The organism is Acidovorax sp. PRC11 (genome assembly GCF_031844105.1).
GTDB lineage: Bacteria > Pseudomonadota > Gammaproteobacteria > Burkholderiales > Burkholderiaceae_C > Paracidovorax.
The window spans coordinates 166120-221852 of record NZ_JAUZUQ010000007.1 but is presented as its reverse complement, the minus strand read 5'-3'; the positions used below and the strand labels follow the sequence as shown (position 1 = coordinate 221852).

At 69.8% G+C, this 55733-nt stretch carries 53 protein-coding genes and 2 tRNA genes (2 of these 55 only partly in view); 34 read left to right on the top strand and 21 right to left on the bottom strand.

The features are described 5' to 3' along the window. From pyrH to rpsB, 3 genes are all read right to left on the bottom strand, one after another. Positions 1-625 carry the 5' portion of a UMP kinase gene (gene pyrH, locus Q9R47_RS10600; RefSeq protein WP_311233173.1) on the bottom strand. 98 nt of this gene lie to the left of the window's left edge, so only the first 625 of its 723 coding nucleotides appear in the window; the start codon lies at positions 623-625; the stop codon falls past the left edge of the window. Between the two features lie 48 nt (positions 626-673). Continuing rightward, entirely contained in the window at positions 674-1570 is an 897-nt protein-coding gene (gene tsf, locus Q9R47_RS10595) for a translation elongation factor Ts (protein ID WP_311233172.1), read from the bottom strand. Positions 1571-1676: 106 nt separating this feature from the next. Further along, positions 1677-2429, bottom strand: coding sequence for a 30S ribosomal protein S2 (gene rpsB, locus Q9R47_RS10590; RefSeq protein ID WP_311233171.1), 753 nt, complete (start codon positions 2427-2429; stop codon positions 1677-1679). Positions 2430-2753: 324 nt separating this feature from the next. Here rpsB and Q9R47_RS10585 point away from each other — a divergent pair, with 324 nt between their 5' ends. The 3 genes from Q9R47_RS10585 to Q9R47_RS10575 all read left to right on the top strand — a co-directional run bounded on the left by Q9R47_RS10585 (position 2754) and on the right by Q9R47_RS10575 (position 6050). Then, positions 2754-3998 (top strand): FAD-dependent oxidoreductase, encoded by a 1245-nt coding sequence (locus Q9R47_RS10585; protein WP_311233170.1) that lies wholly within the window; start codon positions 2754-2756, stop codon positions 3996-3998. A gap of 158 nt (positions 3999-4156) precedes the next feature. Next, a complete protein-coding gene (locus Q9R47_RS10580) occupies positions 4157-5692 on the top strand; it encodes an NAD(P)H-hydrate dehydratase (protein ID WP_311233169.1) in 1536 nt (511 codons plus the stop codon). Between the two features lie 172 nt (positions 5693-5864). After that, the gene (locus tag Q9R47_RS10575; protein ID WP_311233168.1) at positions 5865-6050 is read left to right on the top strand and encodes a hypothetical protein; all 186 of its coding nucleotides are present in this window, start codon (positions 5865-5867) and stop codon (positions 6048-6050) included. Positions 6051-6074: 24 nt separating this feature from the next. On the opposite strand, the gene Q9R47_RS10570 is transcribed toward Q9R47_RS10575, so the two are convergent. Genes Q9R47_RS10570 through Q9R47_RS10555 form a run of 4 tightly spaced genes read right to left on the bottom strand, consistent with a single transcriptional unit; the run spans position 6075 to position 9128 of the window. Then, positions 6075-6800 carry a hypothetical protein gene (locus Q9R47_RS10570; protein WP_311233167.1) on the bottom strand — a complete coding sequence of 242 codons (726 nt, stop codon included), beginning with the start codon at positions 6798-6800 and terminating at the stop codon, positions 6075-6077. Next, entirely contained in the window at positions 6797-7819 is a 1023-nt protein-coding gene (locus Q9R47_RS10565; protein WP_311233166.1) for a mammalian cell entry protein, read from the bottom strand. Before Q9R47_RS10565 ends, Q9R47_RS10570 begins: the two co-directional genes overlap by 4 nt. A 26-nt stretch (positions 7820-7845) precedes the next feature. Continuing rightward, the gene (locus Q9R47_RS10560) at positions 7846-8667 is read right to left on the bottom strand and encodes an ABC transporter permease (RefSeq protein WP_311233165.1); all 822 of its coding nucleotides are present in this window, start codon (positions 8665-8667) and stop codon (positions 7846-7848) included. Further along, positions 8664-9128, bottom strand: coding sequence for a Cd(II)/Pb(II)-responsive transcriptional regulator (locus tag Q9R47_RS10555; RefSeq protein WP_311233164.1), 465 nt, complete (start codon positions 9126-9128; stop codon positions 8664-8666). Before Q9R47_RS10555 ends, Q9R47_RS10560 begins: the two co-directional genes overlap by 4 nt. Positions 9129-9222: 94 nt before the next feature. Here Q9R47_RS10555 and Q9R47_RS10550 point away from each other — a divergent pair, with 94 nt between their 5' ends. The 21 genes from Q9R47_RS10550 to Q9R47_RS10450 all read left to right on the top strand — a co-directional run bounded on the left by Q9R47_RS10550 (position 9223) and on the right by Q9R47_RS10450 (position 31472). Continuing rightward, positions 9223-11478 carry a heavy metal translocating P-type ATPase gene (locus Q9R47_RS10550; RefSeq protein ID WP_311233163.1) on the top strand — a complete coding sequence of 752 codons (2256 nt, stop codon included), beginning with the start codon at positions 9223-9225 and terminating at the stop codon, positions 11476-11478. A gap of 22 nt (positions 11479-11500) precedes the next feature. Next, a complete protein-coding gene (locus tag Q9R47_RS10545) occupies positions 11501-12463 on the top strand; it encodes a LysR substrate-binding domain-containing protein (RefSeq protein ID WP_311233162.1) in 963 nt (320 codons plus the stop codon). 108 nt (positions 12464-12571) lie between these two features. Further along, the gene (gene tcuA / locus Q9R47_RS10540) at positions 12572-14014 is read left to right on the top strand and encodes an FAD-dependent tricarballylate dehydrogenase TcuA (protein ID WP_311233222.1); all 1443 of its coding nucleotides are present in this window, start codon (positions 12572-12574) and stop codon (positions 14012-14014) included. Position 14015: 1 nt separating this feature from the next. Continuing rightward, positions 14016-15224 carry a tricarballylate utilization 4Fe-4S protein TcuB gene (gene tcuB, locus Q9R47_RS10535; protein WP_311233161.1) on the top strand — a complete coding sequence of 403 codons (1209 nt, stop codon included), beginning with the start codon at positions 14016-14018 and terminating at the stop codon, positions 15222-15224. Positions 15225-15247: 23 nt separating this feature from the next. Further along, on the top strand, positions 15248-15634 hold the full coding sequence (locus Q9R47_RS10530) for a hypothetical protein (RefSeq protein ID WP_311233160.1): 387 nt from the start codon (positions 15248-15250) through the stop codon (positions 15632-15634). A gap of 20 nt (positions 15635-15654) precedes the next feature. After that, positions 15655-16530, top strand: a complete 876-nt coding sequence (locus Q9R47_RS10525) for an alpha/beta hydrolase (protein WP_311233159.1) — start codon at positions 15655-15657, stop codon at positions 16528-16530. A 47-nt stretch (positions 16531-16577) separates the two neighbouring features. Next, positions 16578-17750 (top strand): ABC transporter substrate-binding protein, encoded by a 1173-nt coding sequence (locus tag Q9R47_RS10520; protein WP_311233158.1) that lies wholly within the window; start codon positions 16578-16580, stop codon positions 17748-17750. A 28-nt stretch (positions 17751-17778) separates the two neighbouring features. Further along, positions 17779-18648, top strand: a complete 870-nt coding sequence (locus tag Q9R47_RS10515) for a branched-chain amino acid ABC transporter permease (protein WP_311233157.1) — start codon at positions 17779-17781, stop codon at positions 18646-18648. A 21-nt stretch (positions 18649-18669) separates the two neighbouring features. After that, positions 18670-19659: a branched-chain amino acid ABC transporter permease gene (locus tag Q9R47_RS10510; RefSeq protein ID WP_311233156.1), complete on the top strand. Its 990-nt coding sequence runs from the start codon at positions 18670-18672 to the stop codon at positions 19657-19659. Beyond that, positions 19656-20435 (top strand): ABC transporter ATP-binding protein, encoded by a 780-nt coding sequence (locus Q9R47_RS10505; RefSeq protein ID WP_311233155.1) that lies wholly within the window; start codon positions 19656-19658, stop codon positions 20433-20435. The genes Q9R47_RS10510 and Q9R47_RS10505 overlap by 4 nt, the downstream gene beginning before the upstream one ends. Continuing rightward, positions 20422-21135, top strand: coding sequence for an ABC transporter ATP-binding protein (locus Q9R47_RS10500; RefSeq protein WP_311233154.1), 714 nt, complete (start codon positions 20422-20424; stop codon positions 21133-21135). The genes Q9R47_RS10505 and Q9R47_RS10500 overlap by 14 nt, the downstream gene beginning before the upstream one ends. Positions 21136-21166: 31 nt before the next feature. Further along, complete coding sequence (locus tag Q9R47_RS10495) at positions 21167-22207, top strand: amidohydrolase family protein (RefSeq protein WP_311233153.1); 1041 nt, start codon at positions 21167-21169, stop codon at positions 22205-22207. A 53-nt stretch (positions 22208-22260) separates the two neighbouring features. Further along, positions 22261-23247 carry a tripartite tricarboxylate transporter substrate binding protein gene (locus tag Q9R47_RS10490; RefSeq protein WP_311233152.1) on the top strand — a complete coding sequence of 329 codons (987 nt, stop codon included), beginning with the start codon at positions 22261-22263 and terminating at the stop codon, positions 23245-23247. A gap of 81 nt (positions 23248-23328) precedes the next feature. Then, a complete protein-coding gene (locus tag Q9R47_RS10485) occupies positions 23329-24804 on the top strand; it encodes an aldehyde dehydrogenase (RefSeq protein ID WP_311233221.1) in 1476 nt (491 codons plus the stop codon). Positions 24805-24840: 36 nt separating this feature from the next. Further along, positions 24841-25731 (top strand): NAD(P)-dependent oxidoreductase, encoded by an 891-nt coding sequence (locus Q9R47_RS10480; protein WP_311233151.1) that lies wholly within the window; start codon positions 24841-24843, stop codon positions 25729-25731. A gap of 313 nt (positions 25732-26044) precedes the next feature. Next, positions 26045-26695, top strand: a complete 651-nt coding sequence (locus Q9R47_RS10475; RefSeq protein ID WP_311233150.1) for a YitT family protein — start codon at positions 26045-26047, stop codon at positions 26693-26695. 34 nt (positions 26696-26729) lie between these two features. Beyond that, positions 26730-27107 (top strand): hypothetical protein, encoded by a 378-nt coding sequence (locus Q9R47_RS10470; protein WP_311233149.1) that lies wholly within the window; start codon positions 26730-26732, stop codon positions 27105-27107. Between the two features lie 111 nt (positions 27108-27218). After that, positions 27219-28733 carry a TolC family protein gene (locus Q9R47_RS10465; protein ID WP_311233148.1) on the top strand — a complete coding sequence of 505 codons (1515 nt, stop codon included), beginning with the start codon at positions 27219-27221 and terminating at the stop codon, positions 28731-28733. A gap of 10 nt (positions 28734-28743) precedes the next feature. Beyond that, on the top strand, positions 28744-30201 hold the full coding sequence (locus Q9R47_RS10460; protein WP_311233147.1) for a copper oxidase: 1458 nt from the start codon (positions 28744-28746) through the stop codon (positions 30199-30201). 87 nt (positions 30202-30288) lie between these two features. Further along, a complete protein-coding gene (locus tag Q9R47_RS10455; protein WP_311233146.1) occupies positions 30289-30930 on the top strand; it encodes a DUF411 domain-containing protein in 642 nt (213 codons plus the stop codon). Positions 30931-30944: 14 nt separating this feature from the next. Then, on the top strand, positions 30945-31472 hold the full coding sequence (locus tag Q9R47_RS10450; RefSeq protein WP_311233145.1) for a copper-binding protein: 528 nt from the start codon (positions 30945-30947) through the stop codon (positions 31470-31472). A gap of 318 nt (positions 31473-31790) precedes the next feature. Here the strand turns inward: Q9R47_RS10450 and Q9R47_RS10445 are convergent, their stop codons facing one another. Then, a complete protein-coding gene (locus Q9R47_RS10445) occupies positions 31791-33242 on the bottom strand; it encodes a toll/interleukin-1 receptor domain-containing protein (protein ID WP_311233144.1) in 1452 nt (483 codons plus the stop codon). A 274-nt stretch (positions 33243-33516) separates the two neighbouring features. On the opposite strand from Q9R47_RS10445, the gene Q9R47_RS10440 reads away from it, so the two are divergent. After that, positions 33517-34584, top strand: coding sequence for a P1 family peptidase (locus tag Q9R47_RS10440; RefSeq protein ID WP_311233143.1), 1068 nt, complete (start codon positions 33517-33519; stop codon positions 34582-34584). Beyond that, positions 34581-35993: a TAXI family TRAP transporter solute-binding subunit gene (locus Q9R47_RS10435; RefSeq protein WP_311233142.1), complete on the top strand. Its 1413-nt coding sequence runs from the start codon at positions 34581-34583 to the stop codon at positions 35991-35993. The genes Q9R47_RS10440 and Q9R47_RS10435 overlap by 4 nt, the downstream gene beginning before the upstream one ends. A gap of 61 nt (positions 35994-36054) precedes the next feature. Here the strand turns inward: Q9R47_RS10435 and Q9R47_RS10430 are convergent, their stop codons facing one another. From Q9R47_RS10430 to atpC, 3 genes are all read right to left on the bottom strand, one after another. Continuing rightward, complete coding sequence (locus tag Q9R47_RS10430) at positions 36055-37923, bottom strand: DUF1631 family protein (protein WP_311233141.1); 1869 nt, start codon at positions 37921-37923, stop codon at positions 36055-36057. A gap of 72 nt (positions 37924-37995) precedes the next feature. After that, entirely contained in the window at positions 37996-39657 is a 1662-nt protein-coding gene (gene ettA, locus Q9R47_RS10425) for an energy-dependent translational throttle protein EttA (RefSeq protein ID WP_107172133.1), read from the bottom strand. 152 nt (positions 39658-39809) lie between these two features. Beyond that, the gene (gene atpC / locus Q9R47_RS10420) at positions 39810-40265 is read right to left on the bottom strand and encodes an ATP synthase F1 subunit epsilon (RefSeq protein WP_311233140.1); all 456 of its coding nucleotides are present in this window, start codon (positions 40263-40265) and stop codon (positions 39810-39812) included. Positions 40266-40586: 321 nt separating this feature from the next. On the opposite strand from atpC, the gene Q9R47_RS10415 reads away from it, so the two are divergent. Continuing rightward, entirely contained in the window at positions 40587-42428 is a 1842-nt protein-coding gene (locus tag Q9R47_RS10415; protein ID WP_311233139.1) for a DEAD/DEAH box helicase, read from the top strand. A gap of 275 nt (positions 42429-42703) precedes the next feature. Beyond that, positions 42704-44569 carry a M14 family zinc carboxypeptidase gene (locus tag Q9R47_RS10410; protein WP_311233138.1) on the top strand — a complete coding sequence of 622 codons (1866 nt, stop codon included), beginning with the start codon at positions 42704-42706 and terminating at the stop codon, positions 44567-44569. A 161-nt stretch (positions 44570-44730) separates the two neighbouring features. Here Q9R47_RS10410 and ybaL read toward each other — a convergent pair whose 3' ends face one another. Beyond that, complete coding sequence (ybaL, locus tag Q9R47_RS10405; protein ID WP_311233137.1) at positions 44731-46494, bottom strand: YbaL family putative K(+) efflux transporter; 1764 nt, start codon at positions 46492-46494, stop codon at positions 44731-44733. A gap of 217 nt (positions 46495-46711) precedes the next feature. Here ybaL and Q9R47_RS10400 point away from each other — a divergent pair. The 4 genes from Q9R47_RS10400 (at position 46712) to Q9R47_RS10385 (ending at position 48330) form a co-directional block, all read left to right on the top strand. Continuing rightward, a tRNA-Arg gene (locus tag Q9R47_RS10400) sits at positions 46712-46788 on the top strand. 142 nt (positions 46789-46930) lie between these two features. Then, on the top strand, positions 46931-47110 hold the full coding sequence (locus Q9R47_RS10395) for a type II toxin-antitoxin system HicA family toxin (RefSeq protein WP_171445661.1): 180 nt from the start codon (positions 46931-46933) through the stop codon (positions 47108-47110). 20 nt (positions 47111-47130) lie between these two features. Then, entirely contained in the window at positions 47131-47520 is a 390-nt protein-coding gene (locus Q9R47_RS10390; protein ID WP_311233136.1) for a type II toxin-antitoxin system HicB family antitoxin, read from the top strand. A 390-nt stretch (positions 47521-47910) separates the two neighbouring features. After that, the gene (locus tag Q9R47_RS10385; RefSeq protein ID WP_311233135.1) at positions 47911-48330 is read left to right on the top strand and encodes a hypothetical protein; all 420 of its coding nucleotides are present in this window, start codon (positions 47911-47913) and stop codon (positions 48328-48330) included. A 33-nt stretch (positions 48331-48363) separates the two neighbouring features. On the opposite strand, the gene Q9R47_RS10380 is transcribed toward Q9R47_RS10385, so the two are convergent. Together Q9R47_RS10380 and Q9R47_RS10375 are read right to left on the bottom strand one after the other, a co-directional pair. Then, on the bottom strand, positions 48364-48573 hold the full coding sequence (locus Q9R47_RS10380) for a hypothetical protein (RefSeq protein WP_311233134.1): 210 nt from the start codon (positions 48571-48573) through the stop codon (positions 48364-48366). 169 nt (positions 48574-48742) lie between these two features. Further along, complete coding sequence (locus Q9R47_RS10375; protein ID WP_311233133.1) at positions 48743-49222, bottom strand: hypothetical protein; 480 nt, start codon at positions 49220-49222, stop codon at positions 48743-48745. Between the two features lie 359 nt (positions 49223-49581). Here Q9R47_RS10375 and Q9R47_RS10370 point away from each other — a divergent pair, with 359 nt between their 5' ends. Together Q9R47_RS10370 and map are read left to right on the top strand one after the other, a co-directional pair. Continuing rightward, complete coding sequence (locus Q9R47_RS10370; RefSeq protein WP_311233132.1) at positions 49582-49866, top strand: ParD-like family protein; 285 nt, start codon at positions 49582-49584, stop codon at positions 49864-49866. After that, complete coding sequence (gene map, locus Q9R47_RS10365) at positions 49863-50654, top strand: type I methionyl aminopeptidase (protein ID WP_311233131.1); 792 nt, start codon at positions 49863-49865, stop codon at positions 50652-50654. Before Q9R47_RS10370 ends, map begins: the two co-directional genes overlap by 4 nt. 233 nt (positions 50655-50887) lie before the next feature. Here map and Q9R47_RS10360 read toward each other — a convergent pair whose 3' ends face one another. From Q9R47_RS10360 to Q9R47_RS10330, 7 genes are all read right to left on the bottom strand, one after another. Beyond that, a complete protein-coding gene (locus Q9R47_RS10360) occupies positions 50888-51181 on the bottom strand; it encodes a hypothetical protein (protein ID WP_311233130.1) in 294 nt (97 codons plus the stop codon). Positions 51182-51818: 637 nt separating this feature from the next. Next, positions 51819-52259 (bottom strand): helix-turn-helix domain-containing protein, encoded by a 441-nt coding sequence (locus Q9R47_RS10355; RefSeq protein ID WP_311233129.1) that lies wholly within the window; start codon positions 52257-52259, stop codon positions 51819-51821. Then, positions 52256-52666 (bottom strand): type II toxin-antitoxin system RelE/ParE family toxin, encoded by a 411-nt coding sequence (locus tag Q9R47_RS10350; RefSeq protein WP_311233128.1) that lies wholly within the window; start codon positions 52664-52666, stop codon positions 52256-52258. Before Q9R47_RS10350 ends, Q9R47_RS10355 begins: the two co-directional genes overlap by 4 nt. Before the next feature lie 393 nt (positions 52667-53059). Further along, positions 53060-53135 (bottom strand) — tRNA-His (locus tag Q9R47_RS10345). 52 nt (positions 53136-53187) lie between these two features. Continuing rightward, the gene (locus Q9R47_RS10340) at positions 53188-55116 is read right to left on the bottom strand and encodes a SurA N-terminal domain-containing protein (protein ID WP_311233127.1); all 1929 of its coding nucleotides are present in this window, start codon (positions 55114-55116) and stop codon (positions 53188-53190) included. A 267-nt stretch (positions 55117-55383) separates the two neighbouring features. Then, positions 55384-55644 carry a hypothetical protein gene (locus Q9R47_RS10335; RefSeq protein ID WP_311233126.1) on the bottom strand — a complete coding sequence of 87 codons (261 nt, stop codon included), beginning with the start codon at positions 55642-55644 and terminating at the stop codon, positions 55384-55386. 68 nt (positions 55645-55712) lie between these two features. After that, on the bottom strand, positions 55713-55733 hold the 3' end of the coding sequence (locus Q9R47_RS10330; protein ID WP_311233125.1) for an LPD38 domain-containing protein. 8952 nt of this gene lie beyond the right edge of the window; only the last 21 of its 8973 coding nucleotides appear in the window; the start codon falls outside the window, past its right edge; it ends in the stop codon at positions 55713-55715.

Below are 55733 nucleotides of genomic sequence, written 5' to 3'. Positions count from 1 at the left end.
CGCGGCAGAGCGCGAACGCCGTGGCGTCCAGGATGCCCAGGTTGCGGGACATGGCTTCGTCGAAGGTGAGCTTGGTGTAGCGCGTCGCCGTCGGGTCCTTCTTGGGATCGGCGGTGTACACGCCGTCCACCTTGGTCGCCTTGAGCACCACCTCGGCGCCGATCTCGGCGCCGCGCAGCGCCGCGGCGGTATCCGTCGTGAAGAAGGGGTTGCCGGTGCCGGCGGCGAACACCACCACCTTGCCCTCCTCCAGGTACTGCAGCGCCTTGGGCCGCACGTACGGCTCCACCACCTGCTCGATGCCGATGGCGGACATGACGCGGGCGATGAGGCCCTGCTTGTCCATGGCGTCGGCCAGGGCCAGCGCGTTCATCACGGTGGCCAGCATGCCCATGTAGTCGGCCGTGGCGCGGTCCATGCCGACGGAGCCGCCGGCCACGCCGCGGAAGATGTTCCCGCCCCCGATCACCACCGCCACCTGCACGCCCATGCGCGTAACCTCGGCGATCTCTTCCACCATGCGCACGATCGTCGCGCGGTTGATGCCGAACGCGTCGTCACCCATGAGGGCCTCTCCAGACAACTTCAGCAGAATGCGCTTGTGGGCTGGAGCGGCGAGGGTCATGGGCGTTCTCTTCAGGTGATGGATTCGGGGAATGTGCGGGAGAAAGGATCAGGCAGCAGCCTTGGCGGCGGCCACTTGCGCGGCCACTTCGGCGGCGAAGTCGTCCACCTTCTTCTCGATGCCTTCGCCGACGACGTACAGGGTGAAGCCCTTGATCGTCGTGTTGGCGGCCTTGAGCATCTGGCCCACGGTCTGCTTGCCGTCGGCGGCCTTCACGAAGACCTGGTCGAACAGCGAGACTTCCTTCAGGTACTTCTGCACGGAGCCTTCCACCATCTTGGCGGCGATGTCGGCGGGCTTGCCGGACTCGGCGGCCTTGGCGGCGGCAACCGTGCGTTCCTTCTCGATCAGCTCGGCGGGCACGTCGGCGCTGGTCAGGGCGACGGGCTTCATGGCGGCGATGTGCATGGCCACGTCTTTGGCGGCGACTTCGTCACCTTCGAACTCGACCACCACGCCGATGCGCGTGCCGTGCAGGTAGGAAGCCAGCTTGGAGCCGGTGAAGCGCTTGAAGCGGCGGAACGACATGTTCTCGCCGATCTTGCCGATCAGGCCCTTGCGGACTTCTTCCAGCGTGGGGCCGAAGCTTTCCTGGCTGTAGGGCAGCGCGCCCAGGGCTTCGACGTCGGCGGGGTTGTGCTTGGCGACCAGCTCGGCCGCGGCCTTGGCCAGGGCGATGAAGCTGTCGTTCTTGCTCACGAAGTCGGTTTCGCTGTTCACTTCGATCAGCGCGCCGTCGGTGCCTTCGATGAAGCTGGCGACCACGCCTTCGGCCGTGATGCGGGCGGCGGCCTTGCCGGCCTTGGTGCCCAGCTTGACGCGCAGCAGCTCCTCGGCCTTGGCCAGGTCGCCGTCGGCTTCCGTCAGGGCCTTCTTGCATTCCATCATGGGGGCGTCGGTCTTGGCGCGCAGTTCGGCAACCATGCTAGCGGTAATAGCAGCCATCGTCATTCTCCAGTCTCAGTTCAGTTCGTTACAAGATTCAAGGCTAAAAAAAAGGGGGCTAACAGGAGCCCCTCTTTCATTCGCGACAGGTCGCGCGGCCGGGCCTTCAGGCAGCGGATTCTTCCACTTCCACGAATTCGTCCGAGCCTTCGGGCGCGGCGGCCTTGACCACGTCGTTCACGGCGTCGGCACGGCCGGCGATGATCGCGTCGGCGATGCCGCGGGCGTACAGCGCAACGGCCTTGGCCGAGTCGTCGTTGCCGGGGATCACGTAGTCGATGCCTTCAGGCGAGTGGTTGGAATCGACCACGCCGATCAGCGGGATGCCCAGCTTCTTGGCTTCGGCGACGGCGATCTTGTGGAAGCCGACGTCGATGATGAAGATGGCGTCCGGCAGGGCGTTCATGTCCTGGATGCCGCCGATGTCCTTCTCGAGCTTCTCGATCTCGCGGGTGAACGTCAGCTGTTCCTTCTTGCTCATGGACTCGAGGCCGGCTTCCTGCTGGGCCTTCATGTCCTTCAGGCGCTTGATGGAGGTCTTGACGGTCTTGAAGTTGGTGAGCATGCCGCCCAGCCAGCGCTGGTCGACGAAGGGCACGCCGGCGCGCTGCGCTTCGGCGGACAGCAGTTCGCGGGCCTGGCGCTTCGTGCCGACCATCAGGATCGTGCCGCGGTTGGCCGTGAGCTGCTTGGCGAACTTCTGCGCCTCCTGGAACATCGGCAGCGACTTTTCCAGGTTGATGATGTGGATCTTGTTGCGATGGCCGAAGATGAACGGGGCCATCTTGGGGTTCCAGAAGCGGGTCTGGTGGCCAAAGTGGACACCGGCTTCCAGCATTTCGCGCATGGTGACGGACATGTGAATACTCCAAAGGTTGGGTCTAAAATCCGGCCCGCCAACCGCCCGTTCTGACAAGAGGGCGGCACCTTGATAAGGCCGGTTCGCGTTTGGTTTGCGGTGCAAGGGCAGCCCATTCAAGCCGCCATCGCTGCTTTGCCGCAAAAGGCACGCCAGGCAACCCGGAGCACCCCTCTCAGCAAAACCCCGAGATTCTAGCATACCGGGCCACCGGCCCTTCCCAGGGCACGGCGCGGACGCTTCCCGCAAAGCGTCCGCGCCCGGGCAGAATCCAAAGAAACACCCCAGCGGGCTGCCCGGCCGAACGGCGGCGGCCTTCCCACCATGCACATCGCCATCGTCGGCGCCGGAATCGCCGGCACCGCCACCGCTTATGAACTCGCCTGCGACGGCCATGCCGTCACCGTCTTCGAACAGCGCGCCGCCGCGGCCGAGGAGGCGAGCTTCGCCAACGCCGGCCTGCTCGCGCCGGCGCCGCTGATCCCCTGGGCGACGCCCGGCATCGGCGGCCCCGCGGGCCAGCGGCTCTTCGGCCGCCGGGCCGCCGTGCGCCTCGCCTCCGGCGCCGGCGCGTCCGACCTGCGGTGGCTCTGGCAGCGCCGGCGCGCGGCGCGCACGGCGGGCGATGACGCCGTCACGGCGCTCGCGCGGTTCGGCAGCTACAGCCAGGCCCGCATGCACCAGGTGGCCGAGGCGCTGCAGCTCGATCCCGAGAGCAGCCGCGGCGTGCTGGTGCTGCTGCGCTCGCCGTCCGACCTGGAGCGGATCGAGCCGGCCGTGCGCATCCTGCGCGAGACCGGGGCCGACCTGCGCGACGTGGACGCGGACACCGCCCGCCTGATCGAGCCCGGACTCGCCTCGGACAACGAACTGGCCGGCGCGATCCACGTGCCGGACGGCGAATCCGGCAACTGCCGGCTGTTCGCGCAGATGCTGCGCTATGCCGCGCAGGAGCGTGGTGCGCAGTTCCTCTTCAACGCCCGGGTGGCATCGCTGCGCGGCGGTCCGGCGGCCGTGCTGCTGGCCGGAGAGCGGGAGCCTCGCCGCTTCGATGCCGTGGTGGTGTGCGCCGGGCTCGCGGCGGGCGAGCTGCTGCGCCCGGCCGGCACTCCCCTGCCCCTGGCCGGAGTGCACGGCTACACGATCAGCGCGCCGCTGCGGGAGGACACGCACGCCCCCCAGGGCACGGTGATCGACCCGGTGCACCGGATCACCCTCACGCGCCAGGGGCAGCGGGTGCGCGTGGCCGGCGGCGCGGAGCTGGGCGCGGCGGACGGCGCACTGCACACGCCGACGCTGCAGGTGCTCTACAACGCGGCCTCGGGCTGGTTCCCGGGTGGCGTCCAGTGGTCGTCGCCGCAGGTGCGGACCTGGCGCGGCGCGCGGCCGATGCTGCCGGACGGACTGCCGGCGATCGGCGCCGTGGGGGGAGCGGGCCTGTGGGTGAATGCGGGCCACGGTGCCTGCGGCTGGGCACTCGCCTGCGGCAGCGCACGGGCGGTGGCCGATCTGGTCGCGCAGAGGGTGCCGGAAGCGGACCTGCAACCGTTCGCGCCGCAGCGGTTCTGAGCGGTTCTGAGCGCCGGAGCGGCGTCAGGGCTGGGCGTCGGGGCCGCGGATCGCAGGTGGTTCGATGGAGGATGCACGCCCCTGTGGGCCGGCGGTGGGGCGGGCCACAATGGGCACCTCCCTCCCCGTTCCAAGGCACCGCCTGCCGCCCGCCGCCCATGCACCGCATCGATCCCGACCGCCTCCATCCCCTGTTCGACACCGCCGCGACCCGCCGCATCGAGCGCGCGGCCCTGGAAGCCTGCCCGCCCGGCACGCTGATGGAACGGGCCGGCCTGGCGGTGGCCCGCCTGGCGCTGGCCGTGGCACCGCATGCGCGGCGCGTCTGGGTGGCCTGCGGTCCCGGCAACAACGGCGGCGACGGCCTGGAGGCCGCGCTGCAGCTGCACCGGCGCGGCGTGGCCGTGCAGGCGACGTGGCTGGGCCGGCCGGATGCCGCACCGGCCGATGCGCGGCAGGCCCGGGAGCGCGCCCGGTCCGCCGGCGTGCCTTTCGCGCCCGGCGTTCCGGACGATCTCGGACCCGACGACCTCTGCATCGACGCCCTGCTGGGCATCGGCACGGCCCCGCGCTCCGGCGGCCCTGCACCGGCACCGGCCCTCCACGCCCTGCTGCAGGCGCTGCAGACCACCCGCGCGCCCGTGCTGTGCGTGGACGGTCCTTCCGGGCTGCTGGCGGATACCGGCAGCTACCTGCCCGGGCTGGCGCCCGACCGGCCGCCCGCTTCCGCGCGCCACACGCTCGGGCTGCTGACGCTCAAGCCCGGATGGTTCACCGGCCAGGGACGGGACGCGGCAGGCACCGTCTGGCTGGACGGCCTGGACGTGGACACGGCGGCCGAAGCCCCGTCCCTGTGGCTCGGGGGCGCCGGACGGCCGGAGCGGCGGCCCCATGCTTCGCACAAGGGCAGCTTCGGCGACGTGGCGGTGGTGGGCGGCGAAGGCATCGGCGCCCGCGGCATGGGCATGACGGGTGCCGCCCTGCTCGCGGCCTCCGCGGCGCTGCACGGCGGTGCCGGGCGGGTCGTGGTGGCGCTGCTGGACGGCGGCATGGATGCGCTGACGATCGACCCGCAGCAGCCGGAATGCATGCTGCGCCGCTTCGACGTGCTGGCGCTGGAGCACGCCACGGTGGTGTGCGGGTGCGGCGGCGGCGAGGCGGTGCGGGCCGTGCTGCCGCGCGTGCTCGCCGAGGCGCCGCGGCTGGTGCTGGACGCGGACGGCCTCAATGCGGTGGCGGGCGACGCCGCGCTGGCCGCGCTGTTGCAGGACCGCGAACGCCACCACGGCGTGTGGCCGACGGTGATCACGCCGCATCCGCTGGAAGCCGCCCGGCTGCTGGGCACCGACACGGCCACCGTCCAGTCGGACCGTGCCCGCGCGGCGCGCTCGCTGGCGGAACGCTACCGCTGCGTCGTGGTGCTGAAAGGGTCCGGCAGCGTGATCGCCGCACCGGACCGGGCGGCGCGCATCAATCCGACGGGTAACGGGCGCCTCGCCACGGGTGGCACCGGCGATGTGCTGGCAGGCTTCCTGGGGGCCGTCTGGGCAGCGCGACCCGATGGCGAAGACGCGGCCTTCGAAGCGGCCAGCGCGGCCTGCCATGCGCATGGACAGGCCGCGGATTGCTGGCCCGCCGGCACCGCGCTGACGGCCTCCGAATTGGCGCGGAGGCTGGCTTCGCTCCACGGTTGAGTCCCACGTCCTACACAACCCCTTCACGGCGAAACCAAGGGTAACTCCCGTTGCAGCACACGTCGGTGGGCGGGCGTCCGACATACGGGGATCGGCAAGCGGCATGTAATAGCGACAAGACCACGCGATTGCGTGCCCATTCACCCGAACCACAGTCCCCAAGGAGTCCGCCATGCAACGCAACCGTTATACCGGCGCCCGCGCGTTCATCGCTTTCACCGCCACGGTACTGCTCGCGGTGGGCGCCACGGCGATGAACCTGGTCCCCGACGAAGCCGTCCAGGCCGCCGATTCGATGGTGCGCATTCCGCAGGATCTCGACCAGATCCTGCCGGTCGAGGCGCTGTCCACGCCCTGACCGCCCGGACCCGCCGCCCCTCTTTCAGCTTCCGCTCCCCCGCAGCACCTTCAGGCGCTGCCGCAGAACCTCCATCTGCGCCGCATCCCCCCGCTGCTCCGCCTGCTCCACAGACCGCAGCAGCCACGCCATGAGGGGACGGCGCCAGCCGCGCTCCGAGGCCGCTTCGATGGCCCGCCGCGCCACCTCCGGCGAAGCATCGCCCCGGGCGTACAGCACCGCGGCCGCGACGAGGCGGGCGAGCGGATCGTCCACGCCCGCCAACGCAGCGCTGCCGCCCGCCTGTACCGCCCGCTGCGCGGGGGGCAGCAGGTCCGCACCGCCGGCCCCTGCCTCCACGGCGCGGCCCTCCAGGTACTGCGCATAGGCTCGTTCGGCCGCGTCCGCGCCGCTGCGCAGCGGCTCGAAATCCGGGCATCCCACCTGCGCCAGGCTCGCGACGCGCACGGCACATTCCAGCAGCACCACGCGCGCCAGCAGATCGGGGCGCGCGGTGCGGGCCACTTCGTCGCGTGCGCGCCGCCACTCCTGGGCCGCGATGCGGTCCTCGCCGGACAGGTAGGCCTCGGAGGCCCGCGCGGCGGCGCCATGGGCGTTCTGCGCCCATTCCGGCGGCGGAGCACGCCCGGCACAACCGCCCAGCAGCCCGGCGGCGATCGCCATGGCAAGGGTGATGGCGGCGGTACGGCCGCGCCGGGGTCGCCGGCCCGGGTTCGCAGCGGAGGGAGGAGCAGGCGTCGGCATCGTCATGGCAGCTGGATCCGGGTGTCGCGCGCGAACGGCCATTTGCGCTGGATTTCGTTGACCAGGCTCTCGACCTTGCGCAGATTGCTCTCCACGTCGGCGCGCAACGCGCCGAGATCGGTGGTGGCCTCGCGGGCGTTGGTGCCGATGGCCTGGGCCTCGGCCAGCACGGCGTCGACCTTGGCGAGGCTCTGCCGCGTGTCCGCCAGCAGGCCGTTGAGCTGCACCACGGTGGCGCGCACGTCGGTGACGAGCCCCGACTCCCCGGCCGCGCCGAACACCTGACGGTCCGCCTTCGCTGCCATGCCGTCGATGCGCGCGAGCAGCCGGTTGGTGCGGTCCAGCGTGGTGGCGAGCTTGCGGGCCTCCGACTCGCTGCCCAGCAGCACGCCCAGGGCGCCGCCCGGCGCGTTGAGCCGCTCGGTGAGCGTGCGCACGTTGTCCAGGGTGCCGCCGAGCGCGGCGTCCTGCGCGGTGAGGGCCTGCAGGTTCGACAGCAGCTCGCGCGCGGCCGACATCAGTTGCGGGATCTCGGCCGTGGCGTCGCCGCGCAGCACGGGCCGCACGGCGCCGTCGGGCAGCGGCGGGTCGGTGAGGATGCCGCTGTAGGCCTTGATGGTGGTGCCGCCGACGATGCCGCGCACCAGGGTGAACACGCTGGATTCGCGCAGCCAGTGCGCGTCCTTGCGCGGCACGTCGATCAGGATGCGCACGTCGCCGCCTTCCGCCAGTTCGGTGCGGCGCACCCGGCCGATGGGAAAACCCGAGAACGTCATGTCCATGCCGGCGACAACGCCTTCGGAATCGTCGGCGGTGAGCACCAGTTGCTGGGTCGGCTCGAACACGCCGCGCGCATAGAGCAGGTAGAGGCCGGAGCCGACGATCAGCGCCAGCGTGAACAGCAGCAGCGCGGCGGCCTTGCGCTCCAGGTGCGCGACGGGCCGCAGCAGCGCATCGGACGGATCGGCCACGGATGGTGGCGGTGGTGGCGGCGACGGCCGGGGTGCGGGAGAGGTGTCGTTCATCGCAGGCGGTTCGGAAAAATGGGAGATCAGTAGTAGTTGCCCATGAGCGAGGCGACCTCGATCAGCAGCAGCACGGCGAACATGCGCGCGAAGCCGCCGAGTTCGGAGCGGGCGCGCGGGTCGCCCGTGGCATGCAGGCCGGCGGCCATGGGAATGAGCGCCACGGCCAGGCTGAACAGCAGTGTCTTGAGCACGAACAGCAGCGTGACGGACGGCGTGAACACCTGGCCGAACATGCGCGTGTAGCCGGGCAGCCCGGCCGTGTTCGGGCCGTACACGCCCAGGTAGGCCATGGCGAGGGCCACCGCGCACGAGAGCGCCGCGAGCGTGATGCTGGCATAGACGCCCGCGACCACGCGCGGCAGCAGCTCCACGCGCACCGGGTCGGCGCCGCGCGCGCGCAGCGCCTCCCAGTGGCCCGACTGGCGCATCAGCGCGAGCTGGGTGCCGGCCGGAATGGTGGCGCGCAGCGCCACGAACAGCGCGGCCGTGAGCGGTATCAGTTCGAGCACCAGCACGCGCACCACCATCTGCAGCGCGTAGTGCGACAGCCCGTAGCTGCGCGCCGTGACGACGACGATGTGCGTGACCACCAGGCAGATCAGCGCCACCAGCGCGGTGAACCCGAGCAGCAGCGGGGCCGTGTCCAGATACAGGTGCCGGGCCAGGCGCAAGCGCGTGGAGCGGCCGTAGCTGGACGGCGACAGCATGAGCACCGCCACCACGGCCCCCAGGTGGACGATGCGCCACCACGCCAGCGCCCAGCCGCGCGCAGCGCGCCAGAGCCGCGTGGGCAGGCCGGGCAGCGGCGCCGAGCGGGCGCGCAGGGTGGACCCTTCGGGCGTCATACGTGCCGCCGCGCTGGCGGATCGGGCAGCGGCAGCGGGTCGGCGTCCGCCCGGTCGTGCAGGGCCTCGATCACGTGGCAGCGGCTGCCGTCGGTGCCGTCGCAGCGGCCGCGCAGCGACAGCAGTTGCGATTCGAGCGCCTGCAGCTCGTGCAGGCGCGTGCGCACGTGCGAGAGGTGCTCGTCCACCGTGGCGCAGGCGGCGTGGTCGGCGGCGGTGTCCGGGCCGCGGCCCAGCGAGAGCAGCGTGCGCACTTCGTCCAGCGACATGTCCATGGCGCGGCACAGGCGGATGAAGCGCAGGCGGTGGATCTCGTCGTCGCTGTAGAGGCGGTAGCGGTTGTCGGCGCGGACCTGCACGGGCAGCAGGCCCTCCTTCTCGTAATAGCGGATGGTGGCGGCGGGCACGCCGGAGAGGCGCGCGGCATCGCCGATACGGTGGTGGGGGCTTGCGGCAGACACGGCTTGACCTTGAAGCGGCTTGAAGGTTTCCAATGATGGCACGGTCCGGTTGCGGACCCCTGTCGGAATTCTCCCCAACGCAAGGACACAGCACATGGCAAGCACGGTATCCACCGACCGATCCCCGGCGGCATCCCCCCCCGGAGCGAAGCCGCGCATCGATCTCTCCTGCGGCTGCAGCAGCGGATGCGGGCCGGCGCCCCGGGCGGCGGCGCCCGCCAGGGCCTCCGCGGCGATGCCCGCCGGAGCGGCGGCGCCCGGCGGCAGCGGCGACGACGGCCACGCGCACGGCCAGCCCGGCGATCACCCGGGCCACGACCACGGCCATGGGCTCGGGCCGATGAACCGGGCCAGCGGCACGCACGACCATGCCCATGGCCACGACCACGGCGAAGGCCATGCCGGCGGACACGACCATGACCACGGCACCTTGCCCGGCTGGGGCCGGCTCGGCGTCTCGCTCGCGGCCGCCACCGCCGCCGAACTGCTGCACCTGCTCGCGCCCGACACCCTGCCCTGGCGGGCCGCGGGCATGGCCGTGGCCGCCGCCGCGATCCTGCTGGCCGGGCTGGGCGTGTACCGCGCCGGCCTCGGTGCGCTGGCGCGCGGCCGGCTGGACATCTCCGCGCTCATGGCCGTGGCCGTGACGGGCGCCTTCCTGATCGGGCAGTGGCCGGAGGCGGCCATGGTGATGGCGCTCTACGCCCTGGCCGAGCGCATCGAGGAGCGGGCGGTGGGCCGCGCGCGGGATTCCATCGGCGCCCTGCTGGCGCTCAGCCCCGAGCAGGCCGAGCTGCGCGACGCGGACGGCCGCTGGCGCACGGTGCCCGCGGCCGAGGTGCCGCTGGGCGCCGTACTGAGGCTGCGCCCCGGCGCGCGGGTGCCGCTGGACGGCGTGGTGCTGGAAGGCCGCGGCGCGGTGGACGAATCCAGCGTGACGGGCGAGAGCCTGGCGGTGGACAAGGCGCCCGGCGACGCCCTCTATGCCGGCACGCTCAACGCGCAGGCCGAACTGCAGTTCCGCGTGACCGCCGCGGCCGGCAACACCACGCTGGACCGCATCATCCACGCGGTCGAGGAAGCACAGGGGTCGCGCGCTCCCATGCAACGCTTCGTGGACCGCTTCGCCGCCGTCTACACGCCCGCCGTCTTCGCGCTCGCGGCCCTCGTGGCCGTGGGGGCGCCCCTGGCGCTGGGCTGGGCCTGGCTGGATGCCCTCTACCGCGCGCTGGTGCTGCTGGTGATCGCCTGCCCGTGCGCGCTGGTCATCGCCACGCCGGTGACCGTGGTGAGCGGTCTGGCGGCCGGCGCGCGCCGCGGCATCCTGATCAAGGGCGGCCAGTGGCTGGAGCGGGCCCGCGGCGTGCGCGCCGTCGCCTTCGACAAGACGGGCACGGTGACGGCCGGCCGGCCGGTGCTGGTGGGCAGCGAGCGCTTCGGCGACGACGGCGCGGACGACGTGGCCGCGGCCCTGGCGGGGCGCTCGGACCACCCGGTATCCAAGGCCATCGCGGCCGGCATCGCCCCGGCGGGAACGGCGGGGAATGCCGGCGGCACGGCCGGCGCGGCGGCCCTGCCGGCGGATCTGCCGGACGTGCAGGACTTCACCGCCCTGCCCGGCCGCGGCGTGGAAGGCCGCATCCATGGCGCGACGTGGTTCCTCGGCAACCGGCGCCTGGCGCAGGAGCGCGGCCTGTGGACGGACGCGGTGGAGGCCGCCGCCGCCGCCGCCGCGCACGAGTCGCAGGGCCGCAGCGTGACGCTGCTGGGCGATGCCCACGGCGTGCGGGCGCTGTTCGCGGTGGCCGACACGCTGCGGCCCCAGGCCGCCGAGGCCGTGGCCGAACTGCGCGCCCTGGGCATCGTGCCGGTGATGCTGACGGGCGACCACGCGGCCGCGGCCCGGGCCGCCGCGCAGGAGGCCGGCATCGCCGACGTGCAGGCGGGCCTGCTGCCCGAACAGAAGCTCTCGGCCATCGCCGCGCTGCAGCAGCAGCACGGCATGACCGCGATGGCGGGTGACGGCATCAACGACGCGCCTGCCCTCGCGCGCGCCGACATCGGCTTCGCCATGGGCGCGGCCGGCACCGACGTGGCCATGGAGACCGCCGACGTGGTCATCATGAACGATGATCTGCGCCGCGTGGCCGAAACCGTGCGCCTCTCGCGCCGCACGCACGCGGTGCTGTGGCAGAACATCGCGCTGGCGCTGGGCATCAAGGTGGTGTTCTTCGGGCTGGCCCTCGCAGGGCATGCCACCATGTGGATGGCCGTGTTCGCGGACATGGGCGCGAGCCTGCTGGTGGTGGCGAACGGGCTGCGCATGCTGCGCGGGGTGGGCAGCCGCTGAGAGCGGCTCTGAACAGGACAAGATGGAACTGAGACAACTCCGCACCTTCGTGCGCATCGTCGAGCTGGGCTCGATGAGCCGCGCCGCGCTGGACCTGGACATGGTGCAGTCCGCGCTGAGCCAGCAGATCGGCCGGCTGGAATCCGAGCTCTCGACGCGGCTGCTGCAGCGCACGCCGCGCGGCGTCATCCCCACCGAGGCCGGCCAGGCCTTCTTTCACGAAGCCCAGCTCACGCTGCGCCATGCCGAGCAGGCCGTGCTCGCGGCGCAGCAGGCGCGCCTGTCGGGGGCCGTGAGCATGGGCCTGCCGCCCTCCATCGCCTCGGTGCTCGGCCTGCCCCTGATGCGCGCCATGCAGGAGCGCTATCCCGACGTGCGGATGCACATCGTCTCGGCGCTGTCCGGGCACCTGACGGGCCTGCTCAACGCACGGCAGCTGGACCTGGCCATCCTGTTCGACACGCACAGCGCCCGGCGCTGGAGCATCACGCCGCTGCTGGAAGAACGCCTGTTCCTGATCCAGTCGCGCACCCGGCCCGTGGCGCCCGGCATCACCCACGCCGCGCCGGTGCGGCTGGCCCAGCTGGGCGGCGTGCCGCTGATCCTGCCCTCGGGCAGCCACGGCCTGCGCAGCACGGTGACGGCGGCGTTCGCCACCGCCGGCGTCCAGCCGCGCATGGCGATGGAGATCGATTCGCTGCCGCTGCTGATGGAGTCCGTGGACGCGGGTTTCGGGGCCACGGTGCAGCCCTGGTCCGCCGTGGCGCTCTACAAGCAGGATGCGGCGCAGCGGTTCCAGTGGTCGGAAATCGCCGACGAGAAGGTAAGGCGCGATGCGGCGCTCTGCAGCCTCTCCGACGACGAACTCTCGCCCGCAGGCCTCGCCGCGCGCGTGGCGCTGCTCGATTGCGCCCGGCGGCTGGTGCGGTCGGGCCAGTGGATCGGCGCCACGCTGACGGACCGGCCGACCCATCACGGATCGTGATACCCCCATGACGAAAGGCCCCTGCACGGGGGCGGCAGCGATTCCTATAGTCCAGCGCAACCAACCAAAACGCTGAACTGCGGTGGGCCACGCCCGTCGCTGCCCATGATGAAACGAGACAACTTCGACACCGATGTGCTGGTGATCGGTGGCGGCAATGCAGCCCTCTGCGCCGCGCTGATGGCGCGCGAAGCCGGTGCCCGCGTGCTGCTGCTGGAATCCGCGCCGCGCGACTGGCGCGGCGGCAATTCCGCCCACACCCGCAACCTGCGCTGCATGCACGATGCACCGCAGGACGTGCTGGTCGAGGCCTACCCGGAAGAGGAGTTCTGGCAGGACCTGCTGAAGGTGACGGGCGGCCTCACCGACGAACACCTGGCCCGCATGGTGATCCGCGCCTCGTCCACCTGCCGCGGCTGGATGCGCCGCCACGGCGTGCACTTCCAGCCGCCGCTGTCGGGCGCGCTGCACGTGGCGCGCACCAATGCCTTCTTCATGGGCGGCGGCAAGGCGCTGGTGAATGCGTACTTCCGCAGTGCCGAAACGCTGGGCGTGCAGGTGCGCTACGAAACGCCCGTGGACCGCCTGGAGATCGAGAACGGCGCCTTCCAGGCGGCCTGGGTGGGCGGGCAGCGCATCACGGCGCGCAGCTGCGTGCTGGCCGCGGGCGGTTTCGAATCCAACCGCGAATGGCTGCGCGAGGCCTGGGGCCGGAATGAGCGCGGCGAGTGGCCCGCGGACAACTTCCTGATCCGCGGCACGGCCTTCAACCAGGGCGTGCTGCTGCGGCACATGCTCGAGGCGCAGCGGGCCGACGGCATCGGCGACCCGACGCAGGCGCACATGGTGGCGATCGACGCGCGTGCGCCGCTCTACGACGGCGGCATCTGCACGCGCATCGATTGCGTGTCGCTCGGCGTGGTGGTGAACCGCGAGGCCCGGCGCTTCTACGACGAGGGCGAGGATTTCTGGCCCAAGCGCTACGCCATCTGGGGACGCCTCGTGGCCCAGCAGCCGGGCCAGATCGCCTATTCGGTCATCGACGCCAAGGCGATCGGCCGCTTCATGCCGCCAGTGTTTCCGGGCGAGCAGGCCGATTCGCTGCCGGAGCTGGCGGAGAAGCTCGGACTCGACGCCGGGCAGTTCATGCAGACGCTGGACGCCTACAACGCCGCCTGCCGGCCGGGCCGGTTCGACCACACGGCGCTGGACGACTGCCGCACCGACGGCATCGCGCCCGCCAAGACGCACTGGGCCCGCCCGATCGACACGCCGCCGTTCTACGGCTATGCGCTGCGGCCCGGCGTGACCTTCACCTACCTGGGCCTGAAGACCGACGACACGGCCGCCGTGCGCTTTGGCGGACAGCCCAGCGCCAACCTGTTCGTGGCCGGCGAAATGATGGCCGGCAACGTGCTGGGCAAGGGCTACACGGCCGGCGTGGGCATGTCCATCGGCACCGCCTTCGGCCGCACCGCGGGGCGCAATGCCGCGCTCGCCGCGGCCGGCCAGCCCGCGGTGCACGGCGCCGTGAACGACCAAGAGACCTGAGATGCAGAACCCCCAACCCATGGCCTCCGAGGCCCAGGACCGGATGCCCACCGCGCGCCGGGTGATCCCGATCCGCCCCGCGCCGACCGAGACCGCCTCCGAGGCCGAGGTGGCGCGCGCGCTGCAGATCTGCAATGCCTGCCGCTACTGCGAGGGCTTCTGCGCGGTGTTCCCCGCGATGACGCGGCGGCTGGAGTTCGGCAAGGCCGACGTGCACTACCTGGCCAACCTGTGCCACAACTGCGGGGCCTGCCTGCACGCCTGCCAGTACGCGCCGCCGCATGAATTCGCCGTGAACATCCCGAAGGCCATGGCCGAAGTGCGCGGCCAGACCTACGTGGACTATGCCTGGCCGCCCGCGCTGGGCCGGCTCTACCAGCGCAACGGCCTCACGCTGTCGCTGGCGCTGGCGGCGGGGCTGTTCCTCTTCCTGGCGCTGGCCGTGGCGCTGCAGGGCGGCGTGGCGCGGCTCTGGGGCAGCGGGCTGGGCAACAACTTCTACCACCTGTTCCCGCACAACCTGCTGGTGGGCATTTTCGCGCCGGTGTTCCTGTTCGCGGTGTTCGCGCTGGCGATGGGCGTGCGCCGCTTCTGGAAGGACGTGAAGCCCGCCACCAGCGGCGTGGACGTGGGCGCGCCCGCCGCCGCCGAGGCCGCCTCCGACGTGCTGCGCCTCAAATACCTGGGCGGCGGCCACGGCGAAGGCTGCCACGAGGAGGACGACGCCTATACCCTGAAGCGCCGGCGCTTCCACCACCTCACCTTCTACGGATTTTTGCTGTGCTTCGCGGCTACGTCGCTGGGCACCGTCTACCACTACGCCTTCGGCTGGGTGGCGCCCTACGAGCTGCCCAGCCTGCCCAAGCTGCTGGGCGCGCTGGGCGGCGTGGGCCTGATGGTCGGCACCGCGGGCCTCTGGACGCTGCGCCGCGCCCGGCACCCGCAGCACGGCGACGCAAGGCAGCAGCCCATGGACCTGGGGTTCATCGCCCTGCTGTTCCTGGTGGCCGCGAGCGGCATGGCGCTCTGGCTCGGCCGCGCCACTCCCGCGCTCGCGCTGCTGCTGTGCCTGCACCTGGGCGCGGTGATCGCGCTGTTCGCCACCCTGCCCTACGGCAAGTTCGCGCACGGCATCTTCCGCACCGCCGCGCTGCTGCGCCACAACACCGAGAAGCGCCTGCCGAGCCCCATCGGCGTGGGTGCGGACTGACCCCGCAACGAAAGGACCGCGCCATGACCGAATCCCTGCAGCAACGCTTCGAATCCACCGCGCAGCGCGTGAACGCCGACGACCGGCTGGTGCACCGCGGCCGCCATCTGACCACCGACCTGAAGGTGGTGGTGGGCGACGTGCCCTACCTGCTGCGCATCCGCGGCGGCAGGGTCGAAAGCCTGCAAGCGCAGATGCCTTTGTTCGCTCCGGCCGACCTGGTCATCCGCGGCACCGAGGAGGCGTGGGCGGCCCTGTGGGAGCCCATTCCCCGGCCCGGCTGGCACGACCTGTTCGCGCTGACCAAGCGCGGCGCCATGGCGATCGAAGGCGACTCGCACGTGCTGTTCGCCCACCTCCAATATCTGAAGGACGTCCTGGCCCTGCCCCGCCGGGCGTGCGCCCACTGAACCCCGAAAGAGGAAACGCGATGAAAGCCACCCTGGAACCCATCGTCGGCCGGTACGTCCACTTCGACATCCTGGGCGAAACCTGCCGCGTGTACTTCGAGGAATGCGGCCAGGGCATCCCCCTGCTGTGCCTGCACACCGCCGGATCGGACGGCCGCCAGTTCCGCCACCTGCTGTGCGACGAGGACGTCACCTCGCGCTTCCGCGTGATCGCCTTCGACATGCCGTGGCACGGCAAGTCCTACCCGCCCGTCGGCTTCCAGGACCGCGACTACGAGCTGACCACCGAACGCTACGTGGCCACCATCCGCGCCTTCATCGCGGCGCTGGGGCTGGACCGGCCCGTGGTCATGGGCTGCTCGATCGGCGGGCGCATCGTGCTGCAGCTGGCGCACGCCCACGGCCAGGAGTTCCGCGCGCTCATCGGCCTCGAAGGCGCCGACCACCAGCAGCCCTGGTACGACACGAGCTGGCTGAACCGCCCCGACGTGCACGGCGGCGAAGTCTGCGCGGCCCTGGTCTCCGGGCTGGTCGCACCGCAGAGCCCCGCGCAGTACCGCCACGAAACCCTGTGGCAATACCAGCAGAGCGGCCCCGGCATCTTCCGCGGCGACCTGTACTTCTACCGCGTCGATTCGGACCTGCGCGGCAGGCTCGGCGGCATCGACACGGACACGACACCGCTCTACCTGCTCACCGGGGAGTACGACTTCTCGTGCAGCCCGGAGGACACGCTGCGCACCGCGCAGGGCATTCCGGGCGCGCAGGCCGTGGTGATGGAGGAACTGGGGCACTTCCCGATGAGCGAGAACCCCGTGCAGTTCAAGAAATACATCGCCCCGGTGCTGGAGGCCATCGCGCAGCGCGAGCACGCCGCCCGGCCCTCCGGTTCCTGATTTCCCTTTTCCCGTCGGTCACACAACACACATTCCAGGAGACAACCATGCAGAAGACCTTCGCCACCGCCACCGCCGCCGCCCTCGCCACCCTCTGCCTCGCCGGTCCCGCATTGGCCCAGGAAGAGATCAAGATCGGCGCCATCGTCACGCTGTCGGGCGCGGGCGCGGCCTGGGGGCAGGCGATGCTCTACGCGGCCGAGCTCGCGGCCGACGACGTGAACGCCAAGGGCGGCCTGGAGGTCGGCGGCAGGAAGCATCCGGTGAAAGTGGTGGCCTACGACGACAAGTACCAGGCCGGCGAGGCGGTGACGGCGGCCAACCGCCTGATCTTCGAGGACAAGGTGCAATACATCATCGGCCCGGTCGGCTCCGCCGCCGCGCTGGCGGTGTCGCCCATCGTGAACAAGAACAAGGTGGTGATGCTCACGCTCGGCTTCACCGACAAGGCGCTCGCCAAGGACAAGCCCTTCAACTTCCGGCCCAACCTGACGACGATGGAAACGTCCCAGCCCCAGATCGACTGGATCGTGAAGGCCAAGGGCGTGAAGAAGGTCGGCGGCCTGTTCCCGAACGACGAGACCGGCCAGCAGATCGCGCAGGATCTGGAGAAGGCCTACGCCAAGGCCGGCGCCCAGCTCAACGCCAAGGAATTCTTCGAGCGCGAGCGCGTGGACATGATGCCGCTGCTCACCCGCCTGATGGCCAAGGGCGTCGATGCGATCGAGCTGGACGGCAACGCGCCAGGCACCGCCGGCCTGATCGTCAAGCAGGCGCGCGAGCTGGGCTTCAAGGGCGCGATCATCCGCAGCGGCGGCCCCGCGACGCCCGAGATCGTGAACGTGGCGGGCGCCGGCGCGACCAACGGCATGCTGGTGAACACGCCCGTCAACCCGGCGAACGCAGCCGTCAAGGCCTACTCCGAGCGCTACTTCGCCAAGTACAAGAAGCGCATGAACGGCTTCAGCCCGGCGTTCTACGACGGCACGCGCATGCTGTTCCAGGCCATGGCCTCGGCCGGCACCGCGGCCGACACCGACAAGGTGCGCACCGCGTTCGAGAACATCAAGGACTACCCGGGCATTCTGGGCACGCTGAACTGGACGGGCGCGGGCGTGTACGGCGTCGCGCACCAGATCGACGCGCCCTTCTACATCGCCCGCGTGCAGGACGGCCAGGAAGTGGTCGAGGCGACCTGCTCGCTCACCGCCTGCAAGTGACCGGCGCCCACTCTCCGGGAACACCGCCGTGGATTTCACTTTCCTGCTCGGCCAGGCGCTGACCAACGGTCTCATCATCGGGTTGCTCTACCTGCTGATGGCCATCGGTTTCACGCTGGTCTTCGGCGTCATGCGCGTGGTGAACTTCGCGCATGGCGAGTTCTACATGCTGGGCGCCTTCGTGGCCTACGTCTGCGTCACGAAACTGCAGCTGCCCTTCCTGGCCGCCGTGCTCGCCACCTTCGCCGTCACGCTGGTGGCCGGCTGGCTGATCGAAGTGGTGGTGATGAAGGGCTTCCGGGGCGACGAGCTCAACGGGATGATCGCCACCATCGGCCTGGCGATGATCCTGCAGAACGGCGCGCTCATGGTCTTCGGGCCCGATCCGCAGTCGATGCCCGCCGTGGCCGAAGGCGTGGTCTCGCTCGGGCCGGTGGTGCTGCCGATGTCGCGGCTCTACGTGGTGGTGTTCTCGCTGGCGGTGCTGGCGGCGCTCTACGGCTTCCTGATGCACAGCCGCGGCGGCCGCGCGCTGCGCGCCGTGGTGCAGGACATCGAGATCGCCAACGCCCAGGGCATCCGCTCGCAGTTCATGTACCCGCTGGGCTTCGGCATCGGCGTGGGGCTGGCGGCGGTGGCCGGCGCGCTGATGGCGCCCGTCTTCTCGGTGTCGCCCGGCATCGGCTCCACGCCGCTGCTCAAGGCGTTCATCGTGGTGATCCTGGGCGGGCTCGGCAGCATCCCGGGCGCGGCGCTCGCGGCCCTGCTGCTGGGCGTGTTCGAGAGCGTGGCCAACACCTTCATGTCCAGCAGCGTCTCCGACATGCTGCTCTTCGGCTTCGTGATCCTGATGCTGATCTTCCGCCCCTCGGGCCTGCTCGGAAAGGCAGGTCGCTGAACCATGCACGACGCTTCCACCATGCACCCCACCCCTGCCCCGCGCCCGGCGGCCCAGGCATCCCCGGCCGCGCCGGGAGGCCCCTGGAAGGCCTGGATTCCCACGCTGCTGGCGCTCTTCGCCGTGCCGCTGCTGCTGGCCGGCAATCCGTTCTACGTGCACCTCGCGGTGCTCATCTGCATCAACATCGTCTTCGTGAACGGGCTGTCGGTCATCAGCCGCACGGGGCAGCTGTCGTTCTGCCATGCCGCGTTCATGGGCATGGGTGCGTTCACGGCGGTGGTCTGCTCCACGCGCCTGCACACCCCGTTCCCCGTCTCGGTGCTGGCGGGCGTGGGCGTCTCCGTGCTGGTGGCCTGGCTGCTGGGCGCGGTGATCCTGCGGCTGCAGGGCGTGTACTTCGTGCTCGTCACCTTCTGCTTCGGCGAGCTGTTCCGGCTGGTGCTGCTGGAAGGCGGCAGCCTCACCGGCGGCGCCAACGGCATCGCCAACATCCCCCCGGCCAGCGTCTTCGGCATCGCGCTGGACAGCAAGCTGTCGTTCTACGGCCTCGCGGCGGCCAGCGCCTTCGCGTCGATCGTGCTGCTGATCGCGCTCTTCAAGACGCCGCGCGGGCACGAACTCGACGCGGTGGGCGACAACCCCGACCTGGCCGAGGCGAGCGGCATCGGCATCCAGGGAACGCAGATGTTCGCCTTCCTGCTGGGCAGCGGGCTCGCGGGCTTCGCGGGGGCGCTGCTCGCGCACTACCTGGGCTTCGTATCGCCCGAATCGTTCAGCCAGCACGTCTCCGTCGCGGCCATCATCATGCTGGTGATCGGCGGGCGCGGCTCGGTGCTCGGGCCGATCCTGGGCGCGCTCATCATGACGCCGCTGCCGGAGCTGTTCCGCAGCGCGATCGAGACGCAGAACATCCTCTACGGGATCACGCTGATCCTGGTGCTCAAGTTCCTGCCGATGGGTCTGGTCGGCATCGGCGCCCGGCTGCGGCGCCAGAAAGGCGCGCGATGACCGCATTGCTCACCATCGAGGGCCTGGGCAAGAACTTCGGCGGCCTGGCCGCCGTGCGCGACCTGAGCTTCACGCTGAACGAAGGCGAGATCGTCGGGCTGATCGGGCCGAACGGCGCCGGCAAGAGCACGGCCTTCAACATGATCAGCGGCGCGCTGCCGCCTTCCGCGGGCCGCATCGTCTTCGCGGGGGAGGACATCACCGGCCGCAAGCCGAGCCAGGTGGTGCGCCACGGGCTGGCCCGCACCTTCCAGTCGGCCACGGTCTACCCGAAATCGACGGTGCAGGAGAACGTCTACCGCGGCGCGCTCTGCCATTTCGGCGTGCCCGTCTGGGCCCAGATCGCGCAGACCGCCGCCTACCGGGGCGCCTGCCGCCGCGTGCGCGAGCAGGTGGACCAGGTGCTGGAGACCACGGGACTCGCGCCGCTGCGGCACGAGATCGCGGGCGAGCTGGCGTATGGCCACCAGAAGCGCATCGGCGTGGCCGTGGGACTGGCCACGCGGCCGCGCCTGCTGCTGCTCGACGAACCCGCCGCCGGCCTCAATCCCGAGGAATGCGCCGAGTTCGGGCGGCTGCTCAGGACGCTGCGCGACGCGCACGGCATTTCGCTGCTGTTCGTCGAGCACCACATGGCACTGGTGATGGGCACCTGCGAGAAGATCATCGTCCTCGTGCAGGGACAGAAGATCGCGCAGGGCACGGCGGAGGAGATCCGCAACAGCCCGGCGGTGATCGAGGCCTACCTGGGAGTGGATGAAGATGCGCACGCTTGAAGTCAAGGACATCGTCGTCCACTACGGACTGGTGCAGGCCCTGCACGGCGTGGGCTTCCGCATCGATGCGGGGAAGATCGTGGCGCTGATCGGCTCCAACGGCGCCGGCAAGAGCACCACGCTCAAGGCGCTGATGGGCCTCAAGCGCCTCACGGCCGGCTCGCTGCTGCTGGACGGCCAGCCGATCGAAGGCACGCACGCGGCGCAGCGCGTGGGGCTGGGGCTCGCGCTCTCGCCCGAGGGCCGCCGGCTCTTTCCGCGCATGTCCGTCTGGGAGAACCTGATGGTGGGCGCGCACACGGTGCGCTCGGCGGCGCAGCGCGCCCGGTCGCTGGAGCTGGTCTACGAACTCTTTCCTCGCGTGAAGGAGCGGCGCGAGCAGATGGCCGGTTCGCTCTCGGGCGGCGAGCAGCAGATGGTGGCCATCGGCCGGGCGCTGATGTCGCACCCGCGCATCCTGATGCTCGACGAGCCCTCCCTCGGCATCGCGCCCAAGATCGTCTCGGAAATCGCGCAGGCGATCCGCCGGCTGAATGCCGAGACCGGAATCTCCGTCGTCCTGGTCGAGCAGAACGCGCGGCTGGCCCTGAAGATGGCGCACGACGCCTACGTGTTCGAGCAGGGAAGCGTGATCCGTTCGGGCTCGGGGCAGGAGCTGCTGAACGACAGCTTCGTGCAGAAGGCCTTTCTCGGCATCTGAACTGAAGCCCGCACACGGAAAGGACCTTCCCATGAATCCGCAGAACCCTTCTTTCGCCCCGCCGGTCATCCCGCGCGCGGAAGTGCGGCCCGCCTGGCTCGCGCAGCACACCGAGGCGGCACTCGAGCCTGATCTCGCCATCATCGATCCGCACCACCACCTGTCCGACCACGGCTGGGGCGGCTACCTGGCGGACGACCTGCTGGCCGACCTGGGCTCGGGCCACCGCATCGAATCGACCGTGTTCATCCAGGTGGGCTTCGCCTACCGCGACGGCGGCCCGGAATCCTTGAGGCCCGTGGGCGAAACCGAGCGCGTGGCCCGCATCGCGCGCGAGGCCGCGCAGGCGGGGCATGCCACGCGGCTGTGCGCCGGCATCGTCGGCTTCGCCGATCTCTCGCTGGGCGCGGCCGTGGAAGAAGTGCTCACCGCGCAGATCGAGGCCGGTGCCGGGCGCTTTCGCGGCATCCGCTGCCACGCGGCGGCGCATGCCGAATTCCAATACGGCGTCATGCAGGCGCCGCCGCTGCACCTCTATATGGCACCGGCGTTCCGCGACGGCTTCGCCCGCCTGGCGCAGTTCGGGCTCAGTTTCGATTCCTGGGCCTACCACACCCAACTACAAGAACTCGCCGACCTCGCCCGCGCCTTCCCGCAGACGCCCGTGGCGATCGACCACGTGGGGGCGCCGGTCGGCGTCGGGCCCTACGCGGGCCGGCGCGATGCGGTGTTCGCGGAGTGGCGGGCCGACATGCGCCGCATCGCCGAGCTGCCCAACGTCTGCGTCAAGCTGGGCGGGCTGGGCATGAGCGTGATCGGCTTTCCGTTCCACCTGCGGGACGCGCCGCCCACCTCTGCCGAGCTGGCCCAGGCCTGGGCGCCCTACATCCGCGAATGCATCGAGATCTTCTGCCCGCGGCGGTGCATGTTCGAGAGCAACTTCCCCGTCGACAAGGGCACGTGCAGCTACGCCGTGCTCTGGAACGCGTTCAAGCGCATCACGGCGGACCTGTCCGAGGACGACAAGCGCTGGCTCTACCGCGACACCGCCGCGCGGTTCTACCGCCTGTGAGCAGCCGCCCTACCCCTTCCTTCAGCAACGATGAAAAACCAGGAGACACATCCATGACCACCGATTCCCTCACCCGACGGCACGCCCTGGGCGGCCTGCTGATGGCCTCGCTCGCGCCCGGCATGGCCTTCGCGCAGGCGCCCAAGTTCCCGAACGACACCGTGCGCATGGTCGTGCCGTATGCCGCGGGCGGCGCCACGGACATCGTGGCCCGCGCGGTGGTGGACCGGCTCGGCGCGCGCTGGGGACAGGCCGTGGTGGTCGAGAACAAGCCCGGCGCGGGCACCACGCTGGCCGCCGCGCAGATGGCGCGCGCGCCCGGCGACGGCTACCAGCTCTACATGACCACGTCGGCGCACACCATCAGCGGCCTGGTCTATCCCAAGCTGGGCTACGACCCGGTGAAGGACTTCGCGCCGCTCAGCCTGATCGCGAAGGTGCCGCTGGTGCTCGTGGTGCGGCCCACGCTGGAGGCGAAGACGGTGGACGAATTCGCGCGCTACGTGCGCGCCAACCCCGACAAGGCCACCTTCGCCTCGCCGGGCAACGGCACCGCCCAGCACCTGACCGGCGAGATGTTCAACGCCGCGATGAAGACGCGCATGCTGCACGTGCCCTACAAGGGCGACGCGCCGGCCATCACCGACCTGCTGGGCGGCTCGGTGGACGCCATGTTCGCCACGCTCACCGTGGTGCTGCCGCACATCGCCTCGGGCAAGCTGCGCGCGATCGCGCTCGCCAACGGCCAGCGCGTCGAGAAGGTGCCCGAGATCCCCACCTTCGCCGAGCAGGGCCTGCGCCATTTCGAGGCCGCGACGTGGTTCGGCGTGCTCGCCCCCGCATCGATGCCGGCCGTGCTGCAGAACCGCATCGCCACCGACATCCGCGCGGTGGTGGACCAGCCGGACCTGCGCGCCAAACTCATCGACCTCGGCGGCGAGGTGGTCTCCAGCGATCCGGCCGCGTTCGGCACCTTCATGCAGGCCGAATACCGCAAGTGGCAGGCGATCGTGAAGCAGTCGGGCGCGACCATCGGCTGACCGCCAGCGCCCGCTGCGGCGGGCCTCCGCCATCCCCCTTTTTTCCCCTTCAGCGCGACAGAGAAGACCTTCACCATGTCCATGGACACCACGACGACAGACACCCAGCCGATGCTCATCGGCGGCGAATGGATCACCAGCGAGGACGGAGCCATCGACTCCGTCAACCCGGCCACCGGCCGCATCAACCGGCGCGTCACGGCGGCCAGCGCCGCGCAGGTGGACGCGGCCGTGGCCGCCGCGCGCGACGCGGCCTCGGCCAAGGGCTGGCGCGACATGCTGCCCCACGTGCGCGCGCAGATTCTCGGGCGCATCTCCGACGGCATCCGCGCGCATGCGGACGAGCTCGCGCACCTGCAGATGATCGAGAACGGCAAGGTGCTGAGCGAATGCAGGACGCAGGTCGCCGGCGCCGCGGCCACCTACCGCTACTACGCCGCCGTCTGCGAGACGCTGGGTGCCGAGGTGCCGCCCGCGCGCGGCGACTACCTCTCGATGACGGCCTACGAGCCCTACGGCGTGGTGGCGGCCATCACCCCGTGGAATTCGCCGATGACGATGGAGGCGCAGAAGATCGCCCCCGCGCTCGCGGCCGGCAACGCGGTGCTGCTCAAGCCCTCCGAGGTGACGCCCAGCGTGGGCCTGGCGGTGGCGCGCATCGCCCAGGAGGCCGGGCTGCCGCCCGGCATCCTCAACGTGCTGCCCGGCACCGGCGCGGTCACGGGCCACGCCATCATCCACCACCCCGGCGTGCGCATGGTGTCGTTCACGGGTGGCACGCAGACCGGCCGCAGCATCGCCGCCGTGGCCGCGCAGCGCCTGATCCCGGTCGCGCTGGAGCTGGGCGGCAAGTCCCCGCACATCATCTTCGACGACGCGCAGCTGGATGCCGCCATCGACGGCGTGGTGGACGGCATCTTCGAAGGCAGCGGCCAGTCGTGCGTGGCGGGCTCGCGCCTGTTCGTGCACCGCAAGGTGCTGGACCAGGTGCTGGCGATGCTGGTGGAACGCGCCAACGGGCTGCGCGTGGATCTGCCCGATGCGCCCGGCGCGCAGATGGGGCCCGTGTCCGGCTTCCGGCACCGCGAGCGCATCGAGGCCATGGTGCAGGGCGCACGCGACGAAGGCGGCGAGATCCTGGCCGGCGGCTGCCGCCCCGAGGGTGACCACCTCGCCGCGGGCGCCTTCTACCGGCCCACGGTGATCGCGGGCCTCGGCAACCACGCCACGGCCGTGCGCGAGGAAATCTTCGGCCCCGTGCTGTGCGTGCTGCCGTTCGACGACGAGGACGACCTCATCGCCCAGGCCAACGACACGGCCTTCGGACTCGCCTCGGGCATCTGGACCGCCAACTACCAGCGCGCCTGGCGCGTGGCCCGCGCGCTGGAGGCCGGCCTCGTCTGGATCAACACCTACAAGCAGCTGTCGATCGCCACGCCGTTCGGCGGATTCAAGGAAAGCGGCATCGGCCGCGAGAAGGGCGTGACCGGCGTGCGCCTCTACCAGCAGAGCAAGGGCATCTACTGGAGCATGAACCCCGCCAACGTCCGGGCGTAAGTCCCGACACTGACACCTATTCAGAAGGAAAAAAACATGCAATCACCCACCGTAGGTTTCATCGGCGTCGGCGTCATGGGCGAGCCCATCTGCCGGCACATCGCCACGAAGGGCGGCGCGCCCGTGATCGCGTCCGACCTGAACGCGGAGCCGCTCGCGCGCCTCGCGGAACATGGCGTGCGCACCGCCCTGCTGCAGGAACTGACCGCGCAGGCCGACATCGTGTTCCTGTCGCTGCCCTCGGGCGAGGTCATGAAGCAGGTCGTGGCCGCGCCCGGCGGGCTGGCCGAGCGCCTGCGCCCCGGCACCACCCTGGTGGACCTGAGCACCTCGTCGGTGGACGTCACGCTGGAGGTGGCCCGCCTGCTGCAGGACAAGGGCATCGCCTTCGCCGACGCGCCCGTCATGCGCACGCGCGCCGCCGCCGAGGCCGGCACCCTGGCCGTGCCGGTCGGCGCCAGCCCCGAGGTGTTCGAGCGCATCGCGCCCTTCATCCGCACCTTCGCCTCCGACGTCACGCATGCCGGCGGCATCAGCGCCGGCCAGGTGGTCAAGATCCTCAACAACATGGTGCTCTACGAAACCGTGCTGGCGCTCTCCGAGGCCGCCGCCATCGGCCGGCGCGCGGGCGTGCAGCCGGACGTGCTGTTCCAGGCGTTCTCCACCGGCTCGGCCGACAGCTTCGCGCTGCGCAACCACGGCATGAAGGCGATCGCGCCCGGCCAGTTCCCCGAGAAGGCCTTCCCCGTCACCTATGCGAAGAAGGACATCTCGTACGCCGTCGCCCTGGGCGAACAGGTCGGCGTCGATCCCACGGGCGCGCGCAACCTGCTGGACACGTTGCAGAAGGCGATCGACGCCGGCCATGGCGACAAGTACGCCCCGGCGATCAGCCTGGTGTTCGAGAACGGGCCGGTAGCGGGGTAAGGCGGCACGGCGGCTGCGCTCCGGCGGGGAGCGGGGGCTGCCTGCAAGATAGGGAATGGACGCGCGGCATCGCGGCGGTACTGCGCCCAAGGTACGGTTATTGCAACATCCTCGGCATGCCGTCCATGCCGATCCCGCCCCGCGTCCCGGGATCAGGGTTTACCCTAGAATCCTGCGTCTTCCCACGCGCGCGCCGCGGGAGGGGCCGCCGCCACCGCTTGACGCACCGCAAACCGACGCTCCAGGCGCCGTGCTGCAATCGCGGGCCCCTCGGCCGCCGCGTGCCGCCGCACCCCCTCGCCCCTCGCCATCCATGAGCCAGACCCTCGCCCCGTCCCCTGCCGCACCCGCACCTGCCGCCGCGCCCGCCATGGTCCCGCACACCACCACCGAAGACGCGCTGGCCGTGTTCACGGGCGTGCTGCTGATTTCGGTCGGCGTGGCGTTCTTCACCAGTGCGGGGCTGCTCACGGGCGGCACGGCGGGCATCGCCTTCCTGCTGCACTACGCGACGGGCATCGGCTTCGGCAAATGGTTCTTCCTGCTGAACCTGCCCTTCTACTGGCTGGCGTGGCGCAAGATGGGGCGTGCGTTCACCCTGAAGACCTTCATGGCGGTGCTGCTGCTCTCGCTGATGACCGAGGCACAGTCGCGCTTCCTGCAGCTTTCTGCGCTGCAGCCGCTCTACGCGGCCGTGGCGGGCGGGCTGATCGTCGGCACCGGGTTCCTGGTGCTGTTCCGCCACCGCTGCAGCCTGGGCGGCGTCGGCATCCTCGCGCTCTACCTGCAGGACCGGCACGGCTGGCGCGCCGGCAAGGTGCAGATGGGCGTGGACTGCGCGATCGTGCTGCTGGCGCTCTTCACCGTCGAGCCGGGCCGGGTGCTCTGGTCCATCGTGGGCGCCGTCGCGCTCAACCTGGTGCTGGCCATGAACCATCGCCCCGGCCGCTACATGGCCGTGTGACCGCGCCCGCCGGCCACGCCGTATCATCGGGCCCATGCGCCGCCGCCTCGTCTTCTTCGCGCTGATCGTGCTCATGGCCCTGCGCGGGCTCGTGGGCCCGGCCATGGCCGCGCAGATGGCGGGGGTGCCGCACGCGGGCAGTGCGGTGTCGTCGCACGCTGAGCACGCTGAGCACGCATGCCATGGCGAGTCCGCCACCCACGCCCTACTCCCCACGGCCTGCAGCGCCGCCTCCGGCGACCACGCCGCGCATGCCGCCTGCGCCGATTGCGAGATCTGCCACACGGTGGTGATGGCCCCGCCCGCGCCTGCTCCAGGCGCGGCATCCCACGGCGCCGGCCCGCGCGTGCCCGCCGCCGTCCATTTCGCGAGCGCCCTGCCCGCGCGGGCCACCAAGCCGCCCATTTCCTGAGCCTCGACGCCCGAAGTGCGTCCGCCCCCGCCGTGCCGTCCGGGAAAAACCCGGCGCACGGCAGCGCGGCCGCGTCCCGCTTTCGCTTCCGAGTCCAGGAGAGGCTTCCCCATGCAGACCCCCGGGCCCCGTGCCCATCCTCGTTTCCATTCGTGTTTCCGACCGTTCCGGTCGGCCCTGCCCGCCGCCGCAGCAGCGCTCCTGCTCGCAGGCTGCGCCAGCGTCTCGCCCGACGGCCTGCGCGGCGACGTGCAGGCCACCCTGCAGGGCCGCACGGCCGGCGCCGAGGGCGCCGTCCTGGCCTCCACGGACCCCGCCGCGCAGCGTGCCGCCGACGATGCCGTCGCCCGCTGGCTGGCCGCGCCGCTCACGCAGGATGCCGCGGTGCGCATCGCGCTGCTGCGCCACCCCGGCCTGCAGGCCCGCCTCGCGCGCCTCGGCGTGCAGGACGCCGAGCGCGTGCAGGCGCTCACGCCGCCCAACCCGGTGCTGGGCCTGGGGCGGCTCACGACGGCGCACGAGCGCGAGATCGAGCGCTCCATCACCTTCAGCCTGGTGGAACTGATCACCCTGCCCTGGCGCAGCCGCTGGGCCGGCAGCCTGCGCGAGCAGGACACGCTCGCCGCCGCGGCCGATGCCGCGCGCGTCGCCAGCGATGCCCGCCGCGCCTGGCTGCGCGCCGTGGCCGCGCAGGAAACCCTCGCCGCGCACGAGCGCATGCACGATGCCGCCGAGGCCGGTGCCGAACTGGCCCGCCGCATGGCCAGCGCCGGCAACTGGAGCCGGCTGCAGGCCGCGCGCGAGCAGGCCGTCTTGGCCGATGCGCGGGCCCGGCTGGCACGGGCACGCCTCGCGGCCGGCGCGGAGCGCGAAGCCCTGGCGCTCGCCCTCGGCCTCTGGGGCACGTCTGCCGATGCGATCACGCTGCCTTCGCAACTGCCCGATCTGCCCGCCGAACCGATGGACCCTGCCAGCCTGGAGCAACGCGCCCTGCGCGAGCGCCTGGACGTGCGCGCGGCCCGCCTCGGGCTCGATCGCGTCGCAGACCAGCAGGGCGTCGCCAGCGCCGGCCAGCTCTTCGGCGACATTGGCCTCGGCTACCGGCGCGACACCACCACCGAACGCGGTGCGGGTGGCCATTCCGAAGTCAAACGCGGCTGGGAGCTGGAACTGCCCCTGCCGCTGTTCGACTGGGGCGGCGCGGCGAACGCCCGTGCCCAGGGGCTCGTGAACGAGAGCGCCGCCACGCTGCAACAGACGGCCCTGCGCGCCCGCTCCGAAGTCCGCATGCACTGGCACGGCTACCGCACCGCCTGGGAGCTGGCGCAGGAGCAGGAAAAGCACGTCGTGCCTCTGCAGCAACAGATCCAGGACGAGACCCTGCTGCGCTACAACGGCATGCTCGCCAGCGTCTGGGACCTGCTCGCCCAGGCACGGCAGACCACGCAGGCCGTGGCCGACGCCATCACCGCCCGGCGGGACTTCTGGCTCGCCGACATCGACCTGCAGTTCGCGCTCGCGGTGGCCTCGCCCGGCGCGCAGCCTGCTGCCTCCGCAGCGGCCACGTCCTCCGCCCTGTCCTCCCCCATTTCGTCCAGCGCGGCCCCGGCCGGCGCGGGCCACTGATCCCTCCGCCATGCAACGCAGACACTTCTTCGGCGGCGCCGCCACGGCCGTGGCCGCCCTCTCCGCCGCTTCGGTGGGCCGCGCGGCCCTTGCCGCCTTGCCCGAGGCCGCCGCGCCCGCGGGCGCAGGCACCCAGGTGCCCCCGCTCCCGCCCACGGGCCTGCCCTTCCATCCGGTCGTCACCCTCAACGGCTGGAGCCTGCCCTGGCGCATGAACGCCGGCGTCAAGGAATTCCACCTCGTCGCCGAACCCGTGGTGCGCGAGTTCGCGCCCGGCTTCCACGTCAACCTCTGGGGCTACAACGGCCAGAGCCCCGGCCCCACCATCGAGGTGGTCGAAGGCGACCGCGTGCGCATCTTCGTCACCAACCGCCTGCCCGAGCACACCAGCGTGCACTGGCACGGCCAGCGGCTGCCCAACGGCATGGACGGCGTCTCCGGCCTCAACCAGCCGGCGATTCCCGCGGGCAAGACCTTCGTGTACGAATTCACCGCGCGCCGCCCCGGCACCTTCATGTACCACCCGCATGCCGACGAGATGGTGCAGATGGCCATGGGCCTCATGGGCCTGTGGATCACGCACCCGCGCCTGGACGCGCGCGGCCGGCACCCGCGCATCGCCACCGCCGACCGCGACTACGCCTTCCTGCTCGGCGCCTTCGCGGTGGAACCGGGCAGCCGCACGCCGCGCATCAACGAGATGACGGACTTCAACATCTGGTCGTGGAACAGCCGTGTGTTCCCGGGCATCGACCCCTTCGTGGCGCGCCGCGGCGACCGCGTGCGCCTGCGCGTCGGCAACCTCACCATGACCAACCACCCCATACACGTGCACGGCCACGAGTTCGAGGTGACGGGCACCGACGGCGGCACCGTGCCCCCCTCCGCCCGCTGGCCCGAGGTGACCACCGACGTCGCCGTGGGGCAGATGCGGCAGATCGAATTCATCGCCGACGAACCCGGCGACTGGGCCGTGCACTGCCACAAGAGCCACCACACCATGGGCCCCATGGGCCACGACGTGCCCACCATGATCGGCGTGGACCACCGCGGCCTGGCAGGCAAGATCCAGAAGATCGTGCCCGACTACATGGTGATGGGCGATCGCGGCATGGCCGACATGGGCGCGATGGAGATGCCTCTGCCCGACAACACCCTGCCCATGATGACCGGCACCGGCCCCTTCGGTGCGCTGGAGATGGGCGGCATGTTCAGCGTGCTCAAGGTGCGCGAGGGCCTCGCGGCGAGGGATTTCCGGGACCCGGGCGACTATGTGCAGCCGCCCGGCACGCGCGCGCACGAGTGGACGGGCGGTGCCGACGCGCTGCCGCCCGCGCCGCGTGCGGCGAATGCGCCGCCTGTGGGTGCTACTTCCGACGATGGCGCGGCGCGTGTGCGCAAGCCGGGCAGTGGGCATCAAGGCCACCAGGGCCATCAGGGCCATACCGGCCATGGCCACGACCATTGACTGCGCGACCTTCCGCCCGCCATGCCATCGCTTCACACCTCCATCGTCATCACACACATGCTTCGCACGGAAGAAAGGAAACCCGCCATGAAGAAGACCCAGAACCGCACCTCCAGCCGCTTCACCCCCTCCACACCGGGCGTTGACACCGCCGCCTCGGCGCTTGCATTCGCATCAGCATCAGCGTCAACGTCCTCCGCGCCCGGCACGACCCGCCGCGCCTGGCTGGGCACCGCGCTCTGCGCCACTGCCGCCGCAGCGGCAACCCTCGCCGCCACCCTGCCCTCGCGCGCCCGCGCCGCCGGCCCCGCACCCGTCGCCCCGGCCACCGCCATCGAAGTCTGGAAAGACCCGAACTGCGGCTGCTGCAAGGACTGGGTGGACCACATGCAGGCCAACGGCTTCCAGGCCACCGTACACGACACCGGCAACACGGCGGTGCGCGAAAAACTCGGCCTGCCCCAGAAGCTCGGCTCCTGCCACACCGCCCTCGTCAGCGACTACCTGATCGAAGGCCATGTGCCCGCCGCCGACGTGCAGCGCCTGCTGCGCGAGAAGCCGAGCGCACTGGGGTTGGCCGTACCCGGCATGCCTGTGGGATCGCCCGGCATGGATGGAGCCTTCTACGGAGGCCGGCGCGATGCGTACGACGTGCTGCTCGTGGCGCGCGATGGCAGCACGCGCGTGTTCGCGAGCTATGCGGCGCAGGCGGGCAAGGCGCCGGCGTGAGAGGAAGAATGGCAATGACAACGAAGATGAGAGCGGCGATGTCGCTGAATGCGTTCACGCGCCACGTGCAGGGATCGCAAGTACCGCAGCCTCGACGACCACGGAACGAGTTCTTTTCGAACGCTCGGTGGTGGCCGACGGCGACCGGAGCGCTTGCAGTCTGGATCGCAGTAGCTGGCTTGATGGCAGCCTCCGGCCCGATGCATGCGCAAACATCGGAAGCAGCAGGGCATGCTGGTCATGCACACCATGCGGATCATGGCGCTTCCGCAGATGCACCGGCAACTGCTGCTTCCGCACCTGCTTCGCCCAGCACGGTGTTGAGCGAGGGCGAGGTCGTGCGCTGGAATGCCGCTACCCGCCGCATTACATTGCGGCACGGCGAACTGCGCAATCTGGACATGCCGCCCATGACGATGGTGTTCCGGGTGCGAGAGACTCCTGCGGATGCAGTGCTGGTACCGGGTGCGCGGGTGCGGTTCCTGGCGGAGCGTGATGTGGGCGGTTTTGCGGTGAGCCGCATTGAGCCTGCCGGGCGCTGAAAGAACCTGAAACCTGACAGGCCTGCCAATCGGCCGGCCGGTCGTTTTCTTGCATTGGCGCAGTAGCCGTCGGAGAGCACAATCAATGACGCGCCCGTTCTGCGGAGATTCCAGGCTCTTGACCCTTCCGCTCACCTATGCGCCTGCCTTCGCCCTTTGTGTTCCTACTGCTCGCATTTGGAATCTCGCTCACTACGGATGCCGCATGAATGAGGCGTTGTGGAAGGCAGACACCCGGAACGTTCCGCAATCGGCCCTTGGCTTGTTCGCGAGCAGTGTCGATCTGCACGCCACCAAAGGCTAACACCTTGTCGCCTGTTACTTCGTCAGACCGTGGACGTTGATCGCTTCAAGGAAGCTGAAGCGGCTGAAAGAGCGCCCCCCAGCGCGGTCCAAGTCGTGCAAAATTCCCTTGGAACTATCAAGCTTGGCCTTTAGGTCAACGCCCGAGCGGACCCCGATAGCTGTGTGGATGCCATTGCGAGTGGTTTCGTCTGACGCCCGTAGGAACACGGGATGCTTGTTGCCATGGGATGCATAAACTGATGTGCGCGGCCCCCAGTACGAGATCCAACCGTCAGAAGACTCGCTGCCGGCGACCACAGACTTCAGCGCCAAGAACACATCGGCTTCCATTAGCTCGTTGAACGACGTTTTCTCCGCAGAGCAGCGTTCCTTGAGCAGGTCAGCTGACACGTACACCCGATTAAGCTTCAACCGCTGATTACGGTGCTCGTCTAGTGACTGAAGATGGGCGTCGAAGGCGATGAAGCGCGCTGGGGAAACACCTCGGTGGTCACCGCGAAGGATGTAAGTTGTATCAACCAGACGGCGCAACGTCTTCCAACGCTCGTGGCGGAGGAGCGCGGCAGTTTGGATGAGAAAAGCTTCCAACGCGAAGAACGCGTAGAAGTCGATCCAGCCGGGATAGTAGGAGCCTGCGTTTTCTGGCGGTCCAAAGTGCGCCCCGATGCCCTCCATCAGCTTGATAAAGGGCCCAATCGCGCTTGGGTCATCGCCCGAGAACGCTGCGACAGCTTCCACATAATCAGCGACCTGGTCACGCAGTTCTTTAGTGCCGATGATGGCCTGATAGACACCCTCGTCGTAGTCCTTGCCGTCCGGCGTGACGTACAGCTTGTTGAGCTCAGTTAACACCCCTTTGACGAAAAGCGTCTCCAGTCCCTGTCGGTTGGGCTTGCCGTCCTGGATGGCTCGGATCGCAGCCCCTAACTCCCTGACATAGCTTGTGCCGCCGTTGGAGACGAACGCAGGTGCGCCACCGAGCTTGGGTTTCTGGTGAAAGGGTTGCTCGTAGATGAGCCGGAGAAGTTGGTCTAGCCCCTCGCCGTACCGTTCCTCTGACGACACGTCGATGTAGATTAGGCCCTTCATGAAGACCGGAAGGCACGGCTGACCATCGTCGTCGTAATCGCAAACGATGGGAATGAACTTGGTCTGCTTGACTTTGCCGTAGAGCTCTTGGGAAATGATCTGCGACTCGGTCCCGACTCCACCAGCTCGGGTGTTCGCCTTCTCCTGATACTTGCGATCGCAAAGTACAAGAACCTTGAGCACTTCAGAGTCGACAACCATCGACTCCATGAAGACGTACTTGTCTTGACCCGGCTTGAGGTCCCACTTGTCCAAGATTGCGTCGACGCCGTGATTGCGCAGTGACGTAGCAAGGCCCATCACGAACTGCTCGTGCTCGACGCTTGTCCAACTGTACGAAATGAAAATTTTAGGATGCTCGGTCGTTGCGCTCATGGTCGTTTCCTGCCCTCATTCTTGGTGGCATGTATTCTCGCGGAAGCTTAAGCGAGCGTAAGTAACTTAGGACAGCGCATTCCCAGACTGCAGAGCCAACGACCGCATGCATCCAGTCAAATTGAGTTCACGAATCGTCCGTCAGCGACGGGAACAGAAGCAAAGCGGCTAGTAATACGCATGCATGCCTCATCCCCGTGAGTCGCTTCAAAGTCTGGTATCCCAAGCTTGCGCTGTGGCCCCTCAACCGCAGCAACACGCCATATTGTCCCAAATGCCATCCCTGAATACACAGAATCAACCCACCTCCCCCGGCTCCATCACCCTCGTCCCCGGCATCGAAGTCGGCCACTTCACCTCCCCCCTCCGCCCTACCGGCTGCACCGTCGTCATCGCCCGCGACGGCGCCGTCGCCGGCGTGGACGTGCGCGGCGCAGCCCCCGGCACGCGCGAGACCGATCTGCTGGAGCCCACGCACCTGGTCGACCGCATCCATGCCGTGATGCTGGCCGGCGGCAGCGCGTTCGGGCTGGATGCGGCGGCGGGCGCGGTGCGGTGGCTGGAGGAGCGCGGGATCGGGTTCGACGTGGGGGTGGCGCGGGTGCCGCTGGTGCCGGCGGCGGTGCTGTTCGATCTGCACGTGGGCGATGCGCGCATCCGGCCCGATGCGGCGGCGGGGTATGCGGCGTGCGAGGCGGCCGCGGCTGCAGCTTCTTCGAGCGCGGCACCGTTGCCGCTGGCCGAGGGCTGCGTGGGCGCGGGCGCCGGGGCGGCGGTGGGCAAGCTGTTCGGCATGGCGCATGCGATGAAGGGTGGCATCGGCAGCGCATCGGTCACCGTGGACGGCGTGACGGTGGGTGCGCTGGTGGCCTGCAATGCGGTGGGCGACGTGGTGGACCCGGAAACGGGCCGCCCGGTGGCCGGCGCGCGCACTGCCGATGGCCTGCGGCTGCGCGATACGCGCCGCGCGCTGCTGGCGGGCGATGCGCCGCGCACGCTGCTCGCGGGCACGAACACCACGATCGGCGTGGTGGCGACCGATGCGGTGATCACCAAGGCGCAGGCGCGCCGGCTGGCGGTGTGCGCGCACGACGGGCTGGCGCGGGCGATCAATCCGGTGCATACGCTGTCGGACGGCGACACGCTGTTCTCGCTGGGCACGGGGCGGGCGGGCAAGCCGCTCGGGATGATGGTGCTTTCCACCATGGCGGCCGAGGCCACGGCGCGTGCCACGCTGCGTGCGGTGCTGGCGGCGCGTTCGCTGACCACGGCCGAGGGGCTGCACCTGCCCTGCGCGGCCAACATCGCCGGCACGGCGCCCTGGGGAGCGGGCTGGCCATGAACGTGATGCTTGCCGCGCGGTCGCGCACCGCGGCCCGGCGCGTGCGCACGGCGCTGCTGAACGTGCGCGATCTGCTGCTGTCGGCCGGCCCGCTGGCGTTCGTGGCCGTGGGGCTGGTGGTGCTCGCCTACTGGTGGCTGCAGCCCAATCCGCCGCGCCGCGTGGTGCTGGCCACCGGGCCGGCGCAGAGCGCGTATGCGGAATTCGGCCAGCGCTACCGGCAGGCGCTGGCGGCCGAGGGCATCGAGGTGGTGCTGAAGGAAAGCGAAGGCTCGTCGGCCAACCTGCAGCTGCTGCGCGAGGGCGCGGCGGACCTGGCCTTCGTGCAGGGCGGTACGGGCGAGCTGCGGCCGGAGGATGCCGACACGCTCGAATCGCTGGGAAGCCTGTTCGTGGAGCCGGTGTGGATCTTCTACCGCGAGGACGCGGCGCGGCGCGTGGCGCCCAGCGGGCGGCTCACGCGCCTCGCGCAACTGCAGGGCCTGCGCGTGAACGTGGGCACGCCGGGCAGCGGCCTGCCGACGCTGGTGGAGAGGCTGCTGGAGGCCAACCACGTGGAGCCGGCCCGGGTGCGGCGCACGCAGCTCGGGCAGACGCCCGCCACGGTGGACTTCCTCGCGGGGCGGCTGGATGCGCTGGTGTTCGCCTCCGCGCCCGAATCGCTGATGGTGCAGATGCTGCTGCAGACACCCGGCGTGCGGCTGATGGACTTCCCGCAGAACGAGGCCTACTCCCGGCGCTTCCCGTTCCTCACGCCGGTCACGCTGCCGCGCGGCGTGGCGGACCTGGCGGGCGACGTGCCGCCGACGGACGTGCGGCTGGTGGCCTCCACCACCTCGCTGCTGGCGCAGGGCGGCACGCACCCGGCGCTGCTGCAGCTCTTCGCGCAGAGCGCTCAGACGCTGCACGGCGGCGCGGGCTGGTTCAACCGCGCGCGGGATTTTCCGAACACGCGACACAGCGAGCTGCCGATCGCGGCGGAGGGCGAGCGGGCCATCAACGGCTCGCCGCCGCTGCTGCAGCGCTACCTGCCGTTCTGGATCGCCAACCTCGTCGAGCGCATGTGGCTGGTGCTGGGCGTGCTGCTGGCCGCGATGCTGCCGCTGTCGCGCGTGGTGCCGCCGCTCTACCAGTTCCGCGTGCGCTCGCGCGTGTTCCGCTGGTACGGCCGCCTGCGCGAGATCGAAGACCAGTTCGAGGTCGGCGGCCAGCCGCCTCAGGAACTGCTAGCGCAGCTGGACCGGCTCGAGGCGCAGGTGGAGAAGGTGAGCGTGCCGCTGTCGTACGCGGACGGGCTGTATGCGCTCAAGCACCACATCCAGATCGTGCGGCAGAAGGTGGCCGGGCCGGCGGCGGCCCGGGTGGATGCAGATCCGGACGCACCGGCCACCGGCGGCAGCGCCGCGTAAACGCCGCCCGCCGCGACGGGGTCGCCGGCCTGAGGCGGGACGGGCGCGGAGTGCGGTGGCTTCAGGCGCGGGGCCTGCCCGCCTTGCGGCCCTTCCCCTTCGCTCGGGTCGCGGGCGGGCCGGGCAGCACCTTGAGCGCGCCCTCGGCCATGAGCTTGTCGCGCACGCGGCGCGTCATCGATTGCGTGCTGCCGTCCGGCGCGGTGAAGAGGAACAGCGTGTGGTGCGGGCTCGCCCAGGTGAGCTGCGTGTGGACGGTGCGGTGGTTGGTGGTCAGCTCCATCCAGGCGCCGATCGCCAGCTCCACGCCGGCAGCAGCGGAATCGGCGGCAGGGCCGGCGGCGGCCTCCGCGGTAACCGATTCCGCGCCCTCGCCCGGAATCTCTTCGCTGCTTTCATGCAGCACCGCGGCCTGCGCGGCGGCGGTGAGGTGCAGCTCGGCCACGCGGTCGAGCACGGCCGCGGTCATGCCCGGGTCGTGGCCGATGCGGTCGAGGCCTTCCCTGAGGATGCGCAGGACGTGCACGGCGGCCGGCTCCAGGCGCTCGGGCGACCGGGCCGCGAGCTCGGGCCGGGCCAGCCAGAACAGTTCGGTCACGGCGGCGAGGTAGCCGCCCGGATCGTCCTCGCCGGGCTGGTCGTCCTGGGCGCGGGCGGCCACGTCGGCCCAGGGGCCGGCGGCGAACTCCACGATGTCGGCGGGCAGGTGCTCCGCGCGGGCGAGGGCGCGGATGCCGGTGGAGACGCGGTGCGACAGCTCCTCGCGCCGCGTGAGCTCCAGGGCCACGGCGTGCGCCTCCTCTTCGCGACCACGGCGCAGCCGCTCCTGCGCGGCCCAACCCGCCTCCAGCTCCACGAGCGCCGCGGCGAAGGTGTCCGCCGAACGCGTGTCGCCGGCCAGCACGCTGGCCACCGCGCGGTCCATGCACCGCGCGAATCCCGTGAAATTGTCGGCGTCTTCCGAGTCGAAAGCCAGCGCGCGCAGCGTGAGCGCATCCAGCAGGCGGCGCGCGGGATGCTGGTCGTCGGTGAAGAAGTGGGGGTCGTGCCACGCCAGCCGCTGCAGTGCCGGGCGCAATTCCATCAGGGAGCGCTGCACCGGGCGCAGCAGCCGGTCGTCCTGCGCGATGTTGTCCATCATGCGGTGGACTACTTCGCTGGCGGCGGGCCACCGCTGCTTCGGTGGCGCCAGTGCGGGTGTGACCGGGTGCGAAGCTGGCGATGGTCCGGCCGGCGCAAGGCCGCTGGCCGGGGCCGGGTTGTCGACGATGCCCGGGTTCACCGCCAGCACGCCGTCCGCACGCAGGCGGGACACGGCCTCGCGGTAGGCGGGGACGAGCTGCGTGGCTAGCGCGTCGCGCAGCGGCTCCATCCAGATCGCTCGCACGTCCGGCGCCACGCCCGTCGCGCCCACCACCTGCTGCAGGGCCCGGATGTAGGTCTCGGGGCGCAGCGGATTGAGGTCGGGCTCCACGCGGGGCAGGCCCTGCGCGGCGCTCACCAAGGCATCCAGTTCGGCCAGCACGGCCGCGGTGGCGTGCAGCGCCGTGTGCTGCGCGCGGGCCAGTTCCACCTGCGCCGTCACCTCGGCCTCGTCCCTCAGCGAGAGTTCAGCGAAATCCAGCGCCGCGGGCAGCGCCCATGGCACCCGCACTTCCGGGCCCGGGCGGTCGAAGCGCTCCCGCAGCGCCGCGGGATAGTCACGCACCAGGGCCGGCGCATGCTGCGCGAACACGTGCCGGGCACGCTCCAGCGCATCGCGCCGCCGCGGTTCGCGCGCGAGCAGCGCCTGCGCCTCCAGCACACCGTCCACCACGTCCACCAGCACCTGCATCAGCGGCCCGCCATCGCGGACGGCCGCCGCCACGCAGGCGCGCAGCGCCCCTGCGGCCTCGGGCACGTCGGTCGCGCTGGGGGTGGAGGCAGACATGGCGCGGTCGGCTCGAAGGAGGTGCGGGCTGCCGGGGGGGGGGGCGGTCGATGCCGGTGGAGTGGCAGCCCCTTACTTCAGGGCCTTGTAGCGCATGCGCTTGGGCTTGGCGCCCTCTTCGCCCAGGCGCTTCTTCTTGTCGGCCTCGTACTCCTGGTAGTTGCCGTCGAAGAACACCCACTGGCTGTCGCCTTCGGCGGCCAGGATGTGCGTGGCGATGCGGTCGAGGAACCAGCGGTCATGGCTGATGACCAGCACGGTGCCCGCGTACTCCAGCAGCGCGTCTTCCAGAGCGCGCAGGGTTTCCACGTCCAGGTCGTTCGAGGGTTCATCGAGCAGCAGCACGTTGCCGCCCGCGATCAGCGTCTTGGCCAGGTGCAGCCGGCCGCGTTCGCCGCCCGACAGGCTGCCGACCTTCTTCTGCTGGTCGCCGCCGTTGAAGTTGAAGCGGCCCGCATAGGCGCGGCTGGCCATCTGGAACTTGCCGATGTTGATGATGTCCAGGCCGCCGGAGATGTCTTCCCAGACGGTCTTCTCGTCGGAGAGCGCATCGCGGTTCTGGTCCACGTAGGCCATCTTCACGGTGGAGCCGATCACCACTTCGCCGCTGTCGGGCTGCTCGCGGCCGGCGATCAGCTTGAACAGCGTCGATTTGCCGGCGCCGTTCGGGCCGATGATGCCGACGATGGCGCCGGCCGGGATGTTCATCGACAGGTTGTCGATCAGCACGCGGTCGCCGAAGGATTTGGTGACGTTCTTGAACTCGATCACCTGGGTGCCCAGGCGGTCGGCCACGGGAATGAAGATTTCCTGCGTCTCGTTGCGCTTCTGGTATTCGAAATCGCTCAGTTCCTCGAAGCGGGCGATACGCGCCTTGGACTTGGCCTGGCGGCCCTTGGCGTTCTGGCGCACCCACTCCAGTTCCTTCTTCAGGGCCTTGGCGCGGGCTTCCTCGCCCTTCTGCTCGGATTCGAGGCGGGCCTGCTTCTGGTCCAGCCAGGTGCTGTAGTTGCCCTTGTACGGAATGCCGTGGCCGCGGTCGAGTTCGAGAATCCACTCGGCCGCGTTGTCGAGGAAGTAGCGATCGTGGGTGATGGCCACCACGGTGCCGGGGAAGCGGTGCAGGAACTGCTCCAGCCAGTCGACGGATTCGGCGTCCAGGTGGTTGGTCGGTTCGTCGAGCAGCAGCATGTCGGGCTTGGACAGCAGCAGGCGGCACAGCGCGATGCGGCGCTTCTCGCCGCCGGACAGCACGCCCACGTTGGCTTCCCAGGGCGGCAGGCGCAGCGCGTCGGCGGCGATCTCCAGCTGGTGCTCGGAATCGGTGCCGGCGGTGGCGATGATGGCCTCGAGGCGCGCCTGCTCGGCGGCCAGCGCGTCGAAGTCCGCATCGGGCTCGGCATAGGCGGCGTACACCTCTTCGAGCTTGGCCTTGGCGGCGAAGACTTCGCCCATGGCCTCTTCCACGCTCTCGCGCACCGTGTGCTCGGCGTTGAGTTGGGGCTCCTGCGGCAGGTATCCGATCTTCAGGCCCGGCATGGGGATGGCTTCGCCCTCGATCTCCTTGTCGACGCCGGCCATGATCTTCAGCAGCGTGGATTTGCCCGAGCCGTTCAGGCCCAGCACGCCGATCTTGGCGCCGGGGAAGAACGAGAGCGAGATGTCCTTCAAGATCTGCCGCTTCGGGGGCACGGTCTTGCTGACGCGGTTCATCGAATAAACGTACTGGGCCATTGGCTTTCTTTCCTAGGTATGGGGTGGCGCCCGCCGCCGGGGCGGGCAGCGCCCGGCGTGCCCCGGTGCAAAGGGCCGCTCGGCAGGCGCGTGTGAGGGCGATTATCGGATGCTTTGCGCCGGAAGGCCGCAACGCCCCCTGCGGGCGGCCGCTAGCGCCCGGAAAGCTTGCGCGCCTCGTGCGTCCACTGGGCGGCGGCGCGCGCCAGTTCGGCGTGCAGCAGCGCATGGTCGACATGGGCGAGTTCGCTGCCCAGCAGGCTCGCTGCGGCCTGCCGTGCGGCCTCGGCGCGGGCCGCGTCCAGGTCGGCATCGCGCACCGCGGTGTCCGCGAGCACCGTGACACGCCCGGGCTGGATCTCGACGTAGCCGCCCGAGACGTACACCTCGACGTGTTCGCCGGCCGGGGTTTCGATGTGCACGAAGCCCGCGCGCAGCCGCGTGAGCAGCGGCGTGTGGCCGTGCAGCACCCCGAAGGCGCCCTCCGCGCCCGGCAGGCCCACCACCCGCACGGGGCCGGACCACACCTGGCCCTCCATGTGGGCGATGTCCAGTTGCAGCGCGCCCGGGGAGGCGCCGGCGGGCGAAGGCGATGTCGTCGAAGGCATGAGGTGCGGGGCCACCAGGGAACGAAGGCACCCCGGGCAAGGCAAAGCGCCAGTCTAAGCCCCGGCTGGGCGGGCCGGTGCCTGCGCCCGCGCGCCGGATGCGGTCTGGCGCACGCTGCGGTGCTTCTCATGCCACAATAGCGCCTCAGCCGCCGGCTCCAGTGACCGGCGGCCTCAGCAACCTGCTGGGGACGAGGAAGCCGCCGCGCGGTGTTCCGGCTCCCATTCGTGAATCCCATCTGCCTTTGACTGGACGCAGCCCTTCCCCCGGGCCCTGCGACAGGCCGATGCCTCCCGCGCCCGGAGAGGGCGCTTCCTTCAATGACTTTTGACGAACTGAATCTGGCCCCGGCCATTCTGAAAGCCGTGCACGAGCAGGGCTACGAGACCCCGACTCCCATCCAGGCCCAGGCCATCCCCGCCGTCCTCGCGGGCCACGACCTCCTCGCCGGCGCCCAGACCGGCACCGGCAAGACGGCGGCCTTCACGCTGCCCATGCTGCACCGCCTCTCGGAAGGCACGGCCCCCAAGAGCAAATTCGGCGGCAAGGGCGTGCGCGCCCTCGTGCTGACCCCCACGCGTGAACTCGCCGCCCAGGTCGAGGAATCCGTCCGCCAGTACGGCAAGTACCTCGACATCCATTCCACCGTCGTCTTCGGCGGCGTGGGCATGAACCCGCAGATCGACCGCATCAAGCGCGGCGTCGACGTGCTGGTGGCCACCCCGGGCCGCCTGCTCGACCTGCAGCAGCAGGGCTTCCTCGACCTGTCCACCGTCGAGATCCTGGTGCTGGACGAAGCCGACCGCATGCTCGACATGGGCTTCATCCACGACGTGAAGAAGATCCTGGCGCTGATGTCGCGCGACAAGCAGAGCCTGCTGTTCTCCGCCACCTTCAGCGACGAGATCCGCGAGCTGGCCGGCACGCTGCTGAAGAACCCGCAGAGCATCCAGGTCACGCCGCGCAACACCACGGTGCAGCGCATCACGCAGGTGATCCACCCCGTGGGCCGCGGCAAGAAGAAGCAGGTGCTGCTGCACATCATCCAGGAGCACGACTGGAGCCAGGTGCTGGTGTTCACGCGCACCAAGTTCGGCGCCAACAACGTGGCCGAATTCCTCACCAAGAACGGCGTCAACGCGATGGCGCTGCACGGCAACAAGAGCCAGAGCGCCCGCACGCAGGCCCTGGCCGGCTTCAAGAGCGGCGACATCCGCGCCCTGGTGGCCACCGACATCGCCGCGCGCGGCATCGACATCGACGAGCTGCCGCACGTCGTCAACTACGAGATCCCCAACGTGCCCGAAGACTACGTGCACCGCATCGGCCGCACCGGCCGCGCGGGCGCGAGCGGCGAGGCCGTGAGCCTGGTCTGCATGGACGAAGAAGGCTTCATGATGGAGATCGAGCGCTTCACCAAGCAGGAGATCCCGGTCCAGATCCTGGAGGGCTTCGGCCCCGAGGCCGGCGAGAAGGCCGAGCCGATCGCCATGGGCCGCCAGACCATCTGGGGCGGCGCCGGCAAGCCGCCGAGCCGCGAAGTCATGCAGGCGGCCGCCAAGGCCGCGCGCAGCGAGATGATGGAGCGCATCCGCACCAACAAGGCGGCGCAGGGCGAGCGCAGCGGCGGCGGCGGCGGCAAGTCCGGCGGCGGACGCGGCCAGTCCCAGGCCGGCCAGGGTGACGGCGGCGGCAACGGCGGCGGCCAGAAGCCCCAGCGCAGCCGCGGCGGCGCATCTGCCCAGGGCAACGGTCCGCGTGCCGGCGGCAACGGCGGCCAGCAGCGCGGCTACGGCAATGGCAACGGCGGCGGCAATCCCGGCAACGCCGCTCCGCGCGGCAACCGCGCACCCCGCGCCGAAGGTGGCGGCGGCGGCGGCCACCGCTCCGACGACCTGCAGCCGCGGCGCGAGAACGCCCACCTGGGCACCCAGCTCGGCACGCACCTGGGCCCCTCGCGCCACGGCGGCAGCGGCGGCGGCCAGCCCGATCCGATGCGCACCAGCGTGGACAGCATGTCCAACGGCCGGCGCGGCGGCGGCGGCTTCCGCAGCGGTGGCGGCGGTGGTGGTGGCGGCTACGGCGGTGGTGGCGGCGGCGGCTACGGCGGTGGCCGTGGCGGCAACCGCGGCCCGCGCGGCGGTGGCGGCTACGGGCGCTGAGCCCCGGCGCAGCCCTTTCCTTTTTCCATGACGGCGCAGGCCCCTCCGGGCCCTGCGCATCGTGCCCACGGCGCGGCATGGGCGGTCTTTCCGGACCGCTCCATGCCGCGCCGTTTCCTTTGGCGGACGCGCCATGCGGGCATGGCCCGCACGGTGGGCCACGGTTCAGCGCCGGGGCCGCGGTATTCGGGGCTGCCACCGACACGGCAGGACCGCGGCGGCGGGTAACATCGGCCCCGCCAGCCACAGCCGGCCCTCGCGGCCTGAGACCGACCATGAACCAGCCCTTCGACGCCCTCCGCCCCTCCAGGCCCGCTGCCGCCCTGCCGCCCCGCGCGCTGCTGGGCCCGCTCGTGCTGGCCATCGCCGTGCTGGCGGCCGGCTGCGCCAGCACCCCGCTGCCGCCCTGGCCCGCCAACGAGCCCACACCCCTGCCCTCCACGGCCCAGACGCGGCCGGCGACGCCGCGCACGGTGCCGCCGCCTCTCGGCACCACGCGCGCCGAGGTCGTCACCACCCCGATCGCGACCAGCCCGCTCCTGCAGCCGCCGGCGGATGCCGCGGCCGCGCCCCCGGCGCCTGCCGCCACGACCGGCGATCCGCTGCCCTACAGCGCCGCCGTGGCGGCCCGCTTCCCCGATCCGGCCGTGCGCTACGACACGCCCGGCCTCGCCGAGGGCCGCCGCGCCTTCACGACCAATGCCGAGGCATCGCAATGGCTGCGCAGCCTCGCACCCCAGGCGGGCAGCGCCACCAAGACGGCGGTGATCGAATGGGGCCGCTCGCAGCGCGGCACGCCGCTGGAGGCGCTGGTCGCCACGCGCGGCGCGGGCACCTCGCTGCAGGACCTGGACGCGAGCGGCCGGCCCACCGTGGTGCTGATCGGCCAGCAGCACGGCGACGAGCCCGCGGGCTCGGAAGCGCTGCTGGTGATCGCGCGCGAACTCACCCAGGGCCTGCTGGAGCCGCTGCTGGACCGCATCAACGTCGTCGTCGTGCCGCGCGCCAACCCCGACGGCGCCGAAGCCGGCACCCGCGTGACGGCCAATGGCACCGACATGAACCGCGACCACCTGCTGCTCACCACGCCCGAGGCCCAGGGCCTGGCACGGCTGGTGCGCGACTACCGCCCCATCGCCATCGTCGATGCGCACGAATACACCGTGACGGGCCGCTTCCTGGAGAAGTTCGGCGGCATCCAGCGCTACGACGCCCTGCTGCAGTACGCCACCACCGCCAACGTGCCGGAATTCCTCACCAAGGCCTCGCGCGAGTGGTACCACCAGCCCATGGTCGCCGCCCTGCAGGGCCAGGGCCTGACCAGCGAGTGGTACTACACCACCTCCACCGATCCGGCAGACCGCCGCGTCTCCATGGGCGGCACGCGCCCCGACACCGGCCGCAACGTGAACGGCCTGAAGAACGCGGTCAGCCTGCTGGTGGAAACGCGCGGCGTGGGCATCGGCCGCACGCACATCCAGCGCCGCGTGCACAGCCAGGTGACGGCGCTCACGAGCGCGCTGCGCAGCACGGCGGAGCGCTCGGCCAACCTGGAGCAGGTGCGCTCCTTCGTCGCGCGCGACACGGTCGCCCAGGCCTGCCGCGGCGAGGTCGCGATCGACGCCGGCCCCACGGCCACGCAGCGCGACCTGCTCATGCTCGACCCCGACACCGGTGCCGACAAGACGGTGCGCGTGGAATGGAACTCGTCGCTCGACCTGCGCACCCTCGCCAGCCGCGCGCGCCCCTGCGGCTACTGGCTCAGCCCCTCCGCCACCGAGGCGGTGGACCACCTGAAGATGCTGGGCCTGCAGGTGATGCGCGTGGCCGAACAGGGCTCGCTGCTGGCGGACACCTACCGCGAGACCGGGCGCGACACCGCCGTGCGCGAGGACGTGCGCGGCACCGTCGCCGGCGCGGCCGACACCGTCCGCGTCAAGGTGGACACCGTGCGCACCGCGATCGACGCGCCCGCCGGCAGCTTCTACGTGCCGCTCAACCAGCCGCTCGCCAACCTGGCCGTCGCGGCACTGGAGCCCGACACGCAGAACAGCTATTTCGCGAACCGGCTCATCGGCACGCTCGGCGACACGGCCCGGGTGATGGGCACGCCCACGCTGGTGTTCGAGGAACCGGACTGACCGTCGGTGGGCGCCCGGCTGCGGCCCCCGCCGGGCCCGGATCAGAGCGGCTAAACACGACCCAGCGAAGCGGTTCTGGCTAGGCGCCGCATCGCAGGCAGTACGAGTAGTACGACAAGATGCGGGCGGCAACGACGCCAGAAGGGTCGTGCTAGCCGCTTTCAGACCGACGCGTGGCGCTCGTCCAGCGCGCCGGGCACGGTGGCACCCTGGGGCTCCCGGGCGCTCGCCACCGCCACCACGTGGGTGGTCATGGCCACGGCCAGCGCCTCTTCGCCGAGGAACACCTTGCCCACGCCCTCGCTCTCCAGCAGATCGGCCTCTTCCTCGTTGTGGGAGCGCACCACCGTCTCGATCGCCGGGTTGAGCGTACGCGCGGTGGCGACGATCTGCCGCACGTCCAGCGTGTCCGGCGTGGCGATCACCAGCATGTGGGCGCGCGCGATGTGCGCCTGGATCAGCACGGCCGGGTCCACCGCATCGCCCGCCACGGCCGCCACACCGGCATCGCGCAGGTGCTCGACCAGTTCGCGGTTCTGCTCGGCCACCACGTACGGAATGTCGCGTGCCGCCAGCGCCGCCGCGATGCGGCGCCCCACCCGCCCGTAGCCCACCAGCACCACCTGCCGCGCCAGATAGCGCTGGTGCGTGCTCTGCGGCAGCTCCGCCAGCGGATCGTCGCGCAGCTCCAGCTGGCGTGCCCACGCCGAACGCGCCCGCAGCCAGTCCTGCAGCGGCGCGATCGCGCGGAACAGGATCGGATTGACAGCGATCGAGATGAGCGCGCCCGCCAGCACGAGGCTCGCGCCTTCCGGCGGCAGCAGCCCGAGCGAGGCGCCCAGGCCCACCAGGATGAACGAGAACTCGCCGATCTGCGCGAGGCTGGCCGACACGGTGAGCGCAGTGTTGAGCGGATAGCGGAAGGCCAGCACCAGGCCCGCGGCCGCGAAGGTCTTGCCGAAGATGATGATCGCCACCACGGCCGCCACCTGCAGCGGACGCTCCAGCAGCACGCGCGGATCGAACAGCATGCCGACCGACACGAAGAACAGCACGGCGAACGCATCGCGCAGCGGCAGCGACTCCTGCGCGGCGCGGTGGGCGAACTCCGATTCGCGCATCACCATGCCCGCGAAGAACGCGCCCAGCGCGAACGACACGCCGAAGAGCGCCGCCGACCCGAACGCGATGCCCACCGCCGCGGCCACCACGCACAGCGTGAACAGCTCGCGCGAACCCGTGCGTGCCACCTGCCACAGCAGCCAGGGAAACACCCGCCGCCCCACCAGCAGCATCACCGCCACGAACCCGCCCACCTGCGCGAGCGTCCAGGCCAGCGTCTTCCAGAGCGGAGTCTGCGCCGCCGCCTCCGCAGGGCCGGATGCAGCGGCACCGCCGCCGAGCGAATGGGCCAGAGGCGGCAGCAGCACCAGCACGAGCACCATGGCCAGGTCTTCCACCACCAGCCATCCGACCGCGATGCGGCCGGTGTACGAATCGAGGATGCCGAGCGTTTCCAGCGCGCGCAGCAGCACCACCGTGCTCGCCACCGACAGCGCCAGCCCGAACACCAGCGCACCGCCCAGGCCCCACCCCCACCAGCTGGCCAGCCCCATCCCCAGCAGCGTGGCGACCGCCATCTGCACGATCGCCCCGGGCAGCGCGATCTTGCGCACCGCCAGCAGATCGCCCAGCGAGAAATGCAGGCCCACGCCGAACATCAGCAGCATGACGCCGATCTCGGCGAGCTGGCTGGCCATGCCGCCATCGGCCACGAAGCCCGGCGTGTACGGCCCGATCGCCACGCCCGCCAGCAGGTAGCCCACCAGCGCGGGCAAGCGCAGCCGCGTCGCCAGGAAGCCCAGCAACAGGGCCAGCCCCAGGCCGACGGCAACGGTATGGATGAGTTCTACGCTATGGGGCATGTGTCAAAGGAGAAGGCTTTGGCAGCGCTCAGAGCGCGGGAGGGCGGCGATTCCGTTATAACCGCAAAGCAGCCCGTCGGTGACATCATCTGGACCGTGCGCGCGGGGCCTGCAGCGGCGGCGCGGGTATGATCACGGACCTCGAAGGCGCGGCCCGCGCCCATCCGGCCTGCCCGGGCGGGCCTGGGCTCCCCTCCCACTCACCTTCGAGCCATGTCTGCCCGTAGCTCAACTGGATAGAGCAATTGCCTTCTAAGCAATAGGTCGGGGGTTCGAGTCCCTCCGGGCAGGCCAGCATTCCCCCTCTGAAAACCCCCATAGGCGAGTTGGCTCAGGGAAGTTCCGGGGAAGAATTCCCCCTCCTTCCAGTTTCGTGCGGATCTCGGCGACTTGTGTATTCTTGCGCAAACATCTATGGTTGTGTAGCATTACACAAATGAATAGCGCGGCACTCATCAAAGAACTGAAGGCAGATGGTTGGGTGCTGATCCACTCGGTCGGGTCGCACCACCAGTACAAGCACCCGAACAAGACCGGCAAGGTCACAGTGCCCCATACGAAGAAAGACCTTCCCGTAGGCACCGTGAAGAGCATCAGGAAACAGGCGGGCCTCTGAGGCCCTTTTCGGAGTAAGACATGCTGTACCCCATCTACGTGCACAAGGACGCTGGAAGCGCATACGGCGCGGCCTTTCCCGACTTCCCCGGCTGCTTCGCTGCAGCCGATGATCTTCAATCCCTGCCCCGCGCCGCCCAGGAAGCCGCGGAGGCCCACTTCGGCGGTGACGACGATCCGATCCCGGCGCCTTCGTCTCCCGAGAAGTGGGCGGACGACCCGGACTACACCGGGGGGTTCTGGATGCTGGTCGATGTGGATCTGGCAAAAGTGCGTGCGAAAGCCATCCGTCTGAACATCAGCCTGAACGAGGGCCTCGTGCAGCGCATCGATGCGGCAGCGAAGGCGCGCGGGCAGAGCCGCTCCGCGTTCTTGGCTCAGGCAGCCGAGCGGGAGATGTCGGCCGCCTGAGCTGATACTGCAGGCCGGTCGCTGCATACAATCCACGCCGGAGGGGTCGCGGCGCGCTACATCTGCTGGCCATGACTGCCTCCAGACCTCTGGCTCTCGCGCCTCGTCACTCGTCATCGCAGCATGGCCAGCGGCGCACGACACGCCTCCAACGCCACCAGTAGCGGCCCCTCGTACCCTATTCGATCACCCGTCCCGAACAACTTACGGGAACTCACAGCGTGTATCGCCCGCCCGGAGGTATTCTGCGGCGGCGGGGTCCCGGTTGCCGCCGTGTCCACTCTCGGCGGTGGCGGCTGCCTGTGGGGGCCCAGCCTTCCTGGCGGTCACCCCGCACCTTTTCTTCCAAGTCGGCGCAGCGGAGCATCGGTCAATTGGCGACAATACCGTATGCGCTCCATACTCGCCGGTCTCGTGCTGGCAGCCGTTCCCCTCTTGTCCCATGCGGACGAGTGGTTCACCGTGTACGGAGATCCGGAGCACACGGCGCAGGACCTGATACAGATCCGCCCCGGCTCGCTCGCCCACCTGGAAGGGGACCTGCTGAGCGTGGAGGTACGGATCACGCGGGGTTCGGTGCGACAGGCCTATGGCGGCGGCACCTACCGCGGCCATTCGAGCACCGTGGCCGTGGACTGCGAAGGGCGCAGGGCCTGGTACACGCGCATGAAATTCTACGGAGAGCCCGGCTGGATGGGCCCGGTGACCATGGAGCGCTCGTTCCGACAGGACGAGGCCCCCGTCATGTTCAAGGAGATTCCGGACCAGGCCGATCGGCTGATCCGTGCCGCGTGCCGACTGCGCCGCTGAGCCGGCCGAAGCGATCTGGAAAGCCCTGGGTGATCAGCCCATCCACTGGCGACCGTAGCCAGTGTCCGAGAACTGCGATTGCACCGACTGGCGGCTGTCCGGGATGTCTTCGACATCGGGGCATGGGTCCAGGTCGCCGAGCTGTGCCTGCCAGCGTGGCAGCTCGCGCTGTCCCATCTGGCGCGCGCGGACGCTTTCGGCAGCGTAGAAGGCAGGGCCTCCGGAACATGGGACGACGAACATGGCGCACCTCCTGGGGAATCTGGAGCTTTGATTAGGCCCTGACCCGGGCGTGTCGGAGGTGGGAGGGGTCAGGCAGGGCCTGTAGGAAACCTGCCCATGCCCGGCGGAGATCGCTGCCGGACGATACGTTCGCGCCGCCCCGCCGGCCCTCCCCTCCATGGGAGGCCTGTCAGCGCCCGCTGCCGCCGCCCGCGCCGCCGGCACCGCCAGCGCCCGAGCCGCCAGCACCGCCTCCGCCGGCGCCGGAACCACCGGCACCCGAGCCCGCGCCGCCGCCCATGCCGCCGGAGCCCGAACCACCGGCGCCGCCGCCCATTCCACTGCCGCCGGAACCCGAGCCGGTCGAGCCGCCGCTACCGCTGCCCGTGCCGCCCGTACCCGACGTGCCGCCGTTGCTGGTGCCGCCGGTCTGGCCACCCGTGGCCCGGTCACCGGAGTGGGTGCCCGAGTGCGTGCCGGACCGCTTGGATGCGCCGGTGGCGCGCGGCGACGGTGCGTCGGCCGTGCTGCCGCCCATGGCGCCGCTGGTGGCACCGCCCGTGCCGCCCGTCTGGGCCTGCACGAACGGGGTGGCCAGGAGCATCGCACCCGAGATCAGTGCGCCTGCGCAGTACTGCAGGGTCTTGGGCGTTTGGGAAATTCGCTTCATGGATGAGTCTCCGTCAGTGGAAGGTTGAGAAAAGAAGGCCCCGCACTCCGGCGGAGTACGGAGGGGGCGGATCGCGACCCGCTTCCCTGGCCTGGAACCTAGCTTCCTCCCAAACGCCGACCCCGGCGTGTAGGAGGTGCGGAAGAACCCTCCTAGGCGCGCGCTACCCCCACGGCGTTCGTGTCAGAGCGGATACATCCGCCACACGGATTGACCTTCCAGACGCTCCGCATGGCGATGTCCTACGGCTTCCGACCATCGCCCGGCGTAGGGGCAGTGCGGCCATGCGTTTCCACGTCCATGCCCGCAATAAACAAAACGTGTATATTTCACATACAAACCACATAAGGAATGAGCCGATGGGCATCGTGAAAATCTCGGACTTGATGCACGAGAACCTGCGCGTGGCGGGCAATGCGCTCAGCCGCTCCATCAACGCGCAGGCCGAGCACTGGATGCGCATCGGCATGCTGTCGGAGCTGCACCCGGGGCTCGACCACCAGGACCTGTCCCGGCTGTTGATCCAGGCCGAACTCGCGGGCGGGCTGGACCTGGCCACCGCCATGGCCGGACCGGACGCGGGGAGTGGCATCCGCCGCCCGGCACTACAGCCGCAACCGCAACCGAAGGCGGCACGGGCATGAGGACGGCGGGCGACATCCCCCTGCACTCCGCGGAAGGCATCGCCATGTCGCGCCAGGCCGCCGCGCTGGCCGCGGAGGTGCTGGCCATGATCGGCCCGCACGTCGTGCCCGGCGCCAGCACGGACACGCTCGACCGCCTGTGCCACGACCACATCGTGAACGTCCAGGGCGCGGTAGCTGCCAACCTGGGCTACATGGACTATCCGCGGACCATCCTCACCTCGGTGAACCAGGTGGTCTGCCACGGCATTCCTTCGAAGGCGACCGTCCTGCGCGAGGGCGACATCGTGAACATCGACGTCGCCGTGCGCAAGGACGGATGGTTCGGCGACACCAGCCGCATGTTCTTCGTCGGCACGCCCTCCCCGATCGCCCGCCGGCTGGTCGACACGACCTACGAGGCCCTGCGCGCGGGCATCCGGCAGGTGCGGCCCGGCGCCACCCTGGGCGACATCGGCCACGCCATCCAGTCGGTCGCCGAGCGGGAACGCTTCAGCGTCGTGCGCGAATACTGCGGCCACGGCATCGGGCAGGTCTACCACGGCGAGCCCAACGTGCTGCACTACGGCCGCCGCGGCCAGGGCGTGCGCCTGGAGCCTGGCATGGTCTTCACGATCGAGCCGATGCTCAACGCAGGCCGGCGCGAGACGCGGCAGCTATCCGACGGCTGGACCGTCGTGACGCGCGATGGATCGCTCTCTGCGCAGTGGGAGCACATGGTGGCGGTGACGCCCGAGGGATGCGAGGTGCTGACGCGGTGGCCGGACGGCGGGGACGCACTGCAGTAGTGAAGAAGTGCGCCGGGATGCCGCCTGCCCTCCCGCGGCGGGCGGTCTCTCAAAGTGAAAATCGGCCCAGGGGAAAACGAGTGATTGCCCAAGACCTGCGCCTCACGACGGAGTGTGACAACACGCTGAAGGAGAAACCGAGGAGGTTCGCGGATCGGCCGAGCGGCAAAGGCGCGCCCAGGTAACGAAGTGAACGTCGCAGGTGCGAGGCCCCTGATGGTCCTCAAACGCCTTCATGAAGTCGCGTCGAGCGAATGCGAGACGCTGCGGGCAGCTTGGACCAACCCGATCACTGAATGCCATCCCCCAAGGACCTCGATGGCAAAGTAGATGGCGGCGTGCCCGAAGACGACGAAGAAGCTGCGGCCTGCACAGACCTGGATTGCCCCTGTTCTCCTTTGCACCTGTGTCTTGAGCGAAATGAGGCGAAGAAGTACCTGCTTAGGAGGGGGGCCGAGAGCCGTCTGACGATGTGCGTCAGTCTCATACACAACCACTTCGGCTTCCTTGAGCATCGACCACGTCACTGCGTGTGCTCCAGAAATTCCAGCGCGGCCCGCTTTGCGCGTACAGATCGTGCCATGCTGCTCGCCAACGCGACCCTGATGCGAGTTGGGCGTCTAGATGCTTAGTGGGCAGGCTGATCACGTTGAAAATCAACTCGTCCATGGCGCTCTCAAGCAGCAGCACCAGACTTCGCCAATCATTTCGCGCTGGGCTTCGCTGATCGGCACTTCTCGATACGTCATGCCATCAGCTTTAAATCGACACCGGCCAACAGCCAAGGAATATCGCATCCTGGCTCAACCCAGCTGGATATGCCGCGACAGGTTCTATTGCCCAGCCTCGAAACGAAGATGTCGCGACATGCCTGACATGGATTCGCAAACGATGCATCCGAGGGCGGATGTATTCGCGGCCAAGCGCGGTGGCTTCTACGGCGCAAGGCCCAATGGGCATCAGCGTCATGTTCGCGCAACCGCTACGCTAATGGGTCAGGTGAAGCCACGGTGTGCTCGCATCGCGGCGATGTGCTGGTGAATGCGAGCCAGCAGCGCCTCGAATTGAGTGCCCGCTGGCGTAGGTAGAGCGCAGCGGTCTTGAGGTGGTTCTGATTGGCAGCAGCGTACGCAACTCCTGTCGTTCCGCCGCCGAGGCCGATCGTCAGGCAACCGCAGTGCCTTCGTGCTTGCCCTTGCGCTTGGATTTGCTGGCAGGGCGAGCCGCCGACTTGCGAGCCACACCGGAGGCGCGCGCGCGATGCGGTGCAGATGGCTTGGCGAGGGAGCTCAGGCTATCAAGCATGATCACGGTGCCAGCGCCCGTTCTGACAGCCACGGCCAGTTCTCCGCCCATGGCTTCCACGTACTTGCGTAGCGTCGAGAGCAGCAGGTCCGAACGCTTCTCCAGTTGAGCCACGGCGTTTTGCTTGACATTGAGCACCCGTGCCACTTCGTCCTGGGTCTTCATCAATGCCGAGCGAACCTCGGCCAGCGAGTCCGCGTGGCGAACCATCTCTTCGGCCAGGACGCTCGCCTTGCACTGGATGAGCTTCTGATCCTGAGCGGAAAACTCTTCGATGATGCTTTGCAGTGTGGTGCTCATGGTGATTCCTTCTTCGCCTTGGCGAGCTTCTTCAGGTGGGCGTCGAACCGCTTGTCGGCCGTCTTGATCAGGGTCTTGTAAAACGCTGCTTCGTCCTGTCCCTGCTTGTCGCCAGCCACCAGCACATAGGCCTTTCGCTGGGGATCGAAGGCGAAAGCCGCCCGCCAGATCTCCGAGCCGTTGTGGGCCTTGAAGCGCAACTCCTTCATGTTGTCGTGCTTCGAGCCATTGAGCGTGTCGACATGAGGCCGTCCTGTCTTCGGCCCTGCCAGCTCGATGGCCTTGGCAGCAGCAGCCAGTTCGCGGCGTACGTCCAGGTCGAACGCGCGGAACTCCGGCAGGAATTCATCGTGGAAGACGACCTCCCACTTCTCCGAGGGTGCCGATACAGCAGGTTCGGACGCCAACGACGATTTCTTGGATCTTCCCGCCATGATAATCTTAACGTGATATCACTTTAAAATTATTCCACAAGCAGAGCATTGCTGTCAGAGATCGCGTTGTCAAGACAGGCTCTGCCGCAGCCTGCTCGACTCAGGACAGAAGATCCTCTCCTCGACGCGACACATCGATGGCATCAACAAAGGCGACATGCGTCCCGCATGACGTATCGAGGCAGTGCTTGCCGGCGATGCTTGAGTGAGTCGATCTGCTCAGAGGCAGCAAAGACCCACCGAAGTCTGGCAGTGCGATCAGGCAGCCAAAGCACCAGGACAATCGTCAGCGATTCCCGCTTCGCCCCTGGCGTGCCCCTGAAACGAAACAAGGACCCGAAGGTCCTTGTTTTTACTAGCATTTCTTGGGGTGGCTGATGGGACTCGAACCCACGACGACAGGAATCACAATCCTGGACTCTACCAACTGAGCTACAGCCACCGTAGCCTCGTATTATAGCCGGATAAAAGCCCCTCCGGCCATGTTCGATGCATCAATTTTCCGTGGCGGGGGTGCCGTCGCCCGTCGGGCGGGCCACCTTGAACTGGACCTTGAAGCGGTCCTTGAGCAGTTCGTAGTAGGCCAGGGCCTCGGCCTGGGCTTCCGCTTCCGAGACCTGCTGTTGCTGCTGGCGCAGCACGGCCGGGTCGGTCGGGTCGCGCGGGACAAGGCGGTCCACCTTGACGACGGCATAGCCCTGGGCGCCCAGCGCCACGCCGGTGAAGGCGGGCAGCGTGTCGGTGTTGGCTTGCAGGGCCGCGTCCACCACGGGGCGTGGCTGGTTCTCGGGCTTGTCGCGCGAGACGACCACGGCGGGGCCGAAGCCGGTGGCGCTAGCGGGCGCGGCCTTCCAGGCGGCGAGCTTGGCTTCGCCTTCCTTGCGGGCCATCTCGGCAGCGCGATCGGCCACGAACAGGTCGCGCACGCGGGCCTTCACCTCGGCGAAGGGCGGCGTGGCGGCGGGCGTGTAGTTCACGATGCGGCCGGCCGCGAGGGTGCTGGGCGCGACCTCGACGGCCTCGGTGTTGCGCTTGTTCTGCACCGAATCGGCGGAGAAGAGCGCCTCCAGGAAGCGGGCATTGGCCAGCGGGCCCTGGGCACCAGGAGCCGCCGTGCGCGTGACGTCCTTGGCGGTCTGCACCTTCAGCTTGAGCTTGTCGGCCACGGGCTGGAGGCTGTCCGCCTGTTCGTACACGCTGTTGGAGAACACTTCGGCCAGCTCGGCGTACTTGCGCTGCGCCTGCTGGTGCTTGGCCTCGGTTTCGAGCTTGGCGCGCACTTCCTCGAAGGTCGGCTGCTTGGGCGTCTTGACGTCGTTGAGCTGGATGATGTGGTAGCCGAAGTCGCTCTCCACCACGTCGCTGATGTCGCCCTTCTTCATCGAGAACGCGGCCTCCTCGAACGGCTTGACCATGTCGCCGCGCTTGAAGAAGCCCAGGTCGCCGCCCGAGGGCGCGGAACCGGTGTCCTGCGAGTTCTTGCGGGCCACGTCGGCGAAGGTGTTCGGGGCTTTGCGCACCTGCTCCAGCAGCTCCTGGGCGCGGGCCTTGGCCTTCTCGCGGTCGGCGGCGGGGGAGTCCTTGGGCGCGTTGATCAGGATGTGGCTGGCGCGGCGCTCTTCCTTGCCGGCGAGGCGCTCCAGGTTTTCCTTGTAGTAGGTGCGCAGGTCGTCGTCGCTCATCGCGATGCTGGCGCGCACGGCGTCCAGATCCAGCACCACGTACTGCACTTCCGCGTGTTCGGGCTGGCGGAACTGCGCCTCGTGGCCCTTGTAGTAGGCCTGCAGTTCGTCGTCGGTGGGCGTGACCTTGGCGGCGAAGTCCTTCGCGTCGAAGCGGGCCACCTGGATCTCGCGGCGCTGGTAGAGCGCGTCGAGCGCGATGCGCGCGGGCTCCTGCGCTGCGAAGGCGGAACCGACCACGCCGCCCATCACCTGCGAGAGCGACAGTTCGCGGCGCACGTTGGATTCGAAGCCCTCGGGCGTGAGGCCCTGCGAGCCGACGAGCGCGCGGTACGCCTCGGTGTCCAGCGAGCCGTCGGGGCGCTTGAGCGCGGCGATGGCCGGAATGCCCTGCAGCGTGCGGGCCAGTTGGGCGTCGCTCGCCACCAGGTGCATCTTGATGGCGGCGGCCTGCATCACGCGGTCGCGCACCAGGCGCTCCAGCGTGGCGTAGCGGGCGCGCGGCGAATCCAGCAGCTTGCCGTCGATGGAGGGCGACTGCGCGCGGATGCGGTCGGTTTCGGCGCGATGCGCATTGTCCCAGTCGTCCTGGGTGATGTCGTGCCCGTCCACCCGCGCCACCACGGCGCTCTTGCTGGAGAAGTAGTTCCGGTCGATGCCTACCAGCACGAACGACGGAATGATCAGCAAGAACATCACGATCATCACGATCTTGGAGTGCTTGCGGATGGATTCGAACATGGTCTTTGTCTTTCTCAGGGGGCAAAAGAAAAGGCGAACTCTCGTTCGCCTTTTGATCGGTGGTGGTGGGTGCTGACGGGGTCGAACCGCCGACCTACGCCTTGTAAGGGATTAGATCGCCCATACAAATCAACAGGTTAGAAGCCCTGCCAACCAGCCCATGCCAACTGGCGCGGGGAACGACGAATTTTACTTCACCGACCCTATCGCCCTCGGCTTCACCGTTGGCGATACCCTGGCTGGGGCAAATCTCGCGGCAGCACCTCGTCAGAACTGCGCTGCTACGCCCAGCAGCTTCAGCGCCAGCGTCTCCGCGTCGTGGCGCATGGCGAACACGGCGGTGGTGCCAATGCATATCGCACCGTACCAGATGTGGAAGCCCCGGGCGCCGTACCCGCGGGCGGCCGCCTCCCTGATCGCGCTTGCGATGGTCGAGGCCTCGAACTCGTCCACCTCCGAACGACCGTTCTCCACCCGGGCCTCGTAGATCCCGGATTCCACCTTCTGGATGTTGAGCGTCAAAATCATCTGCGTCATCTGCCGTTGAGCTACAGAGGATAGCCGAGCGGAGCCCCCGCAGGGCTCCGCTCGACGGCTCACCGATGCTCGGCCAGCAC

Excerpts from the sequence above, each read along its gene's own strand:
- tsf (WP_311233172.1), bottom strand. The coding sequence starts at position 1,570 with ATGGCTGCTATTACCGCTAGCATGGTTGCCGAACTGCGCGCCAAGACC.
- rpsB (WP_311233171.1), bottom strand. The coding sequence starts at position 2,429 with ATGTCCGTCACCATGCGCGAAATGCTGGAAGCCGGTGTCCACTTTGGC.
- Q9R47_RS10585 (WP_311233170.1), top strand. The coding sequence starts at position 2,754 with ATGCACATCGCCATCGTCGGCGCCGGAATCGCCGGCACCGCCACCGCT.
- Q9R47_RS10580 (WP_311233169.1), top strand. The coding sequence starts at position 4,157 with ATGCACCGCATCGATCCCGACCGCCTCCATCCCCTGTTCGACACCGCC.
- Q9R47_RS10575 (WP_311233168.1), top strand. The coding sequence starts at position 5,865 with ATGCAACGCAACCGTTATACCGGCGCCCGCGCGTTCATCGCTTTCACC.
- Q9R47_RS10570 (WP_311233167.1), bottom strand. The coding sequence starts at position 6,800 with ATGACGATGCCGACGCCTGCTCCTCCCTCCGCTGCGAACCCGGGCCGG.
- Q9R47_RS10565 (WP_311233166.1), bottom strand. The coding sequence starts at position 7,819 with ATGAACGACACCTCTCCCGCACCCCGGCCGTCGCCGCCACCACCGCCA.
- Q9R47_RS10560 (WP_311233165.1), bottom strand. The coding sequence starts at position 8,667 with ATGACGCCCGAAGGGTCCACCCTGCGCGCCCGCTCGGCGCCGCTGCCC.
- Q9R47_RS10550 (WP_311233163.1), top strand. The coding sequence starts at position 9,223 with ATGGCAAGCACGGTATCCACCGACCGATCCCCGGCGGCATCCCCCCCC.
- Q9R47_RS10545 (WP_311233162.1), top strand. The coding sequence starts at position 11,501 with ATGGAACTGAGACAACTCCGCACCTTCGTGCGCATCGTCGAGCTGGGC.
- tcuA (WP_311233222.1), top strand. The coding sequence starts at position 12,572 with ATGAAACGAGACAACTTCGACACCGATGTGCTGGTGATCGGTGGCGGC.
- tcuB (WP_311233161.1), top strand. The coding sequence starts at position 14,016 with ATGCAGAACCCCCAACCCATGGCCTCCGAGGCCCAGGACCGGATGCCC.
- Q9R47_RS10530 (WP_311233160.1), top strand. The coding sequence starts at position 15,248 with ATGACCGAATCCCTGCAGCAACGCTTCGAATCCACCGCGCAGCGCGTG.
- Q9R47_RS10525 (WP_311233159.1), top strand. The coding sequence starts at position 15,655 with ATGAAAGCCACCCTGGAACCCATCGTCGGCCGGTACGTCCACTTCGAC.
- Q9R47_RS10520 (WP_311233158.1), top strand. The coding sequence starts at position 16,578 with ATGCAGAAGACCTTCGCCACCGCCACCGCCGCCGCCCTCGCCACCCTC.
- Q9R47_RS10510 (WP_311233156.1), top strand. The coding sequence starts at position 18,670 with ATGCACCCCACCCCTGCCCCGCGCCCGGCGGCCCAGGCATCCCCGGCC.
- Q9R47_RS10505 (WP_311233155.1), top strand. The coding sequence starts at position 19,656 with ATGACCGCATTGCTCACCATCGAGGGCCTGGGCAAGAACTTCGGCGGC.
- Q9R47_RS10500 (WP_311233154.1), top strand. The coding sequence starts at position 20,422 with ATGCGCACGCTTGAAGTCAAGGACATCGTCGTCCACTACGGACTGGTG.
- Q9R47_RS10495 (WP_311233153.1), top strand. The coding sequence starts at position 21,167 with ATGAATCCGCAGAACCCTTCTTTCGCCCCGCCGGTCATCCCGCGCGCG.
- Q9R47_RS10490 (WP_311233152.1), top strand. The coding sequence starts at position 22,261 with ATGACCACCGATTCCCTCACCCGACGGCACGCCCTGGGCGGCCTGCTG.
- Q9R47_RS10485 (WP_311233221.1), top strand. The coding sequence starts at position 23,329 with ATGGACACCACGACGACAGACACCCAGCCGATGCTCATCGGCGGCGAA.
- Q9R47_RS10480 (WP_311233151.1), top strand. The coding sequence starts at position 24,841 with ATGCAATCACCCACCGTAGGTTTCATCGGCGTCGGCGTCATGGGCGAG.
- Q9R47_RS10475 (WP_311233150.1), top strand. The coding sequence starts at position 26,045 with ATGAGCCAGACCCTCGCCCCGTCCCCTGCCGCACCCGCACCTGCCGCC.
- Q9R47_RS10470 (WP_311233149.1), top strand. The coding sequence starts at position 26,730 with ATGCGCCGCCGCCTCGTCTTCTTCGCGCTGATCGTGCTCATGGCCCTG.
- Q9R47_RS10465 (WP_311233148.1), top strand. The coding sequence starts at position 27,219 with ATGCAGACCCCCGGGCCCCGTGCCCATCCTCGTTTCCATTCGTGTTTC.
- Q9R47_RS10460 (WP_311233147.1), top strand. The coding sequence starts at position 28,744 with ATGCAACGCAGACACTTCTTCGGCGGCGCCGCCACGGCCGTGGCCGCC.
- Q9R47_RS10455 (WP_311233146.1), top strand. The coding sequence starts at position 30,289 with ATGAAGAAGACCCAGAACCGCACCTCCAGCCGCTTCACCCCCTCCACA.
- Q9R47_RS10450 (WP_311233145.1), top strand. The coding sequence starts at position 30,945 with ATGACAACGAAGATGAGAGCGGCGATGTCGCTGAATGCGTTCACGCGC.
- Q9R47_RS10445 (WP_311233144.1), bottom strand. The coding sequence starts at position 33,242 with ATGAGCGCAACGACCGAGCATCCTAAAATTTTCATTTCGTACAGTTGG.
- Q9R47_RS10440 (WP_311233143.1), top strand. The coding sequence starts at position 33,517 with ATGCCATCCCTGAATACACAGAATCAACCCACCTCCCCCGGCTCCATC.
- Q9R47_RS10435 (WP_311233142.1), top strand. The coding sequence starts at position 34,581 with ATGAACGTGATGCTTGCCGCGCGGTCGCGCACCGCGGCCCGGCGCGTG.
- Q9R47_RS10430 (WP_311233141.1), bottom strand. The coding sequence starts at position 37,923 with ATGTCTGCCTCCACCCCCAGCGCGACCGACGTGCCCGAGGCCGCAGGG.
- ettA (WP_107172133.1), bottom strand. The coding sequence starts at position 39,657 with ATGGCCCAGTACGTTTATTCGATGAACCGCGTCAGCAAGACCGTGCCC.
- atpC (WP_311233140.1), bottom strand. The coding sequence starts at position 40,265 with ATGCCTTCGACGACATCGCCTTCGCCCGCCGGCGCCTCCCCGGGCGCG.
- Q9R47_RS10415 (WP_311233139.1), top strand. The coding sequence starts at position 40,587 with ATGACTTTTGACGAACTGAATCTGGCCCCGGCCATTCTGAAAGCCGTG.
- Q9R47_RS10410 (WP_311233138.1), top strand. The coding sequence starts at position 42,704 with ATGAACCAGCCCTTCGACGCCCTCCGCCCCTCCAGGCCCGCTGCCGCC.
- ybaL (WP_311233137.1), bottom strand. The coding sequence starts at position 46,494 with ATGCCCCATAGCGTAGAACTCATCCATACCGTTGCCGTCGGCCTGGGG.
- Q9R47_RS10395 (WP_171445661.1), top strand. The coding sequence starts at position 46,931 with ATGAATAGCGCGGCACTCATCAAAGAACTGAAGGCAGATGGTTGGGTG.
- Q9R47_RS10390 (WP_311233136.1), top strand. The coding sequence starts at position 47,131 with ATGCTGTACCCCATCTACGTGCACAAGGACGCTGGAAGCGCATACGGC.
- Q9R47_RS10385 (WP_311233135.1), top strand. The coding sequence starts at position 47,911 with ATGCGCTCCATACTCGCCGGTCTCGTGCTGGCAGCCGTTCCCCTCTTG.
- Q9R47_RS10380 (WP_311233134.1), bottom strand. The coding sequence starts at position 48,573 with ATGTTCGTCGTCCCATGTTCCGGAGGCCCTGCCTTCTACGCTGCCGAA.
- Q9R47_RS10375 (WP_311233133.1), bottom strand. The coding sequence starts at position 49,222 with ATGAAGCGAATTTCCCAAACGCCCAAGACCCTGCAGTACTGCGCAGGC.
- Q9R47_RS10370 (WP_311233132.1), top strand. The coding sequence starts at position 49,582 with ATGGGCATCGTGAAAATCTCGGACTTGATGCACGAGAACCTGCGCGTG.
- map (WP_311233131.1), top strand. The coding sequence starts at position 49,863 with ATGAGGACGGCGGGCGACATCCCCCTGCACTCCGCGGAAGGCATCGCC.
- Q9R47_RS10355 (WP_311233129.1), bottom strand. The coding sequence starts at position 52,259 with ATGAGCACCACACTGCAAAGCATCATCGAAGAGTTTTCCGCTCAGGAT.
- Q9R47_RS10340 (WP_311233127.1), bottom strand. The coding sequence starts at position 55,116 with ATGTTCGAATCCATCCGCAAGCACTCCAAGATCGTGATGATCGTGATG.
- Q9R47_RS10335 (WP_311233126.1), bottom strand. The coding sequence starts at position 55,644 with ATGATTTTGACGCTCAACATCCAGAAGGTGGAATCCGGGATCTACGAG.